This window comes from Pseudomonas sp. AC463, assembly GCF_979253585.1.
Genome location: NZ_CEEDDZ010000001.1, coordinates 394993 through 448672, shown reverse-complemented (window position 1 = coordinate 448672; position 53680 = coordinate 394993). Strand labels below are relative to the sequence as shown.

The 53680-nt window shown below is 63.7% G+C and carries 47 protein-coding genes and 1 pseudogene (1 of these 48 cut by a window edge); 23 read left to right on the top strand and 25 right to left on the bottom strand.

Features of this window, described 5'->3' with window-relative positions; genetic code table 11:
- The 3 genes and pseudogenes from AC0IYH_RS02085 to AC0IYH_RS02075 form a co-directional block, all read right to left on the bottom strand.
- A pseudogene (locus AC0IYH_RS02085) lies at positions 1–1127 on the bottom strand (type IV secretion protein Rhs); the annotation flags it as partial.
- 146 nt (positions 1128–1273) lie between these two features.
- Positions 1274–4357: an efflux RND transporter permease subunit gene (locus AC0IYH_RS02080; RefSeq protein WP_471832839.1), complete on the bottom strand. Its 3084-nt coding sequence runs from the start codon at positions 4355–4357 to the stop codon at positions 1274–1276.
- 2 nt (positions 4358–4359) lie between these two features.
- Entirely contained in the window at positions 4360–5466 is a 1107-nt protein-coding gene (locus AC0IYH_RS02075; protein ID WP_471832838.1) for an efflux RND transporter periplasmic adaptor subunit, read from the bottom strand.
- A gap of 102 nt (positions 5467–5568) precedes the next feature.
- On the opposite strand from AC0IYH_RS02075, the gene AC0IYH_RS02070 reads away from it, so the two are divergent.
- Positions 5569–6774 carry a multidrug effflux MFS transporter gene (locus AC0IYH_RS02070; protein ID WP_116628162.1) on the top strand — a complete coding sequence of 402 codons (1206 nt, stop codon included), beginning with the start codon at positions 5569–5571 and terminating at the stop codon, positions 6772–6774.
- 78 nt (positions 6775–6852) lie between these two features.
- Positions 6853–8784 (top strand): TonB-dependent receptor domain-containing protein, encoded by a 1932-nt coding sequence (locus AC0IYH_RS02065; protein WP_471832836.1) that lies wholly within the window; start codon positions 6853–6855, stop codon positions 8782–8784.
- Here the strand turns inward: AC0IYH_RS02065 and AC0IYH_RS02060 are convergent.
- Together AC0IYH_RS02060 and AC0IYH_RS02055 are read right to left on the bottom strand one after the other, a co-directional pair.
- On the bottom strand, positions 8781–10100 hold the full coding sequence (locus AC0IYH_RS02060; protein ID WP_471832852.1) for an ATP-binding protein: 1320 nt from the start codon (positions 10098–10100) through the stop codon (positions 8781–8783). The two genes, AC0IYH_RS02065 and AC0IYH_RS02060, sit on opposite strands and share 4 nt — an antisense overlap.
- A 20-nt stretch (positions 10101–10120) precedes the next feature.
- The gene (locus tag AC0IYH_RS02055; RefSeq protein WP_122772268.1) at positions 10121–10864 is read right to left on the bottom strand and encodes a response regulator transcription factor; all 744 of its coding nucleotides are present in this window, start codon (positions 10862–10864) and stop codon (positions 10121–10123) included.
- Positions 10865–11044: 180 nt separating this feature from the next.
- On the opposite strand from AC0IYH_RS02055, the gene AC0IYH_RS02050 reads away from it, so the two are divergent.
- The 3 genes from AC0IYH_RS02050 (at position 11045) to AC0IYH_RS02040 (ending at position 14073) form a co-directional block, all read left to right on the top strand.
- Entirely contained in the window at positions 11045–11905 is an 861-nt protein-coding gene (locus AC0IYH_RS02050) for a pirin family protein (RefSeq protein WP_122772267.1), read from the top strand.
- A 68-nt stretch (positions 11906–11973) separates the two neighbouring features.
- Positions 11974–13419, top strand: a complete 1446-nt coding sequence (locus tag AC0IYH_RS02045) for a mechanosensitive ion channel domain-containing protein (RefSeq protein WP_471832835.1) — start codon at positions 11974–11976, stop codon at positions 13417–13419.
- A 39-nt stretch (positions 13420–13458) separates the two neighbouring features.
- Entirely contained in the window at positions 13459–14073 is a 615-nt protein-coding gene (locus AC0IYH_RS02040) for an LbetaH domain-containing protein (RefSeq protein WP_116628181.1), read from the top strand.
- On the opposite strand, the gene AC0IYH_RS02035 is transcribed toward AC0IYH_RS02040, so the two are convergent.
- From AC0IYH_RS02035 to AC0IYH_RS01995, 9 genes are all read right to left on the bottom strand, one after another.
- On the bottom strand, positions 14070–15371 hold the full coding sequence (locus tag AC0IYH_RS02035) for a carbohydrate porin (protein WP_471832834.1): 1302 nt from the start codon (positions 15369–15371) through the stop codon (positions 14070–14072). The genes AC0IYH_RS02040 and AC0IYH_RS02035 overlap by 4 nt on opposite strands.
- Positions 15372–15554: 183 nt before the next feature.
- Positions 15555–16325: an SDR family oxidoreductase gene (locus AC0IYH_RS02030; protein ID WP_122772264.1), complete on the bottom strand. Its 771-nt coding sequence runs from the start codon at positions 16323–16325 to the stop codon at positions 15555–15557.
- A 28-nt stretch (positions 16326–16353) separates the two neighbouring features.
- On the bottom strand, positions 16354–17412 hold the full coding sequence (gene rhaT / locus AC0IYH_RS02025; RefSeq protein ID WP_116628154.1) for an L-rhamnose/proton symporter RhaT: 1059 nt from the start codon (positions 17410–17412) through the stop codon (positions 16354–16356).
- 40 nt (positions 17413–17452) lie between these two features.
- Positions 17453–17773 carry an L-rhamnose mutarotase gene (gene rhaM, locus AC0IYH_RS02020; RefSeq protein WP_471832833.1) on the bottom strand — a complete coding sequence of 107 codons (321 nt, stop codon included), beginning with the start codon at positions 17771–17773 and terminating at the stop codon, positions 17453–17455.
- A complete protein-coding gene (locus AC0IYH_RS02015) occupies positions 17773–18648 on the bottom strand; it encodes an amidohydrolase family protein (protein WP_471832832.1) in 876 nt (291 codons plus the stop codon). Before AC0IYH_RS02015 ends, rhaM begins: the two co-directional genes overlap by 1 nt.
- A gap of 70 nt (positions 18649–18718) precedes the next feature.
- The gene (gene aldA, locus AC0IYH_RS02010) at positions 18719–20152 is read right to left on the bottom strand and encodes an aldehyde dehydrogenase (protein ID WP_471832831.1); all 1434 of its coding nucleotides are present in this window, start codon (positions 20150–20152) and stop codon (positions 18719–18721) included.
- Between the two features lie 10 nt (positions 20153–20162).
- The gene (locus AC0IYH_RS02005; protein WP_471832830.1) at positions 20163–20963 is read right to left on the bottom strand and encodes an aldolase/citrate lyase family protein; all 801 of its coding nucleotides are present in this window, start codon (positions 20961–20963) and stop codon (positions 20163–20165) included.
- Positions 20964–20974: 11 nt separating this feature from the next.
- Positions 20975–22159: an L-rhamnonate dehydratase gene (gene rhmD / locus AC0IYH_RS02000; RefSeq protein WP_471832829.1), complete on the bottom strand. Its 1185-nt coding sequence runs from the start codon at positions 22157–22159 to the stop codon at positions 20975–20977.
- 16 nt (positions 22160–22175) lie between these two features.
- Positions 22176–23471, bottom strand: a complete 1296-nt coding sequence (locus AC0IYH_RS01995) for an MFS transporter (RefSeq protein WP_471832828.1) — start codon at positions 23469–23471, stop codon at positions 22176–22178.
- A 116-nt stretch (positions 23472–23587) separates the two neighbouring features.
- On the opposite strand from AC0IYH_RS01995, the gene AC0IYH_RS01990 reads away from it, so the two are divergent.
- The 3 genes from AC0IYH_RS01990 to AC0IYH_RS01980 all read left to right on the top strand — a co-directional run bounded on the left by AC0IYH_RS01990 (position 23588) and on the right by AC0IYH_RS01980 (position 26045).
- Positions 23588–24529 (top strand): LysR family transcriptional regulator, encoded by a 942-nt coding sequence (locus tag AC0IYH_RS01990; protein WP_116628148.1) that lies wholly within the window; start codon positions 23588–23590, stop codon positions 24527–24529.
- Positions 24530–24621: 92 nt separating this feature from the next.
- Complete coding sequence (locus tag AC0IYH_RS01985) at positions 24622–25140, top strand: sigma-70 family RNA polymerase sigma factor (RefSeq protein WP_116628147.1); 519 nt, start codon at positions 24622–24624, stop codon at positions 25138–25140.
- Positions 25137–26045 carry a FecR domain-containing protein gene (locus AC0IYH_RS01980; protein WP_471832827.1) on the top strand — a complete coding sequence of 303 codons (909 nt, stop codon included), beginning with the start codon at positions 25137–25139 and terminating at the stop codon, positions 26043–26045. Before AC0IYH_RS01985 ends, AC0IYH_RS01980 begins: the two co-directional genes overlap by 4 nt.
- Positions 26046–26107: 62 nt before the next feature.
- On the opposite strand, the gene AC0IYH_RS01975 is transcribed toward AC0IYH_RS01980, so the two are convergent.
- Genes AC0IYH_RS01975 through AC0IYH_RS01965 form a run of 3 tightly spaced genes read right to left on the bottom strand, consistent with a single transcriptional unit; the run spans position 26108 to position 28609 of the window.
- Entirely contained in the window at positions 26108–26824 is a 717-nt protein-coding gene (locus tag AC0IYH_RS01975) for an ABC transporter ATP-binding protein (RefSeq protein WP_122772259.1), read from the bottom strand.
- Positions 26821–27642: an ABC transporter permease gene (locus AC0IYH_RS01970; RefSeq protein ID WP_471832826.1), complete on the bottom strand. Its 822-nt coding sequence runs from the start codon at positions 27640–27642 to the stop codon at positions 26821–26823. The genes AC0IYH_RS01975 and AC0IYH_RS01970 overlap by 4 nt, the downstream gene beginning before the upstream one ends.
- A 10-nt stretch (positions 27643–27652) precedes the next feature.
- Positions 27653–28609: an aliphatic sulfonate ABC transporter substrate-binding protein gene (locus tag AC0IYH_RS01965; protein ID WP_116628143.1), complete on the bottom strand. Its 957-nt coding sequence runs from the start codon at positions 28607–28609 to the stop codon at positions 27653–27655.
- A gap of 319 nt (positions 28610–28928) precedes the next feature.
- Here AC0IYH_RS01965 and AC0IYH_RS01960 point away from each other — a divergent pair, with 319 nt between their 5' ends.
- A complete protein-coding gene (locus AC0IYH_RS01960; RefSeq protein ID WP_003173733.1) occupies positions 28929–29144 on the top strand; it encodes a TOBE domain-containing protein in 216 nt (71 codons plus the stop codon).
- A 100-nt stretch (positions 29145–29244) separates the two neighbouring features.
- On the opposite strand, the gene AC0IYH_RS01955 is transcribed toward AC0IYH_RS01960, so the two are convergent.
- Entirely contained in the window at positions 29245–30396 is a 1152-nt protein-coding gene (locus AC0IYH_RS01955) for a MalY/PatB family protein (protein ID WP_471832825.1), read from the bottom strand.
- 115 nt (positions 30397–30511) lie between these two features.
- Positions 30512–31363: a LysR substrate-binding domain-containing protein gene (locus tag AC0IYH_RS01950; RefSeq protein ID WP_471832824.1), complete on the bottom strand. Its 852-nt coding sequence runs from the start codon at positions 31361–31363 to the stop codon at positions 30512–30514.
- Between the two features lie 243 nt (positions 31364–31606).
- Between AC0IYH_RS01950 and AC0IYH_RS01945 the strand changes: the two genes are divergently transcribed.
- The 10 genes from AC0IYH_RS01945 to metC are packed head-to-tail and all read left to right on the top strand — an operon-like array spanning position 31607 to position 42082.
- Positions 31607–32428 carry a transporter substrate-binding domain-containing protein gene (locus AC0IYH_RS01945; RefSeq protein WP_122772256.1) on the top strand — a complete coding sequence of 274 codons (822 nt, stop codon included), beginning with the start codon at positions 31607–31609 and terminating at the stop codon, positions 32426–32428.
- A gap of 2 nt (positions 32429–32430) precedes the next feature.
- Positions 32431–33237 carry a transporter substrate-binding domain-containing protein gene (locus tag AC0IYH_RS01940; protein WP_116628139.1) on the top strand — a complete coding sequence of 269 codons (807 nt, stop codon included), beginning with the start codon at positions 32431–32433 and terminating at the stop codon, positions 33235–33237.
- Complete coding sequence (locus tag AC0IYH_RS01935) at positions 33230–34651, top strand: FAD-binding oxidoreductase (protein ID WP_471832823.1); 1422 nt, start codon at positions 33230–33232, stop codon at positions 34649–34651. Before AC0IYH_RS01940 ends, AC0IYH_RS01935 begins: the two co-directional genes overlap by 8 nt.
- Complete coding sequence (locus AC0IYH_RS01930) at positions 34648–35850, top strand: aminotransferase class I/II-fold pyridoxal phosphate-dependent enzyme (protein ID WP_471832822.1); 1203 nt, start codon at positions 34648–34650, stop codon at positions 35848–35850. The genes AC0IYH_RS01935 and AC0IYH_RS01930 overlap by 4 nt, the downstream gene beginning before the upstream one ends.
- The gene (locus AC0IYH_RS01925) at positions 35847–36572 is read left to right on the top strand and encodes an amino acid ABC transporter permease (RefSeq protein WP_471832821.1); all 726 of its coding nucleotides are present in this window, start codon (positions 35847–35849) and stop codon (positions 36570–36572) included. The genes AC0IYH_RS01930 and AC0IYH_RS01925 overlap by 4 nt, the downstream gene beginning before the upstream one ends.
- On the top strand, positions 36562–37245 hold the full coding sequence (locus AC0IYH_RS01920; protein ID WP_116628135.1) for an amino acid ABC transporter permease: 684 nt from the start codon (positions 36562–36564) through the stop codon (positions 37243–37245). Before AC0IYH_RS01925 ends, AC0IYH_RS01920 begins: the two co-directional genes overlap by 11 nt.
- Positions 37232–38056, top strand: a complete 825-nt coding sequence (locus AC0IYH_RS01915; protein ID WP_116628134.1) for an amino acid ABC transporter ATP-binding protein — start codon at positions 37232–37234, stop codon at positions 38054–38056. Before AC0IYH_RS01920 ends, AC0IYH_RS01915 begins: the two co-directional genes overlap by 14 nt.
- Before the next feature lie 16 nt (positions 38057–38072).
- On the top strand, positions 38073–38669 hold the full coding sequence (locus AC0IYH_RS01910; protein WP_471832820.1) for a cysteine dioxygenase family protein: 597 nt from the start codon (positions 38073–38075) through the stop codon (positions 38667–38669).
- A gap of 38 nt (positions 38670–38707) precedes the next feature.
- A complete protein-coding gene (locus AC0IYH_RS01905) occupies positions 38708–39355 on the top strand; it encodes a glutathione S-transferase N-terminal domain-containing protein (protein WP_471832819.1) in 648 nt (215 codons plus the stop codon).
- A 27-nt stretch (positions 39356–39382) separates the two neighbouring features.
- On the top strand, positions 39383–42082 hold the full coding sequence (gene metC, locus AC0IYH_RS01900; protein ID WP_471832818.1) for a cystathionine beta-lyase: 2700 nt from the start codon (positions 39383–39385) through the stop codon (positions 42080–42082).
- A gap of 40 nt (positions 42083–42122) precedes the next feature.
- On the opposite strand, the gene AC0IYH_RS01895 is transcribed toward metC, so the two are convergent.
- The 6 genes from AC0IYH_RS01895 to AC0IYH_RS01870 form a co-directional block, all read right to left on the bottom strand.
- Positions 42123–43199, bottom strand: coding sequence for a nucleoside hydrolase (locus AC0IYH_RS01895; protein WP_471832817.1), 1077 nt, complete (start codon positions 43197–43199; stop codon positions 42123–42125).
- A 28-nt stretch (positions 43200–43227) separates the two neighbouring features.
- Positions 43228–44538 (bottom strand): MFS transporter, encoded by a 1311-nt coding sequence (locus tag AC0IYH_RS01890; protein ID WP_116628129.1) that lies wholly within the window; start codon positions 44536–44538, stop codon positions 43228–43230.
- 142 nt (positions 44539–44680) lie between these two features.
- Positions 44681–45313, bottom strand: coding sequence for an N-carbamoylsarcosine amidohydrolase (locus AC0IYH_RS01885; protein WP_471832816.1), 633 nt, complete (start codon positions 45311–45313; stop codon positions 44681–44683).
- Between the two features lie 13 nt (positions 45314–45326).
- A complete protein-coding gene (locus AC0IYH_RS01880; protein ID WP_471832815.1) occupies positions 45327–46079 on the bottom strand; it encodes a maleate cis-trans isomerase family protein in 753 nt (250 codons plus the stop codon).
- A gap of 14 nt (positions 46080–46093) precedes the next feature.
- Entirely contained in the window at positions 46094–46891 is a 798-nt protein-coding gene (locus AC0IYH_RS01875; protein WP_122772245.1) for an alpha/beta fold hydrolase, read from the bottom strand.
- Positions 46888–48021, bottom strand: coding sequence for an FAD-dependent monooxygenase (locus AC0IYH_RS01870; RefSeq protein ID WP_116628125.1), 1134 nt, complete (start codon positions 48019–48021; stop codon positions 46888–46890). Before AC0IYH_RS01870 ends, AC0IYH_RS01875 begins: the two co-directional genes overlap by 4 nt.
- Positions 48022–48328: 307 nt before the next feature.
- On the opposite strand from AC0IYH_RS01870, the gene AC0IYH_RS01865 reads away from it, so the two are divergent.
- The 4 genes from AC0IYH_RS01865 to AC0IYH_RS01850 all read left to right on the top strand — a co-directional run.
- A complete protein-coding gene (locus AC0IYH_RS01865) occupies positions 48329–49381 on the top strand; it encodes a 2,5-dihydroxypyridine 5,6-dioxygenase (protein WP_471832814.1) in 1053 nt (350 codons plus the stop codon).
- 179 nt (positions 49382–49560) lie between these two features.
- On the top strand, positions 49561–49995 hold the full coding sequence (locus tag AC0IYH_RS01860; protein ID WP_025858281.1) for a MarR family winged helix-turn-helix transcriptional regulator: 435 nt from the start codon (positions 49561–49563) through the stop codon (positions 49993–49995).
- Positions 49996–50137: 142 nt separating this feature from the next.
- On the top strand, positions 50138–50620 hold the full coding sequence (locus AC0IYH_RS01855) for a (2Fe-2S)-binding protein (RefSeq protein WP_471832813.1): 483 nt from the start codon (positions 50138–50140) through the stop codon (positions 50618–50620).
- On the top strand, positions 50620–53680 hold the 5' portion of the coding sequence (locus AC0IYH_RS01850) for a molybdopterin cofactor-binding domain-containing protein (protein WP_471832812.1). It continues 458 nt past the right edge of the window; 3061 of the gene's 3519 nt are visible here — the first part of the coding sequence; the start codon lies at positions 50620–50622; its stop codon lies off the right edge, out of view. Before AC0IYH_RS01855 ends, AC0IYH_RS01850 begins: the two co-directional genes overlap by 1 nt.

Genomic DNA, 53680 nt, shown 5'->3' with positions numbered 1-53680 from the left:
CTGCGCACCGCCGTCACCGGGTTAGAAACCAACTGCTCCCCAGCCTTCAACTGCGCAGCCGGCACGGACTTGATCGCGGTTGGCGCGCTTCCCAGCAATAAAGGTTTAGCCGCTTCGACATGCGGTTCCAACTTCGGCCCGACCAATTGTTTGGCAAGTAACTCCAACAGATCCCGCGCGCGCCCGGACTTGATGGAACCAAGCACCTGAGTCCCCAGTCGCACCGCAATCCCCATGCCACGTGTTGCCCAAATCAGCAACAAGTTGATCAACACCTCGCCGGTGATTTCCCCCATCAACTCATTCATTTGCGGCGGCGGCAGCAAGCGCATCCAACTGACCATCGCCGTCACATGGATAAACAACAACGGTTCATCGCTCAGCGTCAGCAAACCCAGCGCGATCTTGTCGTTGCCCAGCTTCAACAGTTCATCGAGTTCGGTTTGGGAGATGTATTGCAGCAACTTTTCGCTGTTAGCCTTGAGGTCCGCCAGCAGCTCATACAGCTGTGAGATATTGTCCCAAAGGCTGTTAAGCGCTTTACCCATGCCGCTCAGAAACGCCGTCTCGGCCATCCGGCGACGGTCCAGCGGGGTGGCGTCGACATAGTCGTCCCACTCGGCCTTGAAGGTGTCGGTCCATTCTTGGCGCAGGCGTGTTTCCAGCTCCGCAATCACCGACTGATAAGACGCATACAGCGTCTTGACGTGATCCTTGGAAACGTTGGGGTAGAAGTTGATCCGGTATTTCTGGTTGCGATCACACTCGGTGATTTCCAGAATGCCGCTGGGCCCGATGGTTTTATGAATCGGCTCACCCAGCGGGCCGCCGTTGGGGTCGATGCGTTGCAGCACCACCGGCGTATCGCCAATGGGCACAAATCGCGAACTCTGGAACATATGCACCAGGGTCAGTGTGCCGTCAGCTTTGCACTGTGCGGTCGTGCTGCTGGGAAACAGGGAGCGGTTGATCGGCGCAACCAACTGCACCTCATCCCCGACCTTGAACACCTGCTCGACGTCCAGCGCCGAAAAGCTCCAGAAGCTCTCCGCCCATTCGTCAAAGCTGTTCAGGCATTCACGAAAATCACGGAAGACGCCTTCGACATCCGGTTCCTTCACGTCCATGGGAGCCAGGGCCAAACGGCCGATGGCGGGGTTCAAGATATAACCCCATCAACCAAAACACCTTCCAGAAAAACCATCTGCAATCCCTCGCGCTGTGTGATCAGGCGAAGGACTTTGCAGAGGTTTTCCGGACGGGTCTGTAGTGCTTATCCGGCAGTTATGTGGGATTGATCGACAACTTTTGTCTTCTCTCGCCCAAGCACCAAACTGCACAGCGCCGGCAGGAACAACAGTGTCAACAGCGTGCCCACCAGCACCCCGCCAATCAGCACAAAGGCCAGCGACGACCAGAATACCGACAGCGTCAACGGGATAAACGCCAACGCCGCCGCCAGTGCGGTCAAGATCACCGGCCGCGCACGGCGTACGGTGGCTTCGACGATTGCCTCGTGGATCGCCATGCCATGGTCCTGGTTCTGGCGGATCTGGTCGGTAAAGATCAGCGTGTTGCGCATCAGAATCCCGCCAATGCCGATCAGGCCCAAAATTGCGTTGAAGCCAAAGGGCTGGTTGAACAGCAGCAGCGTCGGCACCGCGCCAATCAGGCCCAACGGCGCGGTGGCGAAGACCATGAACATCACGCCGAAGGAGCGCACCTGGAACATGATCACCGTGAGGGTCAGCAAAATCATGATCGGGAACAGCGCCGCCAGCGCGACGTTGGCCTTGGCGCTTTCTTCCACCGGGCCGCCGATGTCGATCCGGTAACCGGCGGGCAGCTTGGCGATCAGCGGTTGCAGGTCTTTGTAAACAGCCATTTCCACGTCAGGCGGTTGCACGCCGTCGATGATGTCGGCACGCACTTCCACGGTGCTCGCGCGGTTGCGGCGCTTGAGGATCGGTTCTTCCATCACCGCCTGGAAATGCCCGACCTGGGCCAGCGGCACCGAAGTGCCGGCGCTGTTGGTCAGGGTCATGTTGTTGAGGTTGCCGAGGTTCTCGCGCTGGTTGCCCTGGGCGCGGGCGACCACCGACACGGTGCGGTTGCCTTCGCGCACTTCGGTGATCGGGTTGCCGCTGAGCAGGGCGTTGAGCTGGGATTTGACCTCGTTGGGTGTGAAACCCAGCAGGCGCAGGCGGTCCTGATCCAGCACCAGGCGATAACCGCTGGTGCGCTCGCCCCAGTCAAGGAAAGCGTCCTTGGTCAGTTTATTGGCCGCGACGACCTGGCGCACGTCCTCGGACAGCCCGCGCAGCACCTCCACATTCGGGCCGGAGACGCGGAACACTACCGGGAAGGGCACGGGCGGGCCGAACAGCAGTTGCGTCACGCGGACCCGCGCCGAGGGGAATTCACCTGCCGCAATTCGCTCGCCCATGCGTAGCTTGAGTGCGTCGCGGGCGTGGGAATCCGGAGTCTGCACGATCAGCTTGGCAAACGCCGGGTCTGGCAGCTCGGGGTTCAGCGACAGGAAGAAACGCGGCGCGCCGCCGCCCACATAGGTGTCAACCATGGTCGTTTGCGGCTCTTGCAACAGGGCCTTTTCCAGTTGCGCGGCCACCGCCTCGGTGCTTTTGAAGGCGCTGCCGGGCGGCATGTACACCTCAAGGATCAGCTCGGAGCGGTCGGAGTTGGGGAAAAACTGCTTCTTGACCACGCCCATGCCCACCACGCACAGCACAAACGCCGTCACCACCAGCCCGGTCACCAACCAGCGGCTACGCACGCAGGCTTGCACCAGGCTGCGCAATTTCTGGTAATAACGCCCGGCATAAATCGCATCGTGGCCGCCGGGCACCGGTTTGATATTCGGCAGCAGTTTCACCCCCAGGTACGGCGTGAACACCACGGCCACCAGCCAGGACGAGATCAGCGCAAAGCCGACGATCCAGAAGATATTGCCGGCATATTCGCCGGCGCCCGAGCGCGCAAAGCCCACCGGCAGAAAGCCGATGATGGTCACCAGCGTGCCGGTCAGCATCGGCGCGGCGGTGGAGCTCCAGGCAAAGGTGGCGGCGTGGATCCGGTCGAAGCCTTCTTCGAGTTTCACCACCATCATCTCAATGGCGATGATCGCGTCATCCACCAGCAACCCGAGGGAAATGATCAGCGCGCCGAGGGTGATGCGGTCGAACTCACGCCCGGTCATGAGCATGATCACAAACACCACCGACAAGGTCAGCGGCACCGCCGCCGCCACCACCAGCCCGACGCGAAAACCCAGGGCCAACAGGCTGATGACCATCACCACCGCCAGGGCGACGAAGAATTTGAGCATGAATTCATTCACCGCCAGGCTGATGTTTTTCGCCTGGTCGGAGACTTTGGCAAAGTTCACCCCCAGCGGCAGGTCCGCGTGGATTTTGGCTTCCTGGGCCTTGAGGCTCTTGTCCAGGTCCAGGCCGTTCCAGTGTTTCTCCATGATCACGCCGAGCATCAGCGCCGGGTCGCCCTGATGGCGGATGCGGTAGCTGGGCGGGTCTTCATAGCCACGGCTCACGGTCGCCACATCGGCGATGCGCAGCACGCGGCCGTTGACTTCCAGCGGCACGTTTTCGATCAGTGCGAGGCTGTCGAAGGCGCCATCGATGCGGATATAGGCCCGCGCGCCGGCGGTTTCGACAAAGCCCGAGGGCGCCACGGCGTTCTGGGCGGCGAGGGCGGCAAAGATCTGGTCCGGCTTGATGCCCAGGGTCGCCAGGCGCTCGTAGGAAAACTCGACAAAGATCCGCTGCGCCTGCTCGCCGAGGATATTGACCTTCTTCACCCCCGGCAGGTTGAGCAGGCCCTGGCGCAGTTCTTCGGCCATCTGCACCTGTTGCCGGTGGGGCAGGTGCTCGGCTTCAAATGCGTAAAGGGCAAAGTACACGTCGGAATATTCATCGTTGAAGAACGGCCCGATCACACCGTTGGGCAGCCTCGCCGCTTCATCGCTGAGCTTTTTGCGCGTTTGGTAGAACAGGTCCTGGATCTCGCTGGGGCGCGTGGATTCGAGAAACGTCATGCGCATCGACACAAAACCCGGCTGGGCGATGGTTTCGACGCGGTCGTAGTAGTCCAGCTCCTGCAGGCGTTTTTCCAGGCGGTCGGCGACTTGCTCCTGCATTTCCTCGGCGGTGGCGCCGGGCCAGGCGGCGGTGATGGTCATGACCTTGACGGTAAACGAGGGGTCTTCGGCGCGCCCCAGTTTGCCGAAGGAGAAGATCCCGGCGGCGAGGATCGCAATGATCAGGAACAGTGTGACCGCGCGATGCTTGACCGCCAATTCAGAGAGGTTGATACCGCGCATGCTCAGTTGTCCTGTTTGCGGTTGAGGGCCAGCGCCTGGGCGGGCAGCAGGCGTACCGCGTCACCGCTGTGCAGCAGGTGCGCGCCGAGGGCGACGATGGTTTGGCCGGGGGTTACGCCGCTGTGGAGCAGGGCGTCTTCCTGGCCGAGGCTGGCGACTTTGACCGGGGCGAAAGTGACCTTGTCATCGGCGCCGATCAGCCACACGCCGGTGCCTTGCCCGGCGTCCTGCAAGGCGCCGATGGGCACGCGGGTTTGCTGGGCCTGGCCGTTGCCTTGCAGGCGCACGGTGATGGTCGAACCGAGGGCGAAGCGATCGACAGCGCCGTGCAATACATAACGGGCGCGGTAGGTGCGGGTGGTGGGGTCGGCGCTGGCGGACAGCTCGCGCAGGGTGGCGGTTACCGCCTGGTCGGGCGCGCCGAAGGGGAAGGCCAGGGCTTTCTGCGCGGCCAGGTCGCGCTGGTTTTCCGGCAAGTTGACGATGGCTTCGCGGGCGCCGTCATGGGCCAGGCGCGCGACGATCTGCCCTTCGGCGACCACTTGGCCACGGTCCACACGCACGTCGGTGATGATGCCGTCGCCATCGGCCTTGAGCACCGAGTAGGTGCGGCGGTTTTCGATCTGGCTGGCATCCGATTGCGCCGAGGCCAGTTCGGCTTCGGCGACGCGCAGGTTGGTCGCCGACTGATCGAAGATCTGCCGCGACACCGCGCCGGTACTGGCCAGGCGCTGGTAGCGATTTTCATCGTCGCGACGCTGGCGCAGTTGGGCCTGGGCGGCGTTGACGCGGTTTTTTGCCGAGCGCAGGGCCAGCTCGAAGTCGCCGATGTCCAGCACCAGCAGGGTGTCGCCACGGGAAACGTGCTGGCCGGGGTCGACCTTGCGTTCGATGACTTTACCGCTGACGCGGAAGCCCAAATCGCTTTCGGTACGGGCCGCGACCACACCGGTATAGGCGCTTTGCTGGGTGCCGGCCGCTTCGACCTTGGCCGCGAGGACCGGGCGTGGTTGCGGCACTTGAGCGGCGGTATCGGCCTGGCTGTTGCAACCGTTGAGGACGATCAACAGCGCCAGGGGCGTGAGAAGACGCAGGGGAAGAGGGTGCATGGCGGGCTCCGGGGGGTGACCGTTGAGGAAAAAATTATGGACATAATTTTTTGCTCATATTATGGTCGAAATATAAATTAATCCAGCCCCCGGATAATCCCCATGTCGAACGCCCCGGCCCCCTCGCGAAACTTGCTGTTTTTACTGGTGGCCCTCACGGCGCTCGGTGAAGTCTCGACCCAACTGATCATCCCCGGCCTGGGTGCCATCGAGCAGGCGCTGTTGGCGCCGGCGGGTTCGGCGTTGATGGCACTGTCGGCGTTCGTGGCGGCATTTGGCCTCGGGCAGTTGCTGTTCGGGCCGCTGTCGGACCGCATCGGCCGCCGCCCGGTGCTGCTCGGCGGGTTGGCGTTGTACGTGCTGGCGACCTTGGCGATGCTGCTGGTCAGCGACATCCAGCAGTTTATCGCCGCCCGCGTGCTGCAAGGCCTGGGTGCCTGCGCCGCGCTGGTGTTGGCGCGCACCGTGGTGCGTGATGTGTGGAAGGCCGAGGCGGGGCCGGCCCTGGCGTTGACCATGATCGGCATGCTCTACGCCATTGTGGTGGCGCCGATGGTCGGCGGGCTGCTGATCAAGCTGCTGGGCTGGCGCGCGCCGATCATCCTCGCGTTGCTGATTGGCAGCGTGGTGCTCCTGCTGGCGCTGCTGTTTTTCCGCGAGAGCAACCACAACCTCGACCCCAAGGCCGGCCACTGGCGCACCCTGGGCGGGCAATACCTGGATTTGCTCAAGGGCCGCCAGTACCGCGCATTTGCCGTGGCCCTGGCGTGCACCTATGGCGCCATGTTTGCGGTGATCGCCGGTTCGTCGGCGGTGTTTATCAACCTGCTGGGCTTCAGCAGCCTGGAATACGGCATTAATTTCGGCGTGATTGTGTCGATGCTGATCGTCGGGTCCACCTACACCCGACGCAATATCCTGCGTCTGGGGCCGCAGCGGATCGTGGCGATGGGCGTGACGCTGGTGGCAATCGGCGGCGTTTCCGCACTGGTCATCTATAAGCTGTTTGGCCTGTCGGTACTCGGCCTGGACATCCCCGTGGCGCTGGTCACCCTCGGCGGCGGCCTGGTATTGCCCGGCTCGGTCACCGGCGGGGTGATGCCCAATGCACACCGCGCTGGCCTGGCGGCAGGCTTGATGGGTTTTGCGCAGATGTTTGGCGCCACCTGCAGCGGCGTGCTGTTGAGCCATCTGCGCGACGGCAGTGCCACGCCCATGATCACCATCCAGGCGTGTTTTGCGCTGAGCGCCTTTGTGGCATTTCACCTGTTGCGCGAGCGGCGCGTGGCGCTGGTGCCGGCGGCTTGAGTTGTCACACTTTGTCCAAGTTATTCGGGGCTGGATGATTACGATTCGCTTTTGAGACGAATCTTAAGGTCCACGCCCATGCTTCCTGCTTTTCGCTTCACACCCCTGGCCCTGCTGGTGGCCGCTAGCTTCAACGCCCATGCCGACGAGCCTTTGGCGCTCAATGATGTGGTGGTGACGGCCGCAGGTTTCGCCCAAAGTGTGGAAGATGCGCCGGCGTCGGTCACGGTGATTGATGGCGAGACGCTGCGGCGCAAGTCTTACCGTGACCTTGGCGATGCGGTGCGCGATGTGGAAGGCGTGACCGTCAACGGCGGCGCGAATGAAACCGACATCTCGATCCGGGGCATGCCGGCCGATTACACCCTGATCATGGTCGACGGCAAACGCCAGAGCGCGCGGGAATCGCGGGTCAATGGCAACAGTGGTTACGAGCAGAGCTTCGTGCCGCCGGCCGCCGCCATCGAGCGGATTGAAGTGGTGCGCGGGCCGATGTCGTCGCTGTACGGTTCGGACGCGATTGGCGGGGTAATCAACGTCATCACGCGCAAGGTCTCGCCGACCTGGGGCGGCTCGATTGGCTACGATTATTCGGCACGCCAGCACAGCGACCAGGGCAACGCGCGCCAGACCCAGTTCTACCTCAGCGGCCCGCTCAAGGAAGACTTCCTCGGCTTGCAGGTGTGGGGCCGTTACCTGGATCGCCAGGCGGACAACGACATCGAGCAGACCAATGGCTTCAGCAAAGCCGACCACCGCGACCTCACCGCGCGCCTGGCCTTCACCCCGACCCTCGACCACGACATCCTGCTGGAAGCCGGCGCCACGCGCCTGAAGAACGGCGACGGCATCAGCGCCAACTGGGCCACCCGCGAGCAGGAAAACAATCGCGATCACTGGTCGCTGTCGCACCAGGGCCGCTGGGGCTGGGCCACCTCCGACGTCGCGCTGTCCCAGGAAACCTCCAGCCGCGAAGGCAAGGCCACGCCTGCGCAAACCGATATCTACGGGCGCAAACCCGAAATCAAGAACACCGTGTTCGACGCCAAGCTGGTGGTGCCCACTGCGCACAACGTCAGCACCGTGGGCCTGCAATGGAATGAAAGCGAGCTGACCGACTGGAACCAGGGCCTGGGGGATCGCGTCGACTATAAGTTCTCGGTGGTGCAAAAGGCGCTGTTCGCCGAAAACGAATGGTCGGTCACCGACAGCTTCGCGCTGACCACCGGCCTGCGCCTGGATGAGCACGAGGAGTACGGCGCCCACTTCAGCCCACGGGTCTATGGCGTGTGGCGCGCCACCGAACAGTGGACCCTCAAGGGCGGCATCGCCCGTGGCTTCAAGGCGCCGGAGTTGCGTGCGGTGGTCGAGGACTACGCCTACCTGCGCCGTAATCGCTTCGTGATGTTCGGCAACCCCGACCTCAAACCCGAAACCAGCACCAACTATGAAGTGTCGGCGCTGTGGAGCAACCGCGATAACCTGTCGGGCGGCGTGACGCTGTTCTACAACGACTTCCAGGACAAGCTCTCCACCGTCACCACCGACCGGCGCTGGAACAACTACATCATCATGGAGCGGGTCAACGTCGACAAAGCGATCATCCAGGGCGTGGAGCTGAACGGCCAATGGGACATCAACCCCAGCGTGCTGCTCAAGGCCAACTACACCTATACCGATTCCGAGCAGAAAAGCGGCGCCAACAAAGGTGCGCCCCTGGCCCTCACGCCAGAGCAAAAGGCCAATGTGCGCACGGAGTGGACCATCAACGACCGCACCCAGGCCTGGGCGTCGCTGAGCTATTACGGTGAAGAAACCGGCAACACGATCACCGACGAACCGGCCCCGGGCTACACCACCGCCGACCTCGGCGGCTCCTTTGATGTGACCGATTCGCTGACCCTCAACGCCTCCCTCAACAACCTCACCGACAAGCGCCTGGACGATGAAACCTACGGCACCGTGAACTACGGTCGCACGTTGTGGATGGGCGCCACGCTGAACTTCTAAAGCGCTGCGGGCAAGCGCACCACTGCGCACAGGCCGGCCGGTGCGCGATTCTCCAACACCAGCTCGCCGCCATGGGCCTGGATGCACGAACGTGCAATCGCCAGGCCCAACCCCACGCCGCCGTCACCGACGCCGCGCTGCACAAAGGGTTCGAAGACTTTGTGCAGCCAGTCTTCGGGCAAGCCCTGGCCGTGGTCGAGAATCTCGATGCGCAGCCAGCCGCTGTCCTCGCGCAACACACTCAGGTGGGCGTCGCCGCCGTGGTGCAGGGCGTTGTCGATCAGGTTGGTCAGCGCGCGTTTGAGCGCCAATGGACGGCAGGTCAGCAGCAGCGCTGGAGCACCGGACCAGGTGACGGGCTGTTGCAGGCGCTGGTAACGCTTGGCCAAGTCATCCAGCAGGTTGCTCAGGGATACCGTGGCGGTGGCTTCCTGCACCGCATCGTCACGTACGAAGTTCAGGGTTTCGCGCACCATCGCGCTCAACTCGGCGAGACTTTCGAGCATGTCATCGCGGGTGGCGCCGGGCTCCAGCAACTCCACTTGCAGGCGCAATTCGGTGATCGGCGTGTTCAGGTCATGGCTGACCGCGGCGAGCATCCGCGTGCGGCCTTCCACATGCCGGGCGAGGTTGGCCTGCATGGTGTTGAAGGCCGCGGTGAGGTGCCGGGCTTCCTGCGGGCCGCGCTCGGGCAGCGGCGCGATCCATTCACCACGGCTCACGCGTTCGGTGGCCTGGGCCAGGGTCCTGACCGGGCGCACCACGCGGGCGATGAAAAACATCACGATCAGCAACACCGGCAGGGTAGTCACCGGCAGGCTGTAGGCGAGCACGCGGCTCCATTCATAGGCGCCGGCGGGAAATTGCACGGCGTTCAGGTACATCCCGCCGGGCAGCGCGATGCTGCTGCGCAGGCGCAACGGCGCCCAGCCGGCGGGGCTGAACACATGGGTACGGGCATCGGCGCCGCTGATGCGCTCAAGCTGCATGCCGATGGCGGTGGCGTTATCCAGTTGCAGACGGTTGCGCAGTTCGCCGGCCAGGCGGCGTTCTTCGGGGCGCAGCTCAAATGGCGCGACGTCCGGCGTGGGGGCCATCCAGAAACGCGCACCGTCGGTGCTCATGGCGGCCAGCAGGTGCGCGGTTTCAACCGGGGTCAGGTCCAGCGCGGTGTGATGGGCGATGCTCAAGCGCTCCAGGCTGAAACTGCGCGACAGCGGGTGGATCAGGCTGCCGGTACGCTGCAGAAACAGCATGGCGATGGCGTTTGAGGCGAGCAGCGCCAGCAGCAGCAACAGGCTCAGCTGGCCCGCCAGGGTGCGCGGCCACAGCCGGCTCAAGGCGCGCATTCACTGACCTCGGCGGCCAGCAGGTAACCGCCGCCCCAGATGGTGCGCAGCAGGTCCAGCGTGGGATCGCCCTGGGCCAGCTTGCGGCGCAGGCGACTGACCTGGCGGTCGATGGCGCGGTCGCTCACATCGCTGTCGGCGGCGGCGGTGAGGTCGATCAAGCGTTCGCGCGGCAGCAACGTGTTGGGGTGGGCGAGGAAGACTTGCAGCAATCGGCTTTCTACTGTGCTGAGCTGGACCGCCGGGCTGGCGTCACGGGTTAACGTTGCACTGCATACGCTGAAATGCCAGCCGGCAAACCGGTACGCCTGCGGGCCACCGCTGGGGGCGGCGGGCCCGGTATTGCGGCCCTGGCGGCGCAACACGCTGTTGATGCGCGCCACCAGTTCGCGCGGTTCGAAGGGTTTTGTCACGTAGTCGTCGGCGCCCAGGTCGAGGCCGCGCACGCGGTCGGCGGCGGTGTCGCGGGCAGTCAACAGGATCACCGGGGTGTTGCTGCGTCGATGCAACTGGTTGCACAACTCAAAGCCGTCGCCGTCCGGCAACAGCACGTCGAGGATCACCACGTCGAACGCTTGGGTCTTGAGCAATTGCCACATGCCGGCGGCGTCTTCGGCGGTGCGTACCTCGAAGGTGTGGCGGCGCAGGTAGGTAGCCAAAGGCTCGCGGATTTTGCGGTGGTCATCCACCACCAGTACGCGCGGCGCGACAGGCGCAGAGGCAAACGGCATTGCAGCCCTCGAAGGGTTGAGCGGGAGAGGGCGGATACTACTACGAGTCATTATCATTAACGTTGTTTTTGTGGCGATGGGTCGGCATACCGTTCCATGAGTGGGACGCTCAGGGCTGTTTTTGCCGGCTAGCGCCAGATTGTTATCGGTTTTATGGTGTATGCACTTTGGAGGACCACCATGAAAAAACTCATCGGCATTTACACCAGCCCACGCGGCCATTGGGTCGGCGACGGTTTCCCGGTGCGCACGCTGTTTTCCTACGACAACCTGGGCAAACACATCAGCCCGTTCCTGTTGCTGGACCACGCCGGCCCGGCCGATTTCACCCCGACAGATCAGCGTCGCGGTGTTGGCCAGCACCCGCATCGCGGCTTTGAAACCGTGACCATCGTCTACGCCGGCGAAGTCGAACACCGCGATTCCACCGGCGGTGGCGGCAAGATCGGCCCCGGCGATGTGCAATGGATGACCGCCGCCAAGGGCATCCTGCACGAGGAATTTCATTCCGAAGCCTTCGCCCGCAAAGGCGGCGCGCTGGAGATGGTGCAGCTGTGGGTCAACCTGCCGGCCAAGGACAAAATGGCCGACGCGGGTTACCAGACCCTCGTCGACGCGGACATCCCCGTGCTGCCGCTGGCCAACGACGCCGGGCACGTGCGCCTGATCGCCGGTGAATTCGCCGGCGCCCAGGGGCCTGCACGCACCTTCACGCCAATAGACGTGTGGGACCTGCGCCTCAACGCCGGCAAGCCGGTAACCCTCGACCTGCACGCTGGGCGCAACACCGCCCTGGTGATCCTGCAAGGCACGGTGCTGGTCAACGGCGAAGAGGTCGCGCGGCCTGGGCAATTGGCGCTGTTCGAGCGCGATGGCAGCCAGCTCACCCTGGAGTCCAGCGACGACGCCAAGGTGCTGCTGCTCAGTGGTGAGCCGATCGATGAGCCTATCGTCGGCCATGGCCCGTTTGTGATGAATACCGAGCAGGAGATTCATCAGGCGTTTGCCGACTTCCAGTCTGGCCGTTTCGGGCAGATGTAAGCACACCGGCTATACCCTGCGGGGGCATTTCATGCGATCTTCTCGGCATTCGCCCTGGAGTCGCCTGGATGCCCTCATTTATCGCTGAACACCCGATGCTGTGCGCCCTGGCGTTGATCTTTATCGACATCGCCGTGTGGCGCCTGATCTCCGCCAATCTCGCCAACTGGAAGCTGGCGGCGCGGTTGGTGATCTTTGCAGTGTTCAGTGCCGTGCTGTTCAACGACGGCATGAACCCCATGCAGCTCGCGCCCTATGCCGACAACACCGCCTTGCACCTGGCCGCCACGGCCTTGCAGATCGGCTGGTGGCTGTTCGCGGCGCGCACCCTCACGGTGTTGCTCGGCGCGCTGATGATGCAGCGGGTCGGCCATACCGGCCGGCTGTTGCAGGACCTGATGGGCGCGGTGATCTTTCTGATTGCGATCATCGCCGCCCTGGCCTACGTGCTCGATCTGCCGGTCAAGGGCGTGCTCGCCACCTCCGGCGCGGTGGCAATCATCGTCGGCCTGGCGTTGCAAAGCACCCTCAGCGATGTGTTTTCCGGGATCGTGCTCAACACCACCAAGCCTTACCAACTGGATGACTGGATCTCCATCGACGGCACCGAAGGCCGCGTCACCGACATCGACTGGCGCGCCACACGCCTGCAAACCTCCCAGGGCAGCATGGCGGTGATCCCCAACTCGCTGGCAGCGAAGGCCAAGATCATCAACTTTTCGCGCCCGGCGGACATGTTCGGCCTGGCGGTGAGCCTGCAGGTCAGCCCCCATGCGCGGCCGCAAACCGTGATCGAAGCGCTGGAGCGTGCCATGCAGGGTTGCCGGCCACTGCTGGCCAAGCCGCCGCCCAGTGTGGCGTTCAAGACTTCGGCCAGTGGCGGTGTGGAGTATGAAATCAGCGGCTTCGTGCCGGCCATGGCGCTCAAGCGCGAGGTGCGCAACCAGCTTTACGATCTGGCCTTCCGGCATTTGCAGGCGGCGGGCGTGGGCGTGTTGTCGGCCACCGAAAGCGGCGCGCCGCCGGCCATGTCCGCCGCGCGGGCGTTGCTGGAGCGTTCGTCGATTTTCTCGACCCTGCGCCAGGAAGAAAAAGACACCTTCAGCCAGAACATGAGCCTGCACAGCTACCGCGCCGGCGAGATGATCCTGCCGGCCGGCGAGGTCAGCGATCATTTGTTCATCGTCGAGTCCGGCGTGGTGTCGGTGATGCTGGTCAAGGGCGGCCACACGTTCGAGGCCGGCCGCATGGGGCCGGGCGAGGTGATTGGCGAGGCGGGGATTCTGTCGGATGAAGCCACCTTGGCGGATTTTTCCGCGAAGACCTTTTGCACCCTGTACCGCATCGAGAAGGAATACTTGAAGCCGTGCCTGGATGCGCGCCACGACATCAGCGAAGCGATGAAGGCGCTGTTGGATTTTCGCGTGCACGCCGCGCAGGCCTTGACTCAGGACGCACCGGTGGTGCCGGTCAAGAAGGGCTTCCTGCAGTGGCTGCGCAAGCGCGGTCTTTGAGTGCCCAGCCGACCAATCCAATTTGCAGAGGGTTTCACCGTGATCCGACTTTACGATTACATCGCACACATTGCCCAATCCCCGCTCGCGCCCTGGGCTGACCTGGCCCCCTGGGCGCTGGTCAGCCAGGCCCCGGCGATTGTGCGCCAGCTTCTCACGCAACTGCCCGCCGACGATTACCGCATCGACGATGAAGTCGCCGTCCACCGCACCGCCACCGTTGAAGCCGGCGCCTTGCTCAAGGGCCCGCTGATCATCGGCCCTGAATGTTTTATCGCCGCCGGCTCGCTGCTGCGCGGTGGTTGCTGGGTGGACGCGCGCTGCATCATCGGCCCCGGCGCGGAGCTTAAAACCACCTTTATGTTCAGTGGCAGCAAGCTGGCGCACTTCAACTTTGTCGGCGATTCGGTGTTGGGCCACGGCATCAACCTGGAGGCCGGCAGCATCGTCGCCAACTACCGCAACGAGCGCGTGGACAAGGAGGTGCTGGTGCGCGTCGACGGGGCATTGCAGCGTACCGGTTGCGACAAGTTCGGCGCGCTGCTCGGTGACCAGTGCCGCATTGGCGCCAATGCGGTGCTCGCGCCGGGGGCGGTGCTGGCACCTGCCAGCATCGTGCGACGCGGGCAGGTGTTTGATGGCGAGGAAGGCTAGAAGTCGGCGATAAACTGCACGCCACCGACCACGGCACCGTTGGTCTGCGTGAGCCCGCCCGGGTATTTCACGTATTGCAGGTTGGGCCGCACCATCAGCCAGGGGGTGGCCTGTACGCCGTAGTTGACCTCGTAGCTGTACTCGCGGCGTTGTTCGGGCACATACAGCGGGTCATCGATCGCCGTCACGCCATTGGCGGCGTTGAGCATTTGCGTGTTGCGCGTATAGCGGTCGCTGACCTGCAGTTTCGACGCGCCGATGCCGAAGGTGTCGGCAGGCCGTGAGTCGAACGGGCCACGGTAGATCAGGCCAACCTGGATCAGGTTTTTAATCACGCTCTTGTCGGGATCGTTGACCGTCAGGTTGGCGAACACGTTGAGCCCGCGTTTGTTGTCGCCGTCCACCGTGGTCAGTTGCTGTTGGCCCGACAACCACCAACCGCTGTTGCTGGAATACATCCGATAAGGCTTCTGTGAACTGGCGGCAAAGTTGCCGTCGGCGTCCTTGAGCATGTCCTTGGTGTCGGCGTTGGCGTAGTAGTAACCGGCGTGGTATTCCGAACTCAGGCCGTCGATGCGCCCCTTCCAGATCGCTTCGATGGGGAAACTGGTGCCCTGGGAGCCGCTGATAAAGGGCTTGAAGCCGTTGCTGGCTTCGGCGTTGCCGGGGTTCTTGTCGTAGGCGCCGACCTGCATCGCGAACTCATCGGTGAACTGGTACTTGGCGCGCACCGCCCACTGGCTGATCGGGAAGCTGTTCCACACGCCGTTCCAGTTGCCTTCCTGGGAACCGCACAGGGTCACGTTCTGGAATTCGCAGGGGAACTGGTCAAAGTCTTCGCCGTGGCCGAAGCGCCCGAGTTTGAGGGCCAGCTTGCGCTCGAAGAATTTCTGCTCATACCAGAACTGCGAAAGCCGCCAGGCATTGCCGCCGCCGAACACTTCCATGGTCGACGTCAGGCCGGTGGCGTTGGGCTGGTGCACGCGGTCGTTGGTGATGTCCTTGCCATGGCGCTCGCCGATGCCGATGCGAAAGGTTGCGTCCTGCCAGCCGAGGAGTTTTTGCAGGTCCATGTCCACGCCGAGAATCAGCTGGTCGCTCCAGCGTGCGGTGGTGTGGGAGTTGTAGCCGCCACCGAGGTTGCTGCCGACTTCGCCGACATACTTGAGCGTGAAATCGTAGCCCTGTTCGGCCAACTGCGGGCGCAGGCCGTTCCAGTCGCCGAGCATCGCGGGGGCGCTGTAGGCGCAGGTGGACAGGGCGCTGCAGAGCAGGGCCAGGGGGTAGGTAGTGCGCATGGGATGCTCCTTGGATTGTTGTTTTTATTAGGGACTGCACAAATTTCAGGCACACAGAGATCCCTTGTGGGAGGGGACTTGCCCCCGATAGCGGTGTACCAGCCACAGCTGCACTGACTGACACTCTGCTATCGGGGGCAAGCCCCCTCTCGCATTGGAATTGTGGTGTTGGAGGGGGCGGGGTTACTGCAGGTTGACGAACAACCCGCCGTCCACCAGCAACGACGCGCCGGTCACATAGCGCGCCATGTCCGAGGCCAGGAACACGATCGGCCCGGCCACGTCATCTGGCTCACCCAGGCGACCCAGTGGCGTGCGGGCGGTCATGTAGGCGAGTTTTTCCGTGTCGGCCAGGTCTTCCTTGTTGATGTCGGTGGCGATGGTGCCCGGCAGCACCGAGTTGCAGCGAATGCCATACGGCCCCAATGCAATCGCGCAAGACTGCATCAACGAATGCAGGCCGGCCTTGGTCGGCGTGTAGTGGGTTTGCATGCCGCCGCCCACCAGGGCGCTGATGGAACTGACGGCGATGATCGCGCCGCCGCGGCCCTGGTTCTTCATCTGGTTGGCCGCCGCCTGCACGGCGAAATACGCGCCGTTGAGGTTGGTGTTGACGGTTTTCAGGTAGACCTCGCGGGGCATGTCGAGGAACGAGTGGAACGGGCAGATGCCGGCGTTGTTGACGAACACGTCGACACTGCCAAAGGCCTTCACCGCGCCCGCCACCAGCTTGTCGCCGGTGTCCGGGTCGGCAGCATCGCCGCCCACTTCGATGGCCTGGCCGCCAAAGGCCTGGATCTCTTCGATCAGTGACAAGGCGGCGGTTGTGCCCTGGCCGCTGCCGCTGTGGCCGATGACCACACGGGCGCCCTGGCGTGCACATTCACGCGCGGCGGCGCGGCCGATGCCACGGGAGGCGCCGGTGATGATCACGGTTTTGTCTGCAAGCAACATAAAAATACTCCTTCAAAAATGAGCGGCTTCAGCCGAGGTAATTGCCGTAACCGACCATGGCGATGGCGCCGAGGATCACCGCGATGCCGGCGACCAGCACGCCCTTGTTGGCGGCGCTGGTGCCGTGCCATTCGCGGAAATACAGGCCCCAGCAGTTGGACACGATGATGATGAACGACATATGCAGCACCCACGAACTGGCGTCGTTCTGCAGGCGGCTTTCGCCCATGCCGTAGAAGAAAAACTGCAGGAACCACAGGGTGCCGGCGATGGCCACCAGCAAGTAGTTGCCCAGCAGCGGGGTGCTGCGGTCGAGGTAGTTATGGAAGGTGCGGTTGCGCCAGTTCAGCCACAGGCACCAGATGCCGTTGGTGGTCAGGCCGCCCCACATGATCACCATAAAGGTCACGTTGTTCTGGAACAGGCTGTTGGCGCCGTGTTCCACCGCCGCCGCAGCAAGCGGCCGGCCGGCGGAAATGCCGTAGCTGAAACACGCACTGAGCACGCCGGAAATCACCGCCACCAGCATGCCCTTGCCCAGGGAAAACTCGCTGACACTGGCGAACTTCACCGCCTCGGACACTTCCCGTTCCTTGATCAGCCCGGCCTTGCCGCACACCGCGATCCCGACCAGCGACACCGCCACACCCCACAACACCCAATGCCCGCCCTGGGAGGCCAGCATTGAGGTCAAGGTGCCTTCGGTGGCATCGGTGAACAGGTCGCGGTACAGCGCCGGCATCAACGCACCGAGCGCCGAGGTGAGGCCCATGATCAGGGACATGCCCAGGGACAGGCCAAGGTAGCGCATGGTCAGGCCGAAGGTTAGCCCGCCAATGCCCCACAGCACGCCGAACAGATAGGTCCACAGCAAGGTTGAGGTGTCGGCGTTGCGCAGGATGTCGACCCAACCCGGCACGGTCAATTGCGCGGCAATCAGCGGCACGATCAGCCAGGACACCAGGCCGCCGGTGATCCAGTAGCTTTCCCAGGCCCAGCCGCGGACCTTCTTGTAAGGGATGTAGAAACTGCCGGAAGCGAAGCCGCCGATAAAGTGCAGAATCACACCAAGGAGAATGATTTCCACGTAGTCGAATCCTTTTTATTGTTGTTGTGGGTCAATGGGCTCAGGGGCGAGCCAGGTGGAACATGGGCACCAGGTCGACGCTGACCGGCGAAGCGTCCGCGTGGCTGGGCATGATGTCTTGCATGTAGTGCCACCAGCGTTGCATCAACGCGGTGCCGGGCAGGGCATCCAGGCCATGGTCGTCCGTGTGGGTGAGTACGGCGAACAGCGAGTGGGTGGCTTCATCGAGGAAAATCCGGTAATCCACCACCCCGGCATCCAGCAAGGCTTGGGCCAGTTCCGGCCAGATGTGCGCGTGGCGCCGGCGATACTCATCGGCCTGCCCGGGGTTGAGGTTCATGCGAAAGGCACGGGTCGGCATCACTGCGCTCCCTTGGCCGATGTGTAGATACGCAGCGCGTTGTGCCGGAAAAACTTGGCCTGCACGGCCTCGGGCTTGTCGGCCAGGCAGCGTTTTACCAGGCCCAGGGTGGTGGCGAAGTCGGCCAGGTGATCGCTGTTGGGCCAGTCGCTGCCGAAGAAGCAGCGGTCTTCGCCAAAGGCTTCCCACAACACCGCCAGGCGGTCGTTGTAGAACGCCGTGTCGGTGATCAGGCCCTGCGGCCCGAGCTGGGGAATCTCCGCCAGCTTGGCGAATACATTCGGCCGTTCGGCCAGGCGCAGCAGGTCGGCGTGGTAAGCGGCCTCTTCGCCGGCGGGGACCTGGGCGTTCGGCAGGTGGTCGACGATGATGCGCAACTGCGGCAGGGCATCGCTCAGGTGCAGCAGGCCCTTGATCAAGCGCGGGTTGGGGTTGGCACTGTCCAGGCCACGGCCGCAGGCGGCCAGTTGGCGCAGGCCGTCGATAAACCCGGGGCGCGTCTGGTCCAGCAGCAGGTCGCGGTCCCACAGGTTGCCATAGCGCAGGCCGAGGAACAGCGGCTCGTCGGCCCACGCTGCAAGGTCAGCGGCGAAGTCTGCGTGCAACGGGTCCAGGTTGCCGACAAACCCGAGCATGCGCGGCTCACCACGCAGGGCTTGCAGCAGCCAGCGATTGTCGTCGCGCCACGGGCTGGCTTCCACCGCGATGGCGCCGACCACGTTGTGTGGGGCGGCGAGGGTCCAGTAGTCGGCCGGCAAATGCGCGGCATACAACGCGTTGCCGGGCTCGGGCCACGGGATGCCTTGGGGGCGACGCGGATCGAACAGGTGCAGATGGCTGTCGATGATCGGGCCACTATAGGGAATCAGGGGCATGGGGCAGTCCTTATCAGAAGCACATTTGGAAGGGCCAGCACGCTACCGCGCGACGGCCCGTTTCACCACCTCAGCTCTGCAGGTACACCACGTGTGTGTGGGTGTATTCGTACAGGCCGTGCTTACCATCGGCGCCGCCGACTCCGGATTTGCGCACCCCGGCATGGAAGCCTTGCATGGCCTCGAAGTTTTCGCGGTTGACGTAGGTTTCGCCAAAGTCGATTTCGCGCACCGCGTGCATGGCCTTGCCCAGGTCGCGGGTGTAGATCGACGAGGTCAGCCCGTAGTCGCAGTCGTTGGCCAGGGCGATAGCTTCGTCGAGGTCATCGACAATCTGGATCGGCAGCACCGGGCCGAAGATCTCTTCACGCATGATCTCCATGTCGGCGCGGCAGCCGGCCAGTACCGTCGGCTGGAAGTGAAAGCCCGCGCCAAGGTCGGCGATCTGCCCGCCGCTGACCAGGCTCGCGCCCTGGCTGAGCGCGGTGCGTACCTTGCGGTTGACGCTCTCCAGGCCCTGGCGATTGATCAGCGGGCCCATTTCCGCATCGGCCATGGCCAGCGGGTCGCCGTAGCGCGTGGCCGTCATCGCCGCACTGATGCGCTCGATAAACTGATCGGCGACTGTGCGCTCCACATACACCCGCTCGGCGCAGTTGCAGACCTGGCCGGTGTTGATGATGCGCGAGTCGCGTATGGCTTTGACCGCCAGGTCCAGGTCGGCATCCGCCAACACGATGGCCGGCGCCTTGCCGCCCAATTCCAGGTTGAGCTTGGTGATGTTCGGCGCGGCAGCGGTCATGATTCGCGAGCCAGTGGCGACGCTGCCGGTGAAGCTGATCATGTCCACGCCTTTATGCGCGGTGAGGGCGCCGCCGACCTGGCCGTCGCCGCAGACCACGTTGAACACGCCGGCGGGCAGGTCGGTGGCGGCCACCAGCTTGGCGAATTCAAAGCAGTTGTTCGGGGTTTCTTCGCTGGGCTTGATCACGATGGTGTTGCCGGTCAGTAGCGCCGGCGCCATTTTGCGGGCGATCAGAAAGAACGGGAAATTCCACGGCAGGATGCCCGCCACCACGCCCAGGGGCTTGCGGAACAGAAAGATATTTTCGTTGGGACGGTCGCTGGTGATGATCTCGCCTTCGATGCGGCGCGCCCACTCGGCCATGTAGTCGAGGTAGTCGGCGGTGAAATTCACCTCGACCTCGGCCAGGCCCGTAACCTTGCCTTGCTCCAGGGTAATGGTGCGGGCCAGGTGCGCGACGTTTTCGCGCAGCTTGGCGGCGATGCGCCGCAGGTGCCCGGCGCGTTCGATAGCCGGCTTGCGGGCCCAGTCTTTTTGCGCACCGCGTGCAGCGGCGAGGGCCTGTTCGACATCGGCGGCGGTGGAGGCGGGCACCTTGGACAGCAACGCACCGGTGGCCGGGTTGAGCACATCGAGATGCGCTTCACTGCTGACGAAACGGCCGTTGATAAAGTTCTGGTACACGGGAACGGATGACATGGGCTGCTCCTCAGTAAGTACGTGATTGCGGTTTTGCATCGGCATCGGGCCGATAGCGGGCGAGGGTGGCCAGGGCGCTCTGGCGCAGCAGGCTGATGTCGATGGCCACGGCGATAAAGCGGCAACCCCAGGCCTGGTAGCGGCGGGCGTCTTCTTCATTGGGCGCGAGGATGCCGCAGGCCTTGCCGGCGGCGAGGGTGGCGTCCACCGCCTGCTTGATGCGCTCCTGCACCTCGGGGTGGCCAGGGTTGCCGGCGTGGCCGAGGCCGATGGACAGGTCGGCGGGGCCGATAAAGACCGCATCCACGCCCTCGACGGCAGCAATCGCCGCGACGTTTTCCACACCCAGGCGCGATTCCACCTGCACGATCAGGCACAGCTCTTCATGGGCGGTGTGCAGGTAGTTCGCCACGCCATCCCAGCGCGTGGCGCGGGTCAGGCCGCCGCCGACGCCACGAATGCCATGCGGTGGATAACGCATGGCGCGCACCAGGGCCTGGGCCTGTTCGGCGGTTTCCACCATGGGAATCATCAAGGTCTGGGCGCCAACGTCGAGCAGTTGCTTGATCAGGCTCGCGTCGCCATTCACCGCGCGCACCACCGGCGCCGTGGCGTAGGGCGCTACGGTCTGCAATTGATTGAGCACGCTGGGCACGGTGTTGGGCGCGTGCTCGCCGTCGATCAGCATCCAGTCGTAGCCGAGGCCGGCGACGATTTCGGCGGCGTAGCCGGTGGCGAAACCGGCCCAGATGCCGTACTGGGTGGCGTCTTGCGCCAGGGCGGCCTTGAAGCCATTGCGGGGCATAGTCATGACGGCGTTCCTCAGCGGTTGTAGGGACGGTGCAGTTGGCAATCCGGGTTCAGGTCCACGCCGAAGCCGGGTTTGTCGAGTGCCGACAGGCGCATGCGGCCATTCACCGGCACCGGCTCACCGAGCAATTGCGGATGGAACATCGGCACCACTTCGTCAGCCTTGGGCGCCATCATCAGGAACTCGGCGAACGGGCTGTTATGGCGGGTGGCGACGAAGTGATAGCTGTACACCGACGAGCCGTGGGGCACGACCATGGCGTTGTGCGCGTCGGCCAGGGCGGAGATTTTCACCAGTTCGGTCAGGCCGCCGCACCAGCCGACGTCGGGCTGGATGATGTCGCAGCAGCCCATTTCCAGGAGCATACGAAAGCCCCAGCGCGTGGCTTCGTGTTCGCCGGTGGTCACCAGCATGCCTTTGGGCACCTTGTTGCGCAGCGCGGCGTAGCCCCAGTAATCGTCGGGGCTCAGGGCTTCTTCGATCCACTTGAGCCCGTGTTCATGGGCGCCGATCGCCAGTTTGGTGGCGTAGTTGAGGTCCAGGCTCATCCAGCAATCGAGCATCAGCCAGAAATCCGGGCCGACCCGTTCACGCATGGTGGCCAGCGCTTCGAGGTTTTTGCGCAGGCCTTCTTCGCCTTCGCTGGGGCCGTGGTGCAGGGGCATCTTGCCGCCGATAAAACCCATCTTCTGCGCCAGGTCGGGGCGCGCGCCGGTGGCGTAGAACTGCAGTTCGTCGCGTACCGCGCCGCCGAGCAATTGGTGCACCGGCTCCTGGCGGAGCTTGCCGAGCAGGTCCCACAGCGCCAGGTCGACGCCGGAAATCGTATTGATGACCAGCCCCTTGCGACCGTAGTAGAGGGTGGACTGGTACATCTGGTCCCAGATTTTTTCGATGTCGGTGACTCGCGCGCCTTCGATAAAGCGCGCCAGGTGTTTTTCGACGATATACGCCGCCGGCTCGCCGCCGGTGGTCACGGCAAACCCGACGGTGCCGTCGCTGGCTTCGATTTCCACCACCAGGGTGCCCAGCACGTTGATGCCGAAACTGCGGCGGCTCTGGCGGTACTCGGGGTATTTGCTCATGGGTGTGGAGATGTGGTCGTCGATCCAATGGCCGTCGGCCTGGTCGTGGTAGTCGGCGCCGCCGCCTCGCAGTACAAAGGCGCGCACGTGTTTGATGGTGAGATGACCCATGGTAAGACTCCTGACGTTAAACGGTGGCCGGCGTGTTCGACGCGTTGCGGCCGGGTGAATGGATGCCCAGCACCAGCAATGCAGCCAGTACGGTGGTGGCGGACAGCAGGTACAAACCGGCCGCCGGAGAGTGGAAGGCGCCTTCGGCCCAATGCTTGATGACCGGCGCGATAAAGCCGCCGAGGGCCCCGAAGGAGTTGATCAGTGCAATGCCCGCCGCCGCAGCGCTGCCGGCCAGGTAACTGGAGGGAAAGGTCCAGAACACCGGCTGCACGGCGATAAACCCCGAGGCGGCAAAACACAGCGCGAGCATGCCCAGCAACGGGTTGGCGAAGGTCACCGAGCAGGCGATGCCGGCGGCGGCCATCAATAGGGTCAGGCACGCGGTCTGGCGACGCAGGCCGGTGCGGTCGGAATAGGCCGGGATCCACCAGGCGGCGAACAGCGCACACAGCCACGGGATCGCCGAGACCAGGCCGACCATCAAGCCGACCTTGGTGCCAAGCAGATCGCCGACCTGGGTGGGCAGGTAAAACACCACGCCGTATACGCTGGCCTGGATCAGCAAGTACACCAGGCACAGGTACAGCACCGATGGCTGGCACAACAGTGTCAACAGGCTGCGGCCGTGTGAGGTTTTGTGCTGGTCTTCCTGGTCGAGCAGGCGCTGGATCTGCTGGCGCTCATCGGTCGTTAACCATTTGGCATCGGCAGGGCGGTTGTCCAGGTACCAGTAGGCCCAAATGCCCACGGCGGTGGCCATCAGGCCTTCCACCGCGAACAGCCATTGCCAGCCGTGCAGGCCCTGGAAGCCGTCCATTTCCAGCAGCAAACCGGACAACGGGCTGCCGAAGATAAACGCCAGCGGCGCGCCGAAATAGAAGAAGCCCATGGCCTTGCCGCGCACGGCTTGGGGGAACCAATAGGTGAGGTAGAGGATGACGCCGGGGAAGAAGCCGGCTTCGGCCACGCCGAGCAAAAAGCGCAACACATAGAAGCTGGTTTCGTTATGGGCGAAGACCATCGCCGCCGAGATCAGGCCCCAACTGACCATGATGCGGCACATCCACAGGCGGGCGCCGACACGGTGCAGGATCAGGTTGCTGGGTACTTCGAGCAGCGCGTAGCCGACAAAGAACACCCCGGCGCCAAAGGCGAAGGCGGCATCGCTTAAGCCGGTATCGGCCTGGAAGGCTTGCTTGGCGAAGCCGACGTTGGCGCGGTCGAGGAACGCCATGATGTACATCAACAGCAGAAAGGGCAGCAGCCGCCAGGAAATCTTGGCGAGCAGGGGCGCAGGCAGCGTTTTCATAGTGGAGTCCGATGTTTTGTTCTTATGGGGCGGACTGTACGGCGGCCGAGCAATGCGCTACAAATCGAATCTAGCTTACAAGTGATACCCTCAGGGTATCGATAAAAAGGAGTTCCATGAGTAGCCCGGTCATCTCCCGCAGCCTGTTCAACCGCCTGCGTTACAAGCACCTGCATATGCTGGTGGCGTTGAGTTCCAGCCAGAACCTGCACCGCGCCTCCCAGGCGCTGAACATGTCGCAACCGGCGGCCACGCGCATGCTGCGCGAGATCGAGGACATGTTCGGCTGCGACCTGTTCGAGCGCCTGCCACGGGGCATGCGCCCCACGGCGCTGGGCCAGGAGCTGATCCGCTTTGCCGAATCGGCCCTGAGCGGCCTCGACCGCTGCGCCGAGGATTTGATGGCGCGCCAGCAGGGCGGCTACGGGTATCTGTCCATCGGCACCATCATGGGCGCCGCGCCGGACCTGGTGATGGACTGCATCGCGCAGATCAAGTCGCTGAACCCGCAACTGCGCATCCGCATCATGGGCGACACCAGCGACCAGGTGATCCAGCTGCTTGAGCAGGGGCGTATCGACCTGGCCATTACCCGGCGCAATGCCGCCACCGACGCCGAGCACTACAGCTTCGAACCCCTGGGCAACGAACGCATGCTGGTGGTGGTGCACGCCGGCCACCCGCTGGCGCAACGTGAACAGTTGGAACTGGCCGAGCTGGTGCGCGACTGGCCGTGGATCCTGCAACCGCAAACCAGCCCGGCGCGTATCGGCTTTGACCAGGCGTTGCAGGACCTGGCCTTGCCCAGCCCGGCGGACATCATCGAGTGCAGCTCGGTGTATTCGATGCAGCAACTGATCCAGCTGACCGACGCGGTGATGGTGCTGTCGGAAAGCGCCCTGCGCGATTACCTGAAAATGGGCCTGGTGGTGGCGCTGCCCATCGCCCTGGATGTGCGACTCGCACCCTTTGGCCTGTTACTGCGTAAAGGCGAGGGCGTCAGCCGTGAGCTGGGCTTGTTTATCGACCTGCTGCGACAGAAAGCGGCGATGCTTTGAACGCAATGTTGAAAAGAGCATGGTGTCGCGGCGGGATATTAAATAGAATGAATCTCATTTGAGACTCACTCGCGCCGCGCAGGTTGCTTGCCATGAATGATGCCGTTGTCCCGACCCACGCCCCCGAGCTGACGTTATCGAGCCTGTACCGCGACCATCGCAGCTGGCTGGAAAGCTGGCTGCGGCGGCGCCTGGGCAATGCCTGGGATGCGGCCGACCTGAGCCAGGACACGTTCCTGCGCGTGCTGGCCAGTGCCCAGCCGTTGGCGCAGATGCAGGAGCCACGGGCGTACCTGGTCACCGTCGGCAAGCGCTTGCTGGTGAATTTCCATCAGCGCCGCAGCCTTGAACAGGCCTACCTGAATGCCCTGGCCAGCTTGCCCGAAGCCAGTGTGCCGTCGCCGGAACAGCGCTGGCTGGTGCTCGAAACCCTGCAGGCCCTGGACGAGCTGCTCGATGGTTTGCCGGTGCTGGTACGCCGCGCGTTCCTCTGGAGCCAACTGGAAGGGCTGGGCTACCGCGAGATCGCCGAGCGTCTCGACGTTTCCGAGCGCACGGTAAAACGCTATATGGCCCAGGCCTATGAACATTGTTTGCTGGTGGACCTGTGAGCCGCGACGTCGCCCGCGCTGCTGCCCAGTGGCTGGCGCTGCTGGAATCCGGCGCGGCCACGGAGCGCGACCACGCTGCCTTGCAGCACTGGCGTGACAGCCATCCCCAGCACGAACAGACCTGGCAGAAAGCCCAATCCCTGCGCCAGCGTTTCAGCGCCTTGCCCCAGGCTTTGGCCATGGCCAGCCTCGACCGCCCGCAACCCGGCCGTCGCGCCGTACTCAAACGTGCCCTCGGCGTGGCCGCGCTGGTGCCGGCCGCGTGGCTGCTTAGCCGCCAGTTGCCCCTCGACGCCTGGCGCGCCGACCTGCACACCGCCACCGGCGAGCGTAAACGCCTGTCGCTGGCCGAGGGCGCCAGCCTGCAACTCAACACTGCGACGGCGGTGGACGTGGACCTGGCGCAGCGGCGCATCACCCTGGTGGATGGTGAACTGGCGCTGAACGTACCGGGCACCACGGCCATGACCGTGTACACCCGTTACGGCCAGTTGCGTGTCAGCCAGGCTGAGGTGTGCGTGCGGCAACAGGCGAGCGGCTGCCTGGTGTCGGTGCTCAAGGGCGCGGTGCAGGTGCGTGATTTGAACGGGCAATTGGCGACGCTGCAGGGCGGCCAGCAGGCGCCGTTGAAAGCCAGCGGGCTTGGCGCCTGGGCAGCGTTTGATGTGCTGCAACTGGGCTGGCGTGACGGCGTGCTGACGGCGCAGAACCAACCGCTGGGGGATTTCCTGCGGGAGTTGGAGCGCTACCGGCCGGGTGTGCTGCGTTGGGACCCAAGCCTGGAGGCGTTGCGGGTGACCGGCAGTTTCCGCCTCGACGATACCGACCGCATCCTCCACCTATTGGCCCAAACCCATGGCTTTAAAGTGCAGGCTCGCACCAAGTACTGGGTAACACTTTCCTGAACACACCAGAGAGCCAATGTGGGAGGGGGCTTGCCCCCTCCCACATTTGCACAGCATTGTTCTCAGATCACATGCGCGCGCTGCAACTCGGTCAACGACAACGCCTTGAGCTGCGCCAGCCGCGGATCACGCCGGTCCCTCGGATGCGGTAAATCCACCGTCAGTTCCTGGCGAATGCTGCTCGGCCGGTTATCCATCACCAGCACCCGATCACTCAGGTACAGCGCTTCGTCCACATCATGGGTCACCAGCAGCAGGGCGATGGCATGGTGGGCGGCCAGTTGCAGCAGCAAATCCTGCAGCTTCATGCGGGTAAAGGCATCCACCGCGCTGAAGGGTTCATCGAGCAACAGCACCTGCGGGCGTGAATACAGGCCCCGCGCGATCGCCACCCGTTGCGCCATGCCACCGGACAAGGCCTTGGGCAACGCCTGGGCAAAGCCCTTGAGGCCGACTTCCTCGATCAACTGCGTGACCCAGGCCTTGTCATAGTGGCTGTCGTCGCTGAAACCGATGTTCTGTTCCACCGTGAGCCAGGGCATCAGCCGGGGTTCCTGGAACACAAAGGCGACTTCGCCGTCGGGGCTGCGCAGTTCGCCCTGAAAGTCCTTTTCCAGCCCGGCGACGATGCGCAGCAAGGTGCTTTTGCCGCAACCGCTGGGCCCTAACAGGCTCACGGCTTCGCGCGGTTGCAACGCCAGGCGCACGTTTTGCAGCACGGTGGTGCTGGCAAAGCTTTTGCGCGCCACGTGAATATCCAGCAAAGGCTGCGCGCTCATTGTTCGGCCCCCTGAAAGGTATCGCGCCACGCCAGGCAGCGTTTCTCCAGCGCGGCGAGCAGGCCATCGCTGACCTTGCCCAACAACGCCAGCACGATAATTGCCGCCAGCACGATGTCCGGGCGCGAGGTTTCGCGCCCGTCGCTGAGCAGGTAGCCCAAGCCCTTGGTGGCCGCAATCAGCTCGGCCGCCACCAGGAACATCCACGCCAGGCTCAAGCCGCTGCGCAACCCGGTGAACAGGCCGGGCAGGGCGGCAGGCAACAGAATGCGGCGCACCAGGCGCCAGCGGCTGAAGCCGTACATTTGCCCGACCTCCACCAGCTTGCGGTCGATATCGCGGATGGCCGCGACGCCATTGAGGTACACCGGGAAAAACGCGCCAATCGCGATCAGCACGATTTTCGAGGTTTCATCAATGCCCAGCCACAACAGCAACAGAGGCACCCAGGCCAGGCTCGGAATTGAGCGCAGCCCGGCGAACGTCGGCTCAAGATACGCCTCGGCCTCGCGGCTCAAACCGACCCAGGCAGCGAACACCAGGGCCAGGCTGGCACCGATGGCAAAGCCGAGCAGCACACGGCCGAGGCTGGCGCCGATGTGCTTCCACAGCGCGCCTTGGGCCAGGTCGGCGAGGGTCACGGCGATCTCGCTCGGCGCCGGCATCTGGTAGGACGGCAACCAGCCCACGCGCACCACCACTTCCAGCACCAGCAGGATCAGCACCGGCAAGGCCAGGCCCTTGAGCCGCCGCGGCCAGGCGCTACGGTTGGCCGCCAGCGGTACGGGCAGCGGCAATGCTTGGCTTTTGCTGCTCATCACGGGCTCCTTACTGGCCGAACGAGGTGTCGATCAACTGGTCGATCACCTGGTCCACATTCACGCCCTTGCGCACCAGCTCTTCGGACACCAGGATCGGTGCGGCCGCCTTGGACGCCACCACGTCCTTGCTGCTCAGGAACGGGGTGCTCAGGTCAGTGCGCGACAGTTGCAGCTTGGCCACTTCCAGCGGCAGGCCGGATTCATCGGCGAGCAGCTTGGCGAACTCATCCGGGTGTTTTACCGCCCAGTCGCGGGCTTTTTCATAGGCGCCGAGCACCTTGGCGATGGTTTGCGGGTGGGCCTTGGCGAACTTTTCGGTGACGCTGACCACGCCATAGCTGTTGAAGTCTTTATTGCGGTACAACAGGCGCGAACCGGCCTGGATTTGACTGGCGGCCATGTGCGGGTCGAGGCCGGCCCAGGCGTCCACGTCACCTTTTTCCAGCGCGGTACGGCCGTCCGGGTGTTGCAGGTGGACGAGTTCGACGTCGTCCTTTTTCAGCCCGGCCAGTTGCAGGCTGCGCAGGGTGAACAGGTACGGGTCGGTGCCTTTGGTGGCGGCGATTTTCTTGCCCTTGAGGTCGGTGACGCTCTTGAACGGCGAGTCCTTGCGAACCACCAGGGCGGTCCACTCGGCGCGGCTGTAGACGTACACCGACTTGATCGGGCTGCCGTTGGCACGGCTCAGCACGGCGGACAGGCTGGCCGAAGAGGCGAAGTCCACGCCGCCGCTATTGAGGTATTCCAGGGAACGGTTGCTGCCCTGGCTCAGCACCCAGCCGACCTTGCTCTGGGGCAGGGCCTGCTCCAGCCAGCCGAAATGCTTGAGCACCAGGCTCACGGGCGAATAGTAGGCGTAGTCGAGGTTGACTTCGGCGGGGTCGGTTTCGGCAGCGAAGGCTTGCGGTTGCAGGCACAGGGCGAGGGCGCAGGCGCCGAGTAAACGTTGGGCGAAGGGTTTCATGGAACAGCTCCGGCAAGGCGTGTGAGAGAAGTCTTTTCTTATATTCAGAAAATTGAGTTGGCATGTTCCATCATGCTTTATAGGAATATGCAGTCTCTGTGCCATCTGCTGCGGCGCCGGTTTTGCTGGGGTTTGCGTGTTTCGAGTTGTTGTCGAGGAAGGCAGATTGTTGAACCACTGTTGGCTGGGCAACAGTTGATATATATCCGTATCGAATAAATAAAGAGTTATATATTCCTTTTAATGTTCGTTGCGATAGCGCATTTTGAGGGCCTGCGCATTCGTGCGGATTGACCCAACAGCCAAAAGGAAACCCGACATGACCATTAAAGCGATCAACGTGCGCAACCAGTTCAAGGGCGTGATCAAGGAAATTCTGCTGGGCGAAGTGGTGTCCGAAATCGACGTGCAAACCGCGTCCGGCATCGTCACCTCGGTGATCACCACCCGTTCGGTGCGTGATCTGGAATTGAAAGTGGGCAGTGAAGTGATTGCCTTTGTGAAGTCCACCGAAGTGTCCATCGCCAAGCTGTAAACCCGGTCCACATGCAGGAGGGGGCTTGCCCCCGATGGCGTTGTGTCAGTCAGCTGATCTTTATCTGACCCACCGCTATCGGGGCAAGCCCCTTTCCGCATCAAGCCTGGCGGTGGCGCAGGGCGCGCTCCATGCGGTGCAGGCCGTCTTCGAGCATCGCCCGTGGGCAGCCGAAGTTCAGGCGCACGAATTGCTGGCTGTCGTCGCCAAACTCGATGCCCGCGCTCAGGCCGACCTTGGCCTGTTCGAGAAAGAACTGCTGCGGGTCGTCCAGGCCCAGGGCGCTGCAATCGAGCCAGGCCAGGAAGGTGCCTTGCGGCGCATGCATCACCACGCCGGGCAGGCGGGTGTGCACGGCGTCGAGCAGGTAGTCGCGGTTGGCTTGCAGGTACTCTTTGAGCGCGTCGAGCCATTCGCCGCACTCGCTGTAGGCGGCGCGGGTGGCTTCCAGGCCCAGGGGGCTGACGCTGTCGACCATGCCGCAGCGCGCCTGGTTGAAGCGCTCGCGGATCTCGGCGTTCTGCACCACCGCAAAGCAGGTCTTCAGGCCGGCCACGTTATAGGCCTTGCTCGCCGACATCAGGGTGATGGTGCGCTGGGCGATTTCGGCGCTGAGGCTCGCGGTGGGAATGTGGCGGCGGCCGTCGAAGCACAGCTCGGCGTGGATTTCATCACTGATGATCAACGCGCCGTGCTCCAGGCAGGCGTTGGCCACGGCCAGCAATTCTTCGCGCGGGAACACCTTGCCGATCGGGTTGTGCGGGTTGCTCAACAGCAACGCGCCGGCGCCGGTCAGTGCCTGGTGCAAGGCAGGCAGTGGGGTCAGGTATTCGCCGTTGACCAATTCGAACGGCACTTCGATACGCGGCAGGTTCCAATGCGCGGGCGCCAGGCGGATCGGCCGATAGTTGGGAGTTTGCAGTACCACCGGCTGGCCCGGTTGCACGAAGGCATGCAGCGCCATGTTGAAACCCGGTTCTACGCCAGGCAGAAACAGCAGGTCTTCCGGCTGCACCCGCCACGCGTATTTGGCCCACAGGTCGGCAATGATCGCCTCGCGCACATCCGGCCCGGCCACGCTGTAGCCGAGGATCTGCTGGTCCAGGCGCGCATGCAGGGCCTGCAGCACGGCGGGCGGCGCGGCGATGTCCATGTCGGCGATCCACATTGGCAGCACGTCGGCGGGATAGCGGTTCCACTTGGTGCTGCCGGTGCCGTGGCGGGGGTGGATCGTGTCGAAATCAAAGCGCATGGGGGGCTCGTATCAGGGGAGGCGGGCAAATAATGGCGCCGATTCTAGCTGATGGGGCAGGTGTATGGAGATCAAAAATGTGGGAGGGGGCTTGCCCCCTCCCACAGGTTGATTGCTATAAGCCCTGGCTGGCGCGGATCAGGTCGTAGGCCTTGCGGGCAATCGGGTTGGCGGTGTTGGGTCGTATCCACAGGTAATACGTGACATCCGGCAGCCTTGGCAGGCCGTCCGTTTCACCCAGCACGCGCATATCCGGCCCAAGCATTTCCATGCTGCGCGGGGTCACACCCAGCCCCGCACGGGTGGCGGCCTTGATGCCGATCAGGTTGGACGCCAAATACGCCTGGCGCCAGGGAATATTCGCCCGCTCCAATGCCTCCAGCGCATAGCGCCGGTAGATGCTCGGCTCGTCCACCAGGATCAGCGGCAGCGGCTCGCTCGGCGAGTGGATGTACTGCGCCGAGCAGATCCACCACACCGGTGAGGTGCGCAGTGCAAAGCCTTCCAGGTTTGGGTCGCTGCGGGTGGAAATCACCATGTCGACCTTGCCGCGGTGCAGGTCGTCCATCAGGAACGGGCTGCGGCCCACGTCGATTTCCAGGCGCAGGCGTGGCGCGGAGCGGGCGATGTGGCTGAGGATCGGCGGCAGGATGGTGTCGGCGATGTCGTGGGGCGAGCCGATGCGCAGCATGCCGCTCAGGCTGCTTTCACGCAGGGAATTCAACGCGTCGTCGTTCAGCGAGAGCATTTGCCGGGCGTGGCGCAGCAGCTGCATGCCCGGCTCGGTCAGCTGTTTTTGCCGCCCGCGTTTTTCGAACAGGCTTACGCCGACCTGTTGCTCCAGGCGCTGCATATGCTGGGTCACGGACGACTGCGTACGCGCCAGGTGAGTGCCGGCTTCGGCGAAGCTGTGGTGGTCGACCACGGCAATAAAGGTGCGCAGCAGTTCTAGGTCGAGGGTCGACATGGCCATTTCCAGGGGCGGTTTTACATCAAGGGTGCGAAGTTAAACATTACAGATATTTATGTATTGGTGAAGCGGATTTTTGCGCAGCCCAACAAATCATGGGTTATATCCAAATAGCAGGTGGCTCAGACACCACAAGTTATAACGATATGAGATATTTGCATTTCCGTTGGCCCCGCACTCTCCCTAGCATGCCCCTCCATCAGGTCGGGGTACGCCGATCATCAGCCAGGGGGAAGTCCAATGAAATTCAAGAAATGGTTGCCGGTGGCCCTGGGGTCGATGCTCGCCCTGGGCGGCAGTGTGGCGGCGCAGGCCGATGCGACCCTGGACAAGATCGAGCAGCGCCATGTGCTGGTGGTCGGCGTGTTGTTGTCCGGCGGGCCGTTTGGCAGCATCGACCCGGCCACGCAGCAGCCCAAGGGCTTGAATGTGGACCTGGCCAACGAGCTGGGGCGCCAGCTCAAGGCCCAGGTGCAACTGGTGCCGGTGCTGCCGGCCAACCGCGTGCAGTTCCTGCAACAGGGCAAGGTCGATTTGCTGATCGCCAATATGGAATGGACCGCCGAGCGTGGTGAGATCCTCGGCTTCGTGCCAACCCCGTTCTACCGCATCGGTGGCGCCGCCGCCGTGCTCAAGGACAGCAAGATCGCGCGCTGGGAAGACCTCAAGGACCAGCCCGTATGCACCTCCCAGGGCAGCAGCTACGTCAAGCCGCTGACCGAGTTCGGCGCCCAGCTCAAGGCCTTCAAGAGTTCCTCCGAATCGCTGCTGGCCCTGCGCGGCAACAACTGCGTAGCGGCGGTGCATGACTCGACGCTGATCAACCCGCTGATCAATGACAGCGCCGAATGGAAGGACTACCGCGTACTGGGCCCGGAACTCAACCCGGCACCGTCGGTGATCTGGACCCGTCGCGGCGAAAGCGACACCCAGGCCAAACTCGACCCGATCGTCAAGGAGCTGCACCGCAGCGGCTGGCTGATCGACGCCCAGACCCGCAACCGCATCAGCCCGGCCTCACCGGCCCTGGTGGAATTGCAACAACAGTTCAAGGGCGCCTGAGCATGCATTTGAAAACCCTTGCCGCACTCGGCCTGGCCCTGTGCACCGGCTTCGCCCAGGCGGACGCCACCCTCGACAAGATCCAGCAGCGCCACGCCATCAGCGTCGGCGTGATCCTCAGCGGCCCGCCGTTCGGCACCATTGATCCCACGACCGGTGAACACCTGGGCTACAACGTCGAACTGGCCAAGGGCATCGGCCAGGCGCTGGGGGTCGAGGCCAAGACCGTCTCGGTGCTGGCGCCCAACCGCGTGCAGTTTTTGCAGCAGGGCAAGGTCGACATCCTGATCGCCAATATGCAGTTCACCGAAGAGCGCGCCGAAATCCTCGACTACGTGCCCACGCCGTACGAGGAAGTCGGCGGCGCGGCGTTGATTCGCAAGGGCGCGGGTATCACCCAATGGGCCGACCTCAAGGACAAGCCGGTGTGCGTGTCCCAGGGCAGCAACTTTATCAAGCCGCTGCAGGAGACCTACGGCGCGCAGATCAAGGCGTTCCGCAGCCAGTCCGAATCGCTGCTGTCGCTGCGTGGCAATGGCTGCGTGGCGGCGGTGCACGTCAGCCCGACCATGCATGCGCTGCTTGGCGATGCCGAATGGGCCGGGTATGAAATCCCGCTGCCGGGTGACTTGATCCCGTCCAAATCGGTGATCTGGATTCGCAAGGGCGAGCACGACACCCAGGCCAAGCTCGATGCCATCGTGCGCGAGTGGCATAAAAGCGGTTTCCTGATCGCCCTCGGCGAGCGCACCGGCATGGCGCCGTCCCAGGCCCTGCGTGACCTGCACGAGCAGTACAGCCATGAGTGACGCGTTGTTCGCCACCTTGCAACAACTGCTCGGCGCGGCCCATGTACAGACCAGTGAGGAGGCGGCGCACTGCCTTACCGACAAACAGGGCCGCTACACCGGCCAGGTGGTCGCGGCGGTGCACCCGGCCAACACCGAGGAAGTGGCGGCGGTGGTGCGCGCCTGTGTGGCCTTGAAGGCGCCGATCGTGGTGCAGGGCGGCAACACCGGGCTGATGGCTGGCGCCACACCAGACGCCAGCGGGCGCGCGGTGTTGCTGCTGCTCGACCGCATGAACCGCGTGCGCACTGTCGATACCGACAACGACACGCTCACGGTGGAAGCCGGCTGCATCCTGCAGAATGTCCAGGACGTCGCCCGCGAGGCCGACCGCCTGTTCCCGCTGAGCCTGGGCGCGCAGGGCAGTTGCACCATTGGCGGCAACCTCGGCACCAACGCCGGCGGTACCGCCGTGCTGCGTTATGGCAACACCCGTGAGTTGACCCTTGGCCTCGAAGTGGTGACCGCTGAAGGCGAGATCTGGCACGGCCTGCGCGGTTTGCGCAAGGACAACACCGGCTACGACCTGCGCGATTTGTACATCGGCAGCGAAGGCACCCTTGGCATTATCACCGCCGCCACCCTGAAGCTGTTCCCGCTGCCCAAGGCCCAGACCACCGCGCTGTTGGCCTTTGACGAGCTGGCGCAAGCGGTGGCCTTTCTGTCCCATGCCCGCGCCGGTTTTGGCGCCAGCCTTACTGCGTTTGAGTTGCTGACCGCCGACTGCCTGGCGTTGCTGCGCGAGCAGTTTCCGGATGGCCCGCAGCCATTCAAGGCGGCACAGCAGCCGTGGTTTGCGTTGATCGAACTCTCGGACAACCACAGCGAAAGCCATGCCCGCGAAGCCTTCGAGCGCGTACTCGGCGAGGCCTTCGAACAGCAACTGATCAGTGATGCGCTGGTCGCCGAAAGCCTGGCGCAAAGCGAAGCCCTGTGGCTGCTGCGCGAGAACATGAGCGAGGCGCAGAAACGCGCCGGGCGCAATATGAAGCACGACATCTCGGTGCCGATTTCCCAGGTGGTGGCCTTCGTTGCCCACACCGACGCGTTGCTCCAGCAGCATTTCCCTGGCGTGCGCAACTTCACCTTTGGCCACCTGGGCGACGGCAACCTGCATTACAACGTGGCCCATCCGCTGGGTTCGACGGTGGAGGCGCATATGGCCCACTACGCCGAACTGAGCGCGCTGGTGCACGACAGCGCCCATGCCCACGGCGGTTCGATCAGCGCCGAACACGGCATCGGCCAGCGCAAGGTCGGCCTGCTCGGTCGCTATAAAAGCGCGGTGGAGCTGGACCTGATGCGCCGCATCAAGCGGGCCCTCGACCCGCACTACCTGCTCAACCCCGGCAAAGTCCTTGAGGTAAAGCCATGACCGTCCGCCTGTCCCGGCGCGTGCAGCGGGTGTCGCTGTCGGCCAACGCCGCGGCCAAATCCCGCGCCACTGAACTGCGTGAAGCCGGTCGCGATATCCTCGACCTCACCACCGGCGAGCCGGATTTCGACACCCCCGAACACATCAAGCAAGCCGCGTATGCCGCCATCGCCGGCGGTGCCACCAAGTACACCCCGACGCCCGGCGTCAAAGCCTTGCGCCTGGCGGTGCAACGCAAACTGGCCGAGGAAAACCGGCTGGATTACCCGCTGGCATCCATCGTGATCGCCAACGGCGCCAAGCAGATTATCTTCAATGCGTTTGCCGCCACCCTGGATGACGGCGATCAAGTGCTGGTGCCGACGCCGTACTGGCCGTCGTTCCCGGACAGCGTGCGCTTCAACGGCGGCGAGCCGGTGTTTATCGAATGCGGCCTGGAGCAGGGTTGCAAGCTGCTGCCGGCGCAATTGGAACAGCACATCACCGCGCGCACGCGCTGGCTGATCCTCAATGGCCCCGGCAACCCGAGCGGCGCGGTGTACAGCGCGGCCGAGTTGCAGGCGCTGGCCGAGGTGCTGCGCCGCCACCCCCAGGTGCTGGTGCTGCTCGACGAGCTGTACGAACACATCCGTTTCGACGGCCGCCCGGCCCAGAGTTTGCTCAATGTTGCCCCGGATTTGCAGGCGCGTTGCCTGCTGGTGGGCGGTGTGTCCAAGACCTACGCCATGACCGGCTGGCGCATCGGCTTCGGCGCAGGGCCCAAAACCCTCACCGATGCGATGGCGGTGGTGCAATCGCAATCCACTTCCGGCGCGTCATCGGTCGGCCAGGCGGCGGCGTTGGCGGCGTATAACGGCGGGCTGGGGTTCCTCGCGGAGCAGGTTGCGGCGTATCAATTACGGCGGGATATTTTGGTCGCGGCGCTCAAAAACGTCCACGGTCTGGAAGTTCTGGAGCCCCAAGGCGGCTTCTTCGTGTTCGTACGTTGCGCCGGGTTGCTCGGGCGCCAGCGTCCGGACGGCCAGCGCATCGCGGATGACGCCGACGTGGTCGCCTGGCTGCTGGAGGCGGGCGTGGCCGGTGTGGCGGGCAGTGCCTATGGCTTGTCGCCGTGGTTTCGCCTGTCCATCGCCACCGCGACTGACAGCGTGGCCGAGGCCGGGCGGCGGATCGCAGCCGCCTGCGGGCAACTGCAATGATGGAACTGTTCGTGCACTGGGCCGCGAGTATCGGCCTTAATTACAACTTTCTGCTCGACGCCTACCAGCGTGGCAGCCTGGTACAGGGTGCGCTGACCACGGGCCTGCTGTGTCTGTTCACCATCATCGGCAGCCTGCTCGCCGGGATCAGCCTGGCGGCAATGCTGACCTCGGGCAACCCGTGGCTGGCCAAGCCGGCACGGGTGTTTATCGAAGTCACGCGCAACACGCCGACCCTGGTGCAGCTGTACTGCGCGTTCCTGGTGCTGAACATGCTGCTGACCCAGGCCGTCGGCGCGGCCAACCCGCTCACGCCGTTTGCCTGGGTGGTCATCGTGATTTCCCTGCACAAGGGTGCGTTCCATGCCGAGGCCTTGCGCGCCGGCATCGAAGCGGTGCCGGCCGTGACCCTGGAGGCCGCCAGTTCCCTGGCCTTCAGCAATCGTCAATTGCTCTGGCATGTGCAGCTGCCGCTGGCGTTGCGTTTTGCCTTGCCGTCGCTGATCAACAACCTGATCGACCTGGTGAAGATGACCGCCGTGGCGTCGGCCATTGCGGTGGGCGACATCACCTACGCGGCGATCATGATCTGGACCCAGAGCGACAACGTGCTGGAGCTGATGCTGCTGATCCTGAGCTTCTTCGGCCTGCTGAGTTTTATCGTCAATTGTGTGGGGCGCTGGCTGGAAGCGCGCCTGAGGATGCCCGGCTATGGCCATTGAATCATTCCCGGTGCTGTCGGCCTTGTGGCAGTGGTCGCCGGCGCTGGTCGCCGGTTTCGGCCAGAACATACTGATCAGCCTGTTGGCGATCGGCATCGGCTCGGTGCTCGGCCTGCTGATCGGCGCGCTGGCGCTGTCGCCCCTGGGCTTTATTGCGCGGCTGTGGGTCCAGGTGTTTCGCAACGCGCCGTGGCTGGTGTTGATCTACTTCACCACCTATGTGTTCCCGTTCGAGATTCATATCGGCAACAGCTACGTGTCGTTCCCGGACTGGGTCAAGGTCACTATCGGCCTGGCCTTGCCGGCGAGTGCCAACGTGGCGGAGATCTTCCGTGGCGCCATCGGTTCGATCCCCAGCACCCAGTGGGAGGCCGCGCGTTCGCTGGCGTTTACCCGTGGCCAGCTGTTCCGTTCGATCATCCTGCCGCAGTGTTTCAAGCGCATGTTGCCGCCGTGGATGAACCTCTACGCGGTGGTCACCATGGGCACCGCGCTGGCTTCGCTGGTGGGCGTGCATGACGTGATCGACACCGCGCAGATCGCCAGCAACACCGTGAACATGACCGGCTTTACCGTGCTGATCTACCTGAGCCTGCTGGTGCTGTTCTTTGCCTACTGCTACCCGATTTCCCGCCTGACCCAACACCTGGAGCGTCGTTATGCCTTCTACTGAACCGCTGGTGAGCCTGCGCGATGTGCATCTGGCATTCGGTGCCAACCCGGTGCTCAAGGGCATCGACCTCGACGTGCTGCGCGGCCAGGCCGTGTCGATCATCGGCCCGTCGGGCTCGGGCAAATCCACGATCCTGCGCTGCATCACCGGGCTGTTGCAGCCCCAGCGCGGCAGCATCCGTGTGGGCCAGACCCAGGTCGATACCTTGGCCGGGGAGGCCCAGCGCATCGAGCTGCGCAAGCGCGTGGGCTTTGTGTTCCAGCAATACAACCTGTTCCCGCATTTGTCGGTGCTGGAAAACCTGGTGATCGCGCCGCGCAAGGTGCTCGGCCGCAACCGCGCCGACGCGGAACAAGACGCACGGGCGCTGCTGGCCAAGGTGCGCATGGAACACAAGGCGGACGCCTACCCCGGCCAACTCTCCGGCGGCCAGCAGCAACGCGTGGCGATTGCCCGCGCCCTGGCGATGCGCCCGGAGTTGATCCTGTTCGACGAAGTGACCTCGGCGCTGGACCCGGAAACCGTCGGCGAAGTGCTGACGGTGATCCGCGAACTCACCGAAGAGGGCATGACCTGCGTGCTGGTCACCCACGAAATGCGCTTCGCCGAAGAGATCAGCGACGTCGTGTACTTCACCGAAAACGGCGTGATTGTCGAGCAGGGCAGCGCCGCGCAGATCTTCCAGAACCCGACCAGCGAACGCACCCAGACGTTCCTGCGCCATGCCCTGGGCGATTCGGGGCGCCGTGGCCCCAGCGCCCATGACCCGTACCTGTTGACCAATTTGAGCCGCTACAGCCTGTCTGTCTGATAAGAGGAAACCCGTGATGAGTACCGAAAACCGTGCCGCCGTTATCGAAACGTTCTTGCAGCAGATTCGCGTCATCAACCAGCGCGGCGTAGACCGTGCGGCCCTGGTGGACATCGTTGGCCTGCTGGAGCAGTTGGCCGAACGCCGCGACCTGTTCAACTTCGAAGCTTTCCCCGCGCCGGTGCCGGGGCAGGGCAGCACTGCCTTTCGCTATCGCCTTAACGACGACGGTGACACACCGACCCTGTATCTGAACTCGCTGCTGCCGGGCAAAAGCACCTTGGCGCACAACCATGAGACGTGGGCGATTATCAGCGCCGTTGAAGGCCAGGAGATCAACTACGTCTATGCCCGCGATGATGAGGGCCGCGAGCCGGGCTTCACCACCTTGAGTTTGGAGAAGGAAGTGATTGTGCAGCCGGGGACTTCGATTTCGTTTCTCGGGGAAGACCTGCATGGCATCAAGGTTGAGGGCGAGCAGGCGACGTTGCATTTCCACCTGTACGGCTTGCCGCTGGAATCCCTCAACGGCCGCTACGGCGTGGACACCGACGGGCGCATCCTCAACTACAACGCCTCGCAGATGGCCCCCTCCATCAAGGCTTATTCCTGACACACCACATTTGAGTCGTGCTCATCCATGGGTTTTTTATGATTGATCTGTATTACTGGCCAACCGGCAACGGCTTGAAAGTCGGCATTTTGCTCGAAGAATTGGCTGTGGAATACCGACTCGTGCCGGTCAACATCCGCGAAGGCGAGCAAAAGCACGCGAGCTTCCAACGCATCAGCGCCAACGGCCGCATCCCGGCAATTGTCGACCATCGCCCCGCAGCCCCGCTGAGCCTGTTCGAATCCGGCGCGATCCTCAATTACCTGGCCGACAGCGCCGGGCAATTCCTGCCGCCGGCCGGCACTGCCGAGCGGCAGAAGGTCCAGGAATGGCTGTTCTGGCAAGTGGGGCATATCACCCCGTACCTGAGCCAGTTGCAGCTGTTCAAGGAAAAGGCGCCGGAGCCGATTGCCTTCGCCCTCGACCTGTTGAATGCCGAGGCCACGCGCCTGTACCGCGTGCTGGAGCAGCGCCTTGGCGAGGTGGCGTATGTGGCCGGCGAGTACTCGGTGGCGGATATGGCGATTTTCCCGTGGATTCAACCGCAACGCCAAGGCCAGGACCTGGCGCACTACCCGCATATCCACGCCTGGCGTGAGCGCATCAAGGCGCGGCCGGCGGTGCAGCGCGCCTATGCCAAGGGCCGCGAAGTGGCACCGGGCGAACGTTCGTTGGCGTTGCAGTAACTCTTTTCTTACTTTGTTGGGACTTCCATGAGCCAGACCATCACCCCAAGTCAACTGCAGCAGTGGCTGTTCGACGGGCAGGAAATCGCCGTGTTCGACGTGCGCGAACACGGGCAATACGGCGAGGCGCACCTGTTCCATGGGGTGAACCTGCCCTACAGCCGCCTGGAGCTGGAGGTACGCCGCCTGGCGCCCAACCCGCAGGTGCGTCTGGTGATCTACGACCAGGACGGCGGGGCGGTGGCGACGCTGACGGCTGCGCGTCTGCATGCGCTGGGCTACACCCATGTGCATGTATTGGCGGGTGGGGCGGACGGCTGGCAGGCGGCAGGCTTGCAGCTGTTTGCCGGTGTGCATGTGCCGTCCAAGGCGTTTGGCGAGTTGGTCGAAGAAGCCAGCCACACGCCGCACGTCACCGCGCGGCAACTGGCCGAGTGGCAAGCCCGTGGCGAACCGCTGGTGGTGCTGGATGGGCGGCCGTTCGACGAATACCGCAAGATGACCATCCCCGGTTCCATCTGCTGCCCGAATGGCGAACTGGGCTACCGCGTGCACGACCTGGTGGCGGATGACAGCACGCCCATCGTGGTCAACTGTGCCGGGCGCACCCGCAGCATTATCGGCGCGCAGACCCTGATCAACCTGGGGTTGAAGAACCCGATTTACGCGCTGGAAAACGGCACCCAGGGCTGGTACCTGGAAGACTTGCAACTGGAGCACGGCAGCGCCCGGCGGTATGCCGAGCGCGTCAGCGGCGACCTGACCTCGCAACGCCAGGCCGCACAGCAACTGGCCGAGCGGGCAGGGGTGGTGACGGTGGCGGCGGAGCAGGTGCGCCAATGGGCCGCTGACCGCCAACGCAGTCTGTTCCTGTGTGACGTACGCACCGCCGAGGAGTTTGCCCTCGGCACACTGCCCGGCGCGCAACATACCCCGGGCGGGCAGTTGATTCAGTCCACCGACCTGTATATCGGTGTGCGCCAGGCGCGCATCGTGCTGGTGGACAGCGATGGCGTGCGCGCGCCGATTGTCGCCAGTTGGCTGCGCCAGCTGGGGCATGCAGCCTATGTGTTGCGCGATGGCATCGACAGCGGCCTGGCCTTGCCGGTGCTGCAACCGGTGGCGTTTGAGGCGCTGCCACTGATCAGCGTTGCGGCGCTGGCGCGGGAGCTGAACGATGTGAACCTGATCGACCTGCGCCCGAGCATGCTGTACCGCAAGGGGCATATTGCCGGGTCGCGCTGGTCGATCCGCTCGCTGCTCAAACCCGATCATCGCCCGTTGGTGCTGGTGGCGGATGATCCGGCGTTGGCCGCTTTTGCCGCCGAGGGCCTGTCGGCGCGTTTGCTCGACGGCGGCTTTGCGGCCTGGGCCGCTGCCGGCCTGCCGGTCAACGCGGGCGCAGACACGCTGCCCGACGCGCAGTGCATCGACTTCCTGTTCTTCACCCACGACCGCCACAGCGGCAACAAGGACGCCGCGCGTCAGTACCTGGCCTGGGAAATCGGCCTGCTCGCGCAAATGAACGAGGCGGAAATCGCCAGCCTCAAACCCCTGGCGCCGCCGTCGCGGGTGCGCACGCGATTGATTCATGCCGCGCGTACCGAGAAGGGCCAAGGCGGCCGCGCGGTCAACGTGCCGATCACGCGCCTGAGCACCGTGCTGTTCGACAACCTGGCGCAAATGCGCGACGCCCGCGCGCGCCGTGACAGTGAGCGCGTGCTGACCTACGGCGCGCGTGGCAACCCGACATCTCATGCGCTGGAAGACCTGGTGACCGAGCTGGAAGGCGGCTTTCGCACGCGTCTCTACGGCACCGGCCTCGCCGCCGCCGCCCAGGTGTTCCTGGCCTACTTGCGCCCCGGCGATCATGTGCTGATCACCGACGCGGTGTATTCGCCGGTGCGCAAGCTGGCCCGCGAATTCCTGCAGCCGTTCGGCATCGAGGTCAGCTACTTCGCACCGGATGGCCAGGGCCTGGAAGCGCAACTGCAAGCCAACACCAAACTGGTCTACGCCGAAGTGCCGGGCTCGCTGCTGTATGAACTGTGCGACCTGCCGGCCATCGCTGCGTTGTGCAAACCGCGCAATATCCTGCTGGCCGTGGACAACACCTGGGGCTCGGGTTACCTGTACCGGCCACTGGCATTGGGCGCGGATATTTCGATCATGGCCCTGACCAAATACCTCGGCGGTCACAGCGACGTGATGATGGGCAGCGTGTGCACCAGCGCAGCGGCCTGGCCGGCGCTGGGCAGGATGAGCGACACCTTCGGCAATGCGGTGAGCGCCGACGATGCCTACCTGATCCTGCGCGGCGCCCGCACCCTGGCCGCGCGCCTGGACGTGCACGAACGCCAGGCCGTGGATATCGCCCTGTGGTTGCAGGCGCAGCCCCAGGTCAAACGCGTGTTCCATCCGGCCTTGCCCGAGCATCCGGGGCATGCGCTGTGGCGGCGGGATTTCGCTGGCAGCAATGGGTTGTTGTCGTTCGAATTGGCGAATGCCGACGCCGGCTACCTCGAACGCTTTATCGACGCCTTGCAGCTGTTCGGCCTGGGCGCTTCGTGGGGAGGGTATGAAAGCCTGGTGACGGTGGCGGATACCCAGGACCGTGACAACGCAGCGGACCGGGGGTTAAACCCGGTGGTGCGCCTGCATATCGGCTTGGAGGATGTGGCGGCGTTGATCGAGGATTTGCAGCGCGGGCTTGCTGTCGCGGGCTAAGGCTTGAACGCTCCCACGCAACGTGGAAGCGCTCGACCGGTCAGTGCTTGACCGGGGTTGGCAGCGTCACGAGGTTGACGTAGCCGTCCCAGAATTTCTTTTGATCCACGCCAAACACCACCTTGGCCTTTTGCGTGCCAAGCGGCGCACCTTTCTTGTAGCCCAGTGCGCGGCCGTAGTCGGCGCCGAACGTGGCGTCGACATCCACCCACATATCCCGCGCTTCGGTGACGATCTGCGGGCTGACCAGATACAGCGCCGGCAGGCTGTCCCAGGTAAAGCTGTGGTAGCTCGGGTCCTTGTCGAACAGCGGGCCGAACTCGTGTTTGTACAGCTCGGCAATCGCGCCTTTCTGCGCAATCACGCGCTGGTACACCGACTTGTCGAAGGTGACTTTCTCGCACACGTCGTTGGGGAAAATCACGTGTTCGATGGGCGAGCGCAACACGATCTTCGCCGCCTCCGGGTCGAACCACCAGTTGAATTCCGCCGCCGGCGTGGTGTTGCCCGGGATCTCCAGGGCGCCGCCCATGTACACGATGCGCTTGATCAGCGGCACGATGTCCGGTGCCGAACGAATCGCCAGGGCGACGTTGGTGAGGGGGCCGACGGCGAGGATCGTCACCTGGTGCGGGTTGGCGCGCACGCTGTCGACGATGAACTGCGCGGCGGTTTCCTTGCGCAATTGTGTGTGCGTGGCCAGGCCGTCCGGCGGTGCAACCAACTGCGACGGCGAAGTCGGTCGCGGGTTCTTGAACGCCCCCGGCCAGCCTGAACCGAACAGGGCTTTTTCCGCCTCGTAGGTGGCGTAGTCATGCAGCAGCGGGTAGGCGGCGCCGGAGTAGACGCCGACTTCCTTCTCCACACCCATGCGTTCCACCGCCTTGAGGGCGTCGACCTGTTCCTGGTCGACCCAGGCATTGCCGCTGACCAACGTCATGCCCAGCAGCTCGATGCGTTTTTGCCCATGCAGCTGGGCGAGCATGATAAAGGCCTGGCCGTCATCGTTGAGGACGTTGAAATCGGTGTCGAAGATGACTTTTTCCGCCGCCTGGGCGGTACCGGCACACAGGCCGACCGCCACCAGCAACGCACAGCTTTTAAACAAACCTTGCATGGTGATTCATCCGCAAAAGTTAGGGTTGTTAACGGTTCACCAGTTTCGCCGGCAAGGCGATGACCAGGAAGCTGCTGAGGATCAGGCAGCCGGCAAAAAACCACAATGCGCCCGCGCTGCTGCCGGTTACGTCGATTGCAACGCCCATCAACGAGTTGCTCACCAGGCCGGCGATATTCGCCACCGAACAAGCCAGGGCAAAACCGGTGGCTGCTGCGGTGCCTTTGAGGAAGGTCGCCGGCAGGCTGAAAAACACCGGCACCGCACCGATGATCGCCGCCGAGGCAATCGCGAACAGCGCCACGGTGGCCGCCACGTTGTGGGTGAAGAAGGTGCTGGTGGCCATCGCCGCTGCGCCGATGAAAAACGGCACGATGATGTGCCAGCGGCGTTCGCGGTGTTTGTCCGAGCTGGCGCCGATCAGCAGCATGCCGAGCAGGGCGGCGACGCTGGGCAGGGCGGTGAGGATGCCGATATGGAAGGTGTCGGTGACCCCGGCGTTGCGGATGAACGTCGGCATCCAGAAGCCCATGGCGTAGGCGCTGAGCAGGATCGAGAAATCGATACCGCCAAGCATCCACACTTTGAGGTTGAAGAAGCCGTCGCGAAAGCTGTGCTTGCTGCCGGCGCCATCGGCGTCGTCCTTGCGCAGTTCGGTTTCGAGCAGGGCCTTTTCTTCGTCCGACAGCCATTTGGCTTGCTGGTAGCTGTTGGGCAAGGCCCAGAAGGTCAGGATGCCGAGCAATACGCTGGGCACCGCCTCGATCAGGAACAGCCACTGCCAGCCGCGCAGGCCGCCGACGTGATCAAAGTGGCCCATGATCCACCCGGACAGCGGGCCGCCGATCACGCTGGACAGCGGCAGGCCGATCATGAACAGCGCGATGATGCGCCCGCGTCGGTGGGTGGGGAACCAGGTGGTCAGGTAATACAGCACGCCCGGCAAAAAGCCGGCTTCGGCGGCGCCGAGCAGAAAGCGCAGGATGTAGAACTGGGTGGTGGAGGTGACCAGCATGGTGCAGGCCGAGAGCAGGCCCCAGGTGATCATGATGCGCGCGATCCAGATTTTCGCGCCCACCCGTTCCAGCACCAGGTTGCTCGGTACTTCAAAGATGATGTAGCCGACAAAGAACAGCCCGGCGCCAAGGCCGAACGCGGTTTCGCTGAACTGCAACTGGTCGAGCATCTGCAGTTTGGCGAAGCCGATGTTGATGCGGTCCAGGTAGGCGGCCAGATAGCAGAAGCACAGGAACGGAATCAGCTTCCAGGTGATCTTGTGGTAAAGCGTGTTGACCGGGTCGGCGACCGTGGTCGCGGGCGCTGCATTCGCAATGGGCATGGGGTGTCTCCTGGCGGTGACTTATGGTTTTTATGTTGCCGCTGTGTTCCAGCACTTCGGAGTGCTGTGGCAGCGACTTCCAAAGGCAGTGTCAGAAGATGTAGCGCTGACCGCGCTCTGTGGCGCGGTTCTTGGTAAAACCTTATTGCTCCCTGAACTTGCGCATTGCCTCCTGCTTGCTCACCACGTCGCCATACTTGCTGTCGATATCGAACAGGTTGGCTTCATGGGGCGCCGGGTGCCGGTCGCCGACGCATTCGCGCACGACGATGGTCCGAAAGCCGTGTTGCACTGCGTCCACTGCCGTGGCGCGGATACAGCCGCTGGTGGAACAGCCGGCCAGCACCACGGTGTCGATGCCTTGTGCGTGCAGCATCGGTGCCAGGCTGCTGCCGAAAAACGCACTGGCGTATTGTTTGGTGATCACCACTTCATCGGCCTGGGGCAGCACTTCAACGCAGAACGCGGCGAGTGGGTTGCCTTCGACCATGTCCTTCATCACCGGGGCCTTTTTCACCCAGATTCCGCCATCGACGAAATGGCCGGGATGGTAGCGGATATTGGTGTGCACCACCGCAATCCCGTGTTGCCGTGCGCAGGCCAGCAGCTCGACGCTTTCGGCCACGGCGCTGACCACGCCGGGCGCAAACAGCGGCGCGCCTTCGGTGGTGTAGCCCTGCATGAAGTCGATCATCAGCAGCGCGGCCTTTTTGCCGAAGCCGATGCGGTTGCCCCAGACGCCCTGGTAGTTGGCGTCGGCGGATTGGTTGGTCATCTTCTCAACCCTCTTAGTAAGCGCCAGAGAGCAGGGCACCGGCACCGGGCACGATCGGCTCCAGGTCCAGCGCCTTGAGCATCGCGTAGGTGGTGGCAATGGCCGCCGTGAGCACCGGCTTGCCGGTTTGCGCCTCCACCTTGGCCACCACCGGCAGCGACTGCATCTGCACGCAGGCCGACAGCACGATCACATCCACGCCTTGCAGGTTCATGCCGGCGACGATGGCCGGCAGGTTGGCCGGGTCGTGGCGGGCCACGGCGAGGTTGTCGGGGATTTCCAGCGCGCGCCAGTCCACCACGTCAAAGCCTTCTTCGCGGATGTAGTTCACCACCAGTTCGGTCAGCGGCTTCATATACGGCGCGACGATGGCGATGCGTTTGGCGCCCATCACCTTGAGGCCTTCGATCAAGGCGCCGGCGCTGGTGATCACCGGGGCGTTGGCGTCGTTATCGGCAGTGGCCTTGCGCAGGCGCTGTTCGGAGTTGCGGTGGTAGCCCAGGCCCATGGCCATGATCGCCACCAGGCAGGCGTAACCCAGCACGTCCACCTTGGCGTCGGACAGCTCGATGGCGCAGCGGTCGGACTCGCCGTCCATGGCCGCCAGTTCTTCCTTGCGCACTTGCTTCATGCGCATGCGGCTGGAGTGAAAGGTAAAGCGTTCGGGGCGGATCGCCTGGCGCGCGGTGAGCATCGCCGGGATCTCGGTTTCCATGGTGGTGTTGGAACTGGGCACGATCTGGCCGATGCGGTAGAGCTTCTGCATGGTGGTCTCCGTTCTTATTGTGTGAGGAAGTCGCCGAGGGCGTTGAAGAAGCCGTCGAGGTCGTCCCACGGGATCATGTGGCCGGCGTTGGGCACGCGGGCGACCTGGATGCCGGGCTGCAGCGCCTGGATTTCGGCGATGTCTTCATCGAGGATCACCCCGCCACGCCCGGCGACCATCAACAGGGCAGGGGCCTTGAGGTGGGGCAGGTGCTGGTGGAAGTCCACCGCATGGAAGTCATTGAAGGCGCGCACGATGGCCGGCTCGTAACAGGTGTGCAGCCATTCGGCGCGCAGTTGCAGTTGCTCCGGCGTCCAGGTGGCGCAGAAGGCGCGCATCGCCTCTGCATCCATGCCGACCAGCGCTTGGCGGATCGAGTCGACGTACCACGGCAACTTGCTCGGGTATTCACGACGGCCCGGGCCGGAGACCGGCGGGTCGATCAGCACCACGCGGTTCACGCCCTGGGGATGCTTGACCGCACTGTGCACGGCAAAGCGCGCGCCCATGGAATGGCCCATCAGGTGATAGCTGCCCAGGCCCAGCGCGTCGGCGAACGCACCGATGTCGCCGGCGCAAGTGTCCGCGCTGTAATCCAGCTCGGGGCCGGTCGAGGACAAGCCGCGCCCGCGCACATCCAGCACATACGTGTCGAACTGCGCGCCAAGGCGCTCGGCCACAAAGCCCCAGGTGATCGCCGGGCTGGTGATGCCCGGGATCAGGATCAGCGCCGGGCCCTTGCCGCCGTAGCGCAAGTAGTGCTGGCGAATGCCGTTGGCCTGCACGTTGCCGCCATACAAGAAGGTGCTCACGCGGCCACCCCCGATTTCAATTCCTGGGCGTAGAGGTCATAGCCATACACCCACGCCGGGTCTTCCTGGGTGCGCAGCCAGGTGTTGGCGTTGGATACCGCCTGCACGCGGGATGCGCGTTCCTTGCGGTTGGCTTCGTAGAGTTCGAAGGCGGTGCGGTAGTCGCTGATGCCGGTTTCCTGCAGGCAGCGGGTCAGCATCGCGGCGTCTTCGATGGCCATGCCGGCGCCCTGGGCCATGTGCGGCTTCATCGGGTGGCAGGCGTCGCCCAGCAATACCAGGCGGCCCCGGCTCCACAGCGGCAACGGGTTGCGGTTGCGCAGCGGCCATTTGGTCACGCTTTCGGTGGACTCGATCAAGGCTTGCACGGTGGGGTGGTAACCCTTGAACGCGTCGAACATCTCCTCGCGGCTGCTGTCGACGAAGGCGCCCTGGAAGTCCCATTCGGCGTGGGGTACGCCGGTCACGTAGTAGTACTCGTCACGTTTGCCGGTGGTGTAATACACCATCATGTGGCGGTCTTCGGTCCACCACTTGATGCAGTCTTCGAACTTCAAGTCGTACTTGGCCAGCTGGTCGCCACGGATCAGCGCGCGGTGCGCGACCCAGCCGCTGTACAGCGGTTTTTCCACGCCGAGCAGTTCTTCGCGGATCTTCGAATTGATGCCGTCGGCACCGATCACGATATCGGCGTAGGTCACTTCGCCGTCGGCGAAGGTCAGGCGCACCTGGGTGTCGGTTTCTTCGAGGGTTTCCAGGCGCTTGTTGAAGTGCAGGGTGCCGGGCTTGAGGGTCGACATCTGCAGCGCGTGCAGGTCGCCACGGTGCACGGTGACGTAGGACGCGCCGTAGCCGGTGAGCGGGATGCGCGAAAGGTAGTCGCCGGTTTCGCCGCAACGGCTGAACCAGTGCTCGGGGTGCGAGCCCATCAGGTCCAGCTGCTTTTCGATGCCCATGCGGCGGAAGATTTTCATGATATTGGGCCCCATGTGGATGCCCGCGCCCAGCCGGGAAAACTCCGGCGCCTGCTCGTAGATGTCCACGTCGAAGCCAGCTTGTTGCAGCAGGGTGGCCGCAGCGGCGCCGCCCAGGCCGGCACCGACGATGGCGATTTTCTGTGTGCTTCCCATGGGGCGTGATCCTCTCTCTGCTTGATTTTCGGCGGCGTCTGTCCGCAAGGTTTTTAAAGTGTATACGCTCATTTTTTGAAATGGGAAGACTATCTTTGAAATTTTATCTTCTAGCCATGAGCGTTCTGTGTAACCCGGTATTGCCAGTAAATACGGGTTATGTGTGGATTGGTAACGTTCTGGCGCGGCGCTTGCAGTCCGCCTGAAATTCAGGTCTTATCGTTAGTAATTGGCGTATACGCTATATAAATGCACTAAGGTGAAGCGCGACGCCTGAACTTGGTGCAGCCCCACAGGAGACAGGAAGATGCCGGTAAGCGATTGCGAACTCACCCAGATGTTTGAACACGTGTTGAAGCTGTCGAAGGTCGACCCGACCCAGAGCGTCGCCGTGCTCAAGAGCCATTACTCCGACCCGCGCACCGTGCGTGCCGCCATGGACGCCGCGCAGCGCCTGGGAGCCAAGGTGTATGCGGTAGAGCTGCCGGCGTTCAACCATCCCAAGGCGATGGGCAATGACATGACCGCCTACTGCGGCGACACCGCGCTCACCGGCAATATCGCCGCGCAGCGTGCGCTGGAAGCGGCCGACCTGATCGTCGACACCATGATGCTGCTGCACTCACCGGAGCAGGAGCAGATCCTCAAGACCGGCACGCGCATCCTGCTGGCCGTGGAACCGCCGGAAGTGCTGGCGCGCATGCTGCCCACCGAGGCAGACAAAGTACGCGTGCTCGCCGCCGAACAGTTGCTGAAGAAGGCCCGTTCGATCCATGTGAAATCCCGCGCCGGCAGTGATTTTCGCGCCGCGCTGGGGCAATACCCGTCGGTGACCGAATACGGTTTTGCCGATGAGCCGGGGCGCTGGGACCACTGGCCAAGCGGCTTCCTGTTCTCCTGGCCCAACGAAGAAACCGCCGAGGGCGTGCTGGTGCTGGACATTGGCGACATTCTGCTGCCGTTCAAGACCTATACCCGCGAGAAGATCACCCTGGAAATCGAGAAGGGTTTCATCACCGGGATTCACGGCGGGTTCGAGGCCGAGTACCTGCGTGATTACATGAAGTATTTCAATGACCCCGAGGTGTACGGCATCTCCCATATCGGTTGGGGTTTGCAGCCAAAGGCGCAGTGGACGGCCATGGGGCTGCATGACAAGAACGACGGCATGTGCATGGATGCGCGGGCGTTCTATGGCAATTTCCTGTTTTCTACCGGCCCGAATACTGAAGTGGGCGGGACGCGCAAGACGCCGTGTCATATGGATATTCCGCTGCGCAATTGTGATGTGTACCTGGATGATGAGGCGGTGGTGATTGGTGGCGATGTGGTAGCCCCCGCTGAGTCCCTGGCACACTAAATATCCAAATGTGGGAGGGGGCTTGCCCCCGATAGCGGTGGGTCAGCAATAGATAAGCTGGCTGATACACCGCAATCGGGGGCAAGCCCCCTCCCACATTTAGCCTGTGTGCACCTTGAGATCATTCACCAAGCCCGCCATCATGCCTTCCCATCGCTAACCACCCACCGAGCCTCGCCGTGCCTGATTCCTACGTTTTTTCTGAACAAGTTGGCCACCTGTTGCGCAAGGCCTACCAGCGCCACCTGGCGATCTTTCAGCAGAATGTCGGCGACTCCCAGCTCACCGCCGTGCAGTTCGTGACCCTGTGCGCGCTGCGCGATCACGGTGCAAGTTCGCTCACCGAGCTGGTCAAGGCCACGGCCGTTGACCAGGCGACCATTCGCGGGATTGTCGAGCGACTCAAGGCCAAAGAGTTGATCAGCCTGGAGCCCGACCCCCAGGACAAGCGCAAGGTGGTGGTCGACCTGTCCCCGGCCGGCGCCGAGCTGGTCGCGCAAACCGCCCCGCGCGCCGCGCAGATCAGTGAGTTGACCATGAGCAACCTCAACCCCGCCGAGCGCGTGGCGGTGCTGTTTCTGCTGCGCAAGATGATCGACGATCCGCAGGAGTAATGCGGGCTGGCATTGAATTTGCTCTAGTTTGATGTAGTCGCCACTTCACCAATCAAGTGTGTCGCGAGGCCCCAGGTCCGCGACGCTTTTTTTTGACTTGTTCGTGTAGTAGCCACTTCACCAACTGTTATAGGCGAAGCGAATGATCAGCCAGCACATCACGGTAACGCTTGAGGTCAATGGGCAAAAAAGCCAAGTCAGCGCCATGGCGGACACCCCGCTTTTACTGGTGCTGCGCAATGACCTGCACCTCAACGGCCCCAAATACGGTTGCGGCCTGGGCGAGTGCGGCGCGTGCACGGTGATCATCGACGGCGTGGCCGCCCGCGCCTGCGTATTTCCCCTGGCCGGCGCGGCAGGGCGCGAGATCGTCACCCTCGAAGGCCTGGGCACACGCCAGGCGCCGCACCCGGTGCAGCAAGCCTTTATCGATGAGCAGGCGGCGCAATGCGGCTATTGCCTCAACGGCATGATCATGACCACCAAGGCCCTACTCGACCGCAACCCCAACCCCAGCGAAGCCGAGGTGCGCAACGAGCTGTCGGGCAACCTCTGCCGCTGCGGCACCCATATCGAAATCCTCCGGGCGGTGCTGCGTGCCGCTCGCCTGATGAGCATGGATTGATGACCATGAACCTTTCCCGAGACCAATGGCTGGCCAAGGCCGGTGTTCTGTTGATTGTCGATGACGTGCTGCCGCCTTCGGGCCCGGTGGCCAAGGGCGGCACGCCGACGGTAAAGCCCAGGGAGCTAAGCCTGTTTATCGCCGTCAACGACGACGGCCTGGTGTATGCGTTCAACGGCCATGTGGATTTGGGCACTGGCATTCGCACCTCCCTGGCGCAGATTGTCGCCGAAGAGCTCGACCTTACGCTGGAGCAGGTGAACATGGTGCTCGGCGACACCGAGCGCGTCCCCAACCAGGGCGCGACCATTGCCAGTGCCACCTTGCAGATTTCCGCCGTGCCCCTGCGCAATGCGGCGGCCGAAGCGCGGCGCTTTCTGCTGGCGCGAGCGGCGGGGCGCTGGGGCGTGAGCACCGCCAGCCTCAAGATTGAAGCCGGGGTTATCCATGCAGCAGACGGGCGCAGCAGCACCTATGCCGAATTGGTCAGCGGCCAGCACGACCAGCTGCGCATCAGCGGCGACGCACCGCTGAAGGCCATCGAAGATTATCGCCTGGTGGGCAAGGGCGCCGCGCGCGTGGATATCCCCGGCAAGGCCACCGGCGAGCTGACCTACGTGCACGACATGCGCGTGCCCGACATGCTCCACGGCCGCGTGGTGCGCCCGCCGTATGCCGGGCTGGATTGCGGTGAGTTTGTCGGCAATAGCCTGCTGAGCGTGGATGAAGCGTCCATCGCGCATATCCCCGGGATTGTCGCGGTGGTGGTTATCCGTGATTTTGTCGGCGTGGTGGCGCTGCGCGAAGAGCAGGCAATCAAGGCCGCTCACGAACTGCAAGTGCATTGGAAACCTTGGAATAACGCACTGCCGGACATGAGCGATGTGGAGCAGGCCATCCGCGACAACCCACGGGTTCGGCGCACGGTGCTCGACCAGGGCAATGTCGACGCGGCCCTGGTCGGCGCGGCCCAGCGCATGCCGCGCAGTTATCTGTGGCCGTACCAGATGCACGGTTCGATAGGCCCGTCTTGTGGCGTGGCGGATTACCAGGCGGCGGGCAGTCGTGTGTGGTCGGGCAGCCAGAACCCGCACCTGTTGCGCGCGGACCTTGCCTGGCTGCTGGAATGCGACGAAAGCCTGATCGACGTGATCCGCATGGAAGCCGCCGGCTGCTACGGGCGCAATTGCGCCGACGACGTGTGCGCCGACGCCTTGCTGCTCTCGCGCGCTGTGGGCAAGCCGGTGCGCGTGCAACTGACCCGCGAACAGGAGCACCTGTGGGAACCCAAGGGCACCGCGCAGTTGATGGACGTAGACGGCGGCCTCAACGCCGACGGCAGCATTGCCGCCTACGACTTTGAAACCAGCTACCCGTCCAACGGCGCGCCAACCCTGGCGCTTTTGCTGACCGGCCGGGTCGAGCCGGTGGCGGCGATGTTCGAGATGGGCGACCGCACCTCGATCCCGCCGTATGCCATCGACAACATTCGCGTGACCATCAATGACATGGCGCCCATCGTGCGCGCGTCGTGGATGCGCGGTGTGTCGGCGTTGCCCAACACCTTTGCCCATGAATCCTATATCGACGAACTGGCGTTTGCCGCCGGCGTCGACCCGGTGGAATACCGTCTGCGCTACCTCAAGGACGAGCGCGCCATCGAGCTGGTCAAGTCCACCGCCGAACGCGCCAACTGGACGCCGCGCACCGCGCCGATGCAAACCGCCAATGAAGACCACCTGCTGCGCGGTCGCGGCTTTGCCTACGCGCGCTACATCCACAGCAAGTTCCCTGGGTTCGGCGCCGCGTGGGCGGCCTGGGTGGCGGATGTGGCCATCGACAAACACACCGGCGACGTGTCGGTGACGCGGGTGGTGATCGGGCATGACGCGGGGATGATGATCAACCCGGCCGGGGTGCAGCATCAGATCCACGGCAATGTGATCCAGTCCACCAGCCGCGTGCTCAAGGAGCGCGTGACCTTTGAAGAGTCGACGGTGGCGAGCAAGGAGTGGGGCGGTTACCCGATATTGACCTTCCCCGAGGTGCCGCAGATCGACGTGATGATGATGCCGCGCCAGGACCAGCCGCCCATGGGCGCCGGCGAGTCGGCCTCGGTGCCGAGTGCGGCGGCGATTGCCAACGCGATCTACGACGCTACCGGGATTCGTTTTCGCGAGTTGCCGATCACCCCCGAACGGGTGCTGGCGGCACTGAATGCCGGCACCTTGGGCGAGCCGGCCAAGTCGCCGGAAAAACGCCGCAAGTGGTGGTTTGGTGCGTTGTTCGCGACCTTGGGCGCACTGCTGGCAACGGCCTGGCCGTTTCACAACGAAATCGCACCCATCGCGCCGCCCAGCGCCGGCACTTGGTCCAAGGCCACCCTGGAGCGCGGGCGTCTGCTCGCTGCGGTGGGCGATTGCGCGGTGTGCCACACCGCGCCCGGTGGCGCGCCGAATGCCGGCGGGCTGGCGATGCAGACGCCATTCGGCACGCTGTACAGCAGCAATATCACCCCGGATGTGAACACGGGGATTGGTGCCTGGTCGTACCCGTCGTTTGAACGGGCGATGCGTGACGGCATTGGTCGCGATGGGCGCAACCTGTACCCGGCATTTCCCTACACGGCGTTTCGCAATATCAACGACGCGGACATGCAGGCGCTGTACGCCTACCTGATGTCCCAGGCGCCGGTGAGCCAGGCGCCGACGCCGAATGCGATGAAGTTTCCGTTCAATGTCCGGCCGTTGATGGCGGGGTGGAATGCACTGAACTTAAGGCGCGGCGAAATCACCCCGCAACCCGAGCAAAGTGCGCAATGGAACCGGGGGAATTACCTGGTCAATAGCCTGGGCCACTGCGCCGCGTGCCATTCGCCGCGCAACTTGATGGGGGCGGAGAAGGGCGGCAAGGCGTTTCTGGCCGGCGGCAGCGTGGATGGCTGGGAAGCGCCGGCGCTGACGGGCTTGTCCAAGGCGCCGACGCCGTGGACCGAGGATCAGCTGTTTACCTATTTGAGCACCGGTTATTCCGACGCCCACGGTGTGGCGGCGGGCCCGA

What these genes read in the sequence shown, in the direction of transcription:
- AC0IYH_RS02080 (WP_471832839.1), bottom strand. Translation starts at nt 4,357, where the DNA reads ATGCGCGGTATCAACCTCTCTGAATTGGCGGTCAAGCATCGCGCGGTC.
- AC0IYH_RS02075 (WP_471832838.1), bottom strand. Translation starts at nt 5,466, where the DNA reads ATGCACCCTCTTCCCCTGCGTCTTCTCACGCCCCTGGCGCTGTTGATC.
- AC0IYH_RS02070 (WP_116628162.1), top strand. Translation starts at nt 5,569, where the DNA reads ATGTCGAACGCCCCGGCCCCCTCGCGAAACTTGCTGTTTTTACTGGTG.
- AC0IYH_RS02065 (WP_471832836.1), top strand. Translation starts at nt 6,853, where the DNA reads ATGCTTCCTGCTTTTCGCTTCACACCCCTGGCCCTGCTGGTGGCCGCT.
- AC0IYH_RS02055 (WP_122772268.1), bottom strand. Translation starts at nt 10,864, where the DNA reads ATGCCGTTTGCCTCTGCGCCTGTCGCGCCGCGCGTACTGGTGGTGGAT.
- AC0IYH_RS02050 (WP_122772267.1), top strand. Translation starts at nt 11,045, where the DNA reads ATGAAAAAACTCATCGGCATTTACACCAGCCCACGCGGCCATTGGGTC.
- AC0IYH_RS02045 (WP_471832835.1), top strand. Translation starts at nt 11,974, where the DNA reads ATGCCCTCATTTATCGCTGAACACCCGATGCTGTGCGCCCTGGCGTTG.
- AC0IYH_RS02035 (WP_471832834.1), bottom strand. Translation starts at nt 15,371, where the DNA reads ATGCGCACTACCTACCCCCTGGCCCTGCTCTGCAGCGCCCTGTCCACC.
- AC0IYH_RS02030 (WP_122772264.1), bottom strand. Translation starts at nt 16,325, where the DNA reads ATGTTGCTTGCAGACAAAACCGTGATCATCACCGGCGCCTCCCGTGGC.
- rhaM (WP_471832833.1), bottom strand. Translation starts at nt 17,773, where the DNA reads ATGCCGACCCGTGCCTTTCGCATGAACCTCAACCCCGGGCAGGCCGAT.
- AC0IYH_RS02015 (WP_471832832.1), bottom strand. Translation starts at nt 18,648, where the DNA reads ATGCCCCTGATTCCCTATAGTGGCCCGATCATCGACAGCCATCTGCAC.
- aldA (WP_471832831.1), bottom strand. Translation starts at nt 20,152, where the DNA reads ATGTCATCCGTTCCCGTGTACCAGAACTTTATCAACGGCCGTTTCGTC.
- AC0IYH_RS02005 (WP_471832830.1), bottom strand. Translation starts at nt 20,963, where the DNA reads ATGACTATGCCCCGCAATGGCTTCAAGGCCGCCCTGGCGCAAGACGCC.
- rhmD (WP_471832829.1), bottom strand. Translation starts at nt 22,159, where the DNA reads ATGGGTCATCTCACCATCAAACACGTGCGCGCCTTTGTACTGCGAGGC.
- AC0IYH_RS01995 (WP_471832828.1), bottom strand. Translation starts at nt 23,471, where the DNA reads ATGAAAACGCTGCCTGCGCCCCTGCTCGCCAAGATTTCCTGGCGGCTG.
- AC0IYH_RS01990 (WP_116628148.1), top strand. Translation starts at nt 23,588, where the DNA reads ATGAGTAGCCCGGTCATCTCCCGCAGCCTGTTCAACCGCCTGCGTTAC.
- AC0IYH_RS01985 (WP_116628147.1), top strand. Translation starts at nt 24,622, where the DNA reads ATGAATGATGCCGTTGTCCCGACCCACGCCCCCGAGCTGACGTTATCG.
- AC0IYH_RS01975 (WP_122772259.1), bottom strand. Translation starts at nt 26,824, where the DNA reads ATGAGCGCGCAGCCTTTGCTGGATATTCACGTGGCGCGCAAAAGCTTT.
- AC0IYH_RS01970 (WP_471832826.1), bottom strand. Translation starts at nt 27,642, where the DNA reads ATGAGCAGCAAAAGCCAAGCATTGCCGCTGCCCGTACCGCTGGCGGCC.
- AC0IYH_RS01965 (WP_116628143.1), bottom strand. Translation starts at nt 28,609, where the DNA reads ATGAAACCCTTCGCCCAACGTTTACTCGGCGCCTGCGCCCTCGCCCTG.
- AC0IYH_RS01960 (WP_003173733.1), top strand. Translation starts at nt 28,929, where the DNA reads ATGACCATTAAAGCGATCAACGTGCGCAACCAGTTCAAGGGCGTGATC.
- AC0IYH_RS01955 (WP_471832825.1), bottom strand. Translation starts at nt 30,396, where the DNA reads ATGCGCTTTGATTTCGACACGATCCACCCCCGCCACGGCACCGGCAGC.
- AC0IYH_RS01950 (WP_471832824.1), bottom strand. Translation starts at nt 31,363, where the DNA reads ATGTCGACCCTCGACCTAGAACTGCTGCGCACCTTTATTGCCGTGGTC.
- AC0IYH_RS01945 (WP_122772256.1), top strand. Translation starts at nt 31,607, where the DNA reads ATGAAATTCAAGAAATGGTTGCCGGTGGCCCTGGGGTCGATGCTCGCC.
- AC0IYH_RS01940 (WP_116628139.1), top strand. Translation starts at nt 32,431, where the DNA reads ATGCATTTGAAAACCCTTGCCGCACTCGGCCTGGCCCTGTGCACCGGC.
- AC0IYH_RS01935 (WP_471832823.1), top strand. Translation starts at nt 33,230, where the DNA reads ATGAGTGACGCGTTGTTCGCCACCTTGCAACAACTGCTCGGCGCGGCC.
- AC0IYH_RS01930 (WP_471832822.1), top strand. Translation starts at nt 34,648, where the DNA reads ATGACCGTCCGCCTGTCCCGGCGCGTGCAGCGGGTGTCGCTGTCGGCC.
- AC0IYH_RS01925 (WP_471832821.1), top strand. Translation starts at nt 35,847, where the DNA reads ATGATGGAACTGTTCGTGCACTGGGCCGCGAGTATCGGCCTTAATTAC.
- AC0IYH_RS01920 (WP_116628135.1), top strand. Translation starts at nt 36,562, where the DNA reads ATGGCCATTGAATCATTCCCGGTGCTGTCGGCCTTGTGGCAGTGGTCG.
- AC0IYH_RS01915 (WP_116628134.1), top strand. Translation starts at nt 37,232, where the DNA reads ATGCCTTCTACTGAACCGCTGGTGAGCCTGCGCGATGTGCATCTGGCA.
- AC0IYH_RS01910 (WP_471832820.1), top strand. Translation starts at nt 38,073, where the DNA reads ATGAGTACCGAAAACCGTGCCGCCGTTATCGAAACGTTCTTGCAGCAG.
- AC0IYH_RS01905 (WP_471832819.1), top strand. Translation starts at nt 38,708, where the DNA reads ATGATTGATCTGTATTACTGGCCAACCGGCAACGGCTTGAAAGTCGGC.
- metC (WP_471832818.1), top strand. Translation starts at nt 39,383, where the DNA reads ATGAGCCAGACCATCACCCCAAGTCAACTGCAGCAGTGGCTGTTCGAC.
- AC0IYH_RS01895 (WP_471832817.1), bottom strand. Translation starts at nt 43,199, where the DNA reads ATGCAAGGTTTGTTTAAAAGCTGTGCGTTGCTGGTGGCGGTCGGCCTG.
- AC0IYH_RS01890 (WP_116628129.1), bottom strand. Translation starts at nt 44,538, where the DNA reads ATGCCCATTGCGAATGCAGCGCCCGCGACCACGGTCGCCGACCCGGTC.
- AC0IYH_RS01885 (WP_471832816.1), bottom strand. Translation starts at nt 45,313, where the DNA reads ATGACCAACCAATCCGCCGACGCCAACTACCAGGGCGTCTGGGGCAAC.
- AC0IYH_RS01880 (WP_471832815.1), bottom strand. Translation starts at nt 46,079, where the DNA reads ATGCAGAAGCTCTACCGCATCGGCCAGATCGTGCCCAGTTCCAACACC.
- AC0IYH_RS01870 (WP_116628125.1), bottom strand. Translation starts at nt 48,021, where the DNA reads ATGGGAAGCACACAGAAAATCGCCATCGTCGGTGCCGGCCTGGGCGGC.
- AC0IYH_RS01865 (WP_471832814.1), top strand. Translation starts at nt 48,329, where the DNA reads ATGCCGGTAAGCGATTGCGAACTCACCCAGATGTTTGAACACGTGTTG.
- AC0IYH_RS01855 (WP_471832813.1), top strand. Translation starts at nt 50,138, where the DNA reads ATGATCAGCCAGCACATCACGGTAACGCTTGAGGTCAATGGGCAAAAA.